Genomic DNA, 54,495 nt, shown 5'->3' on the forward strand with positions numbered 1-54,495 from the left:
CGTGCTCGAAGTGGGCATGTCGATGACCGTCGAGCCGGGCATCTACATCTCCCCGGACAACACCGACGTGCCGAAGAAGTGGCGCGGCATCGGCGTACGCATCGAGGACGACGTGGTGGTGACCAAGACCGGCTGCGAGATCCTGACCAACGGTGTGCCCAAGACCGTCGCCGAGATCGAAGCGCTGATGGCGCAAGCCCGCGCCCAGGCCGCCTGACATGCAACGTACGCAACTGGCCATCATCGGTGGTGGTCTGGTCGGCGCGAGCCTGGCTCTGATCCTCCAGGCCGGCGCCCGCGAGCGCGGCTGGCGGATCGTGCTGGTCGAGCCGTTCGCCCCCGGCGATGCCTACCAGCCCAGCTACGATGCGCGCTCGTCCGCGCTGTCTTTCGGTAGCCGGCAGATCTACGAACGCCTGGGGCTCTGGCAGCAGATCGCCCAGCGCGCCGAGCCGATCTCGCAGATTCACGTCTCCGACCGTGGCCGCTTCGGCTCCGCGCGCCTGACAGCGGTAGAGGAGGGCGTTCCGGCCCTGGGCTATGTGGTGGAGAACGCCTGGCTCGGCCAGAGCCTGTGGCGTGCCCTGGACCCGGAAGTGGTCAGCTGGCGCTGCCCCGCCGAGGTGCGGCGGATGGAAGCGATCGGCGATGGCTATCGCCTGACTCTGGACGACGACACGCAGCTGGACTGCGACCTTGCCGTGCTGGCCGATGGCGGCCGTTCCGGCCTGCGCGAGCAGCTGGGCATCGGCGTGCGCTCCTCGTCGTACGGGCAGACCGCGCTGATCGCCAACGTCAGTCCGTCCGAAGCCCACCGTGGCCAGGCTTTCGAACGCTTTACCGAGAACGGCCCGCTGGCCCTGCTGCCGCTGCCGGAAAACCGCTGCGCGCTGGTCTGGACCCGCAATGGCCGCGATGCCGAGCGCTTGCGCGAGCTGCCCGATGCGGCCTTCCTGTCCGAATTGCAGGAAGCCTTCGGCTATCGCCTCGGCGCCTTCCGCCAGGTCGGCGCCCGCTATGGCTACCCGCTGAGCCTGATCGAGGCCGAGGAACAGATTCGCCCGCACCTGGTGGTGCTGGGCAATGCCGCCCACAGCCTGCACCCGATCGCCGGACAGGGCTTCAACCTGTCGCTGCGCGATGCCCAGGCACTGGCTGACCGGCTGTTGCAGGAAGAGGCCGTGCCGGGCGATTTCGCCGTGCTGCAGCGTTATCTCGACGGCCAGCGCCTGGACCAGCAGATGACCGTCGGCTTCTCCGACCGTGTCACCCGCCTGTTCTCCAACGCCCAGCCGCTGCTCGCCACCGGCCGCAACCTGGGCCTGCTCGGCCTCGACCTGCTGCCGCCGGCCAAGCGCTGGTTCGCTCGCCAGGCCATGGGCCTGGGCGCCCGCCCGGTGTGACAGCCCCCAGTCAGAAGGAAATTCGATGCACGCGGATCTGGTAATAGTCGGAGCTGGCATGGTCGGCAGCGCGCTGGCCCTGGCCCTGGAAGGCAGCGGCCTGGACATCCTGCTGCTGGATGGCAGCCCGATGAGCGTCACGCCGTTTGACCGCGAGTCGAGCTTCGAGCCGCGCGTCAGCGCCCTGTCCGAAGCCAGCCGGCGCATCCTCCAGCGCTTGCACGCCTGGGACGGCATCGCCGCGCGCCGCGCCGAGCCTTATCGCGAGATGCAGGTGTGGGACGGCTCGGGCACCGGGCAGATCCACTTCAGCGCCGCCAGCGTGCATGCCGAGGTGCTCGGCCATATCGTCGAGAACCGCGTGGTGCAGGATGCCCTGCTGGATCGCCTGCACGACTCCGCCCTCGGCCTGCTGCCCGGCGCGCGCCTGGAGCAGCTGCGCCATTCCGGCGACGACTGGCTGCTGACCCTGGCCGATGGCCGGGAAATCCGCACGCCGCTGGTGATCGCCGCCGACGGCGCCAACTCGGCGGTGCGCCGCCTGGCCGGCTGCGCCACCCGCGAGTGGGATTACCTGCACCACGCCATCGTCACCAGCGTGCGCTGCGAGAAGCCGCACCTGGCCACGGCCTGGCAACGCTTCACCGATGACGGCCCGTTGGCCTTCCTGCCGCTGGCGAAAGAGGGCGACGCGCACTGGTGCTCGATCGTCTGGTCGACCACTCCGGAGCAGGCCGAACGCATCATGGCGCTGGACGACGACGGTTTTTGCGCCGCGCTGGGACGGGCCTTCGAGCACCGCCTGGGCGCCATCGAGCATGCCGACCGCCGCCTGTGCATCCCGCTGCGCCAGCGTCACGCCAAGCGCTACGTGGAGCCGGGGCTGGCGCTGATCGGCGATGCCGCGCACACCATCCATCCGCTGGCCGGGCAGGGCGTCAACCTCGGTTTCCTCGATGCCGCGGTGCTCGCCGAGGTGATTCTGCATGCCTACGAGCGGGGCGAGAACATTGCGGAAGAGCGCGTGCTGAGCCGCTTCGAGCGCCGCCGGATGCCGCACAACCTGGCGATGATGGCGGCGATGGAAGGCTTCCAGCGCCTGTTCCAGGCCGACCCGCTGGCGGTGCGCTGGCTGCGCAATGCCGGGCTGCGGCTGGTGGACAAGCACCATGAAGCCAAGGGCATGTTCGTGCGGCAGGCGCTGGGGCTCTCCGGCGATCTGCCGACGTTGGCGCGGGTTTGATAACGGCGGCCTTCGGCCCCTCACCCTAACCCTCTCCCAAGGGGAGAGGGGACTGATCGGCGCAAGCGGATGATTCAGGGCTCGCCGGTTGACTCCGCGACATCCACCTGCTCCGAATAGCTCCCTCTCCTCTGGGAGAGGACTGGGGTGGGGGCTCTTGGTTTACTACCCCAGTATCCCCGCGACCCCAAACCGCACCCTCCCGAAACACCCCGACACACCTACGCGACCCAGTAGCAAATGCGGTTCCTTATCATTTGCGGGATATCTTCCCCGCAAAGGACACGCCCATGCTCATGCGCAAAGGTCTTCCCGCCACCCTCCTGCTGGCCGCCATCGCTGGCACTGCCCAGGCCGCCGACGAAGTGGTGGTCTATTCCTCGCGCATCGACGAGCTGATCAAGCCGGTGTTCGACGCCTACACCGAGAAGACCGGGGTGAAGATCAAGTTCATCACCGACAAGGAAGCGCCGCTGATGGCGCGGATCAAGGCTGAAGGCGCCAACACCCCGGCCGACCTGCTGCTCACCGTGGACGCCGGCAACCTCTGGCAGGCCGAGAAGATGGGTATCCTGCAGCCCTTCGACTCGCCCACACTGGATGCCAATATCCCGCCGCAGTACCGCTCCGGCACCGACAGCTGGACCGGCCTGTCGCTGCGCGCGCGCACCATCGCCTACTCCACCCAGCGGGTGAAGCCCGATGAGCTCTCCACCTACGAGGCGCTGGCCGGCAAGCAGTGGGAAGGCCGCCTGTGCCTGCGCACGGCGAAGAAGGTCTACAACCAGTCGCTGACCGCCACCCTGATCGAGACCCACGGCGAGCAGAAGACCGAGGAAATCCTCAAGGGCTGGGTGAGCAACCTGGCCACTGACGTGTTCTCCGACGACACCGCGCTGCTCCAGGCCATCGCCGCCGGCCAGTGTGACGTCGGCATCATCAACACCTACTACTACGGCCGTCTGCACCAGGAGAAGCCGGACCTGCCGGTGAAACTGTTCTGGCCGAACCAGGGCGACCGTGGCGTGCACGTCAACCTGTCGGGCATCGGCCTGACCAAGTATGCGCCGCACCCGGAGCAAGCCAAGAAACTGGTGGAATGGATGACCGGACCGCAGGCCCAGGCGCTGTTCGCCGGTATCAACCAGGAATTCCCGGCCAACCCGAAGGTGGCGCCGTCGCAGGAAGTGGCGGCCTGGGGCGCATTCAAGGCCGACAGCATCCCGGTTGAAGTTGCCGGCAAGCGCCAGGCCGAGGCGATCAAACTGATGGATCGCGCCGGCTGGAACTGATTGCCTGCCGACGCCTCAAGGGGCGTCGGCCTTTGCCTGGTACTGTGCCGAAACGGCCTGGTTGTTCCCCTTCAGGAAGCAGGTGAGCAGCCCGTCCTCGGCGCTGTCCCGGCGCAGTACCAGGCGCAGGCGTCGGTCGACCCGCTGGCCTTCGACTTCGCCGTCGTAGGCCTCCTCGCGCGTCAAGCCAGCATCGACCCAGACCTCCTGCCAGCGTTGCGCCTGTTGCGGGTCGCCGGCCAGGGTGCGATGGGCGAGGTTCAGGCAGGCTTCGGTGGCGGTGGGTTCGTCGGCCAATGCCAGTCCACACAGCGGGGCGAAGAGCAGGGTTGGCAGAGCGCGGCGAAGAAACATGGGCTTTTTCCTTAGCGAGGGGGATGGCAAAGTGGCCGATTCGACCGCTCTACCTTGCGCTTTATCCCTGCTCGCTGAAGATCAGTTGATTTCGAACTCGCCGGCGGCGTGTTTCGAGCGTCTTCGGATGCGCCTGGCCCGAGTACCCACTGAAGTTTCCGGATAATCCGCTGCATGCGCGTCAACCGCTGGTACCTCATCACCTTCCTCGTCGCCGCCCTGGTGTTGCTGCCGATCAGCGTGTTGCTGCTGAGCTGGGCGGAGATCGACCGGGAGATCTGGGCGCACCTGTGGGACACCCAGCTGCCGCGCCTGCTGGGCAATACGCTGCTCCTGGTCTTTGGCGTCGGGGTTGGGGTGACCGTACTCGGTGTGAGCCTGGCCTGGCTCACCAGCCTCTGCGAGTTTCCCGGCCGGCGCTGGCTGGACTGGGCGCTGATGCTGCCCTTCGCGGTGCCGGCCTATGTGCTGGCGTTCGTCTTCGTCGGCCTGCTGGACTTCGCCGGGCCCGTGCAGACGCTGCTGCGCGAGTGGTTCGGCAGCGGCTTGCGGCTGCCGCGGGTGCGCTCCACCGGCGGGGTGATCATCGTCCTGGTGCTGGTGTTCTATCCCTACGTCTACCTGCTGGCGCGCACCGCGTTCCTCGCCCAGGGTCGCGGGCTGACCGAAGCGGCGCGGGTGCTCGGGCTGTCGCCCTGGGCGGCGTTCTGGCGGGTCGCCCTGCCCATGGCGCGGCCGGCCATCGGTGCCGGCCTTGCCCTGGCGGTCATGGAGACCCTGGCGGATTTCGGCACCGTCTCGGTGTTCAACTTCGATACCTTCACCACCGCCGTGTACAAGACCTGGTACGGCTTCTACAGCCTCTCCAGCGCCACCCAGTTGGCCAGCCTGTTGCTGCTGTTCGTCATGCTGGTGCTGCTGGGTGAGCGCTACAGCCGGGGTCGCAGCGGCGTGCCCAGCGAACGGCCGCGCGGTGCCGCGCTGTATCGCCTGCATGGCTGGAAGGCGTTCGTGGCGACGGCCTGGTGCCTGCTGGTGTTCGCCTGCGCCTTCGTCATTCCGCTGCTGCAACTGCTGGTCTGGTGCTGGCAGAAGGGCCGTTTCGATCTCGACGAGCGTTACTGGGGGCTGATTCTGCACAGCCTTTACCTGGGCGGCTGTGCCGCGCTGCTGACGGTGGCGGTGGCGCTGCTGCTGGCCTTCGCTCGCCGCCTGTCGCCCACTCCGGCGGTGCGCTCGGCTGTCGGTATTTCCAACCTTGGCTACGCGCTGCCCGGCTCGGTGCTGGCGGTGGCAATCATGCTGGCCTTCAGCTGGCTGGACAATCACGCGGTGATTCCGCTGTCCACGGCGCTGGGCGGCGCCGGCAAGCCGCTGCTGCTGGGCAGCCTCGGCGCGCTGCTGGTGGCCTACCTGATCCGCTTCATGGCAGTGGCCCATGGCCCGCTGGAGGGTGCCCTGGCGCGTATCCGTCCGTCGCTGCCGGAGGCATCGCGCAGCCTTGGGGTGGGCGGTGCGGGGTTGTTCTTCCGGGTCTATCTGCCGCTGCTGCTGCCGGGGGCGCTGAGCGCCGCGTTGCTGGTGTTCGTCGACGTGCTCAAGGAAATGCCGGCGACGCTGCTGATGCGTCCCTTTGGCTGGGACACGCTGGCGGTGCGGGTCTTCGAAATGACCAGTGAGGGCGAGTGGGCGCGGGCCGCGCTGCCGGCCCTGACGCTGGTGCTGGTGGGGTTGTTCCCGGTCGTTGGCCTGATCCGCCGCTCGGCGCGCGCGGCCGGTTGTGCCGATCGCTGAGATTCGACTGTCGGACACGCTGTCCACAGGCCGGTCATGCGACTACAATGCGCGCGTTTCGTGCGGGCCGTTCTCGCGCTCCGCACCCGCCTCGCCCGGAAGGAGACCACCCATGGGACAGCGCACACCGCTCTATGATTTGCACGTCGCCCTCGGCGCCAAGATCGTCGATTTCGGCGGTTGGGACATGCCGCTGCACTACGGCTCGCAAGTCGAAGAGCACCACCAGGTACGTCGCGATTGCGGCGTGTTCGACGTTTCCCACATGACCGTGGTCGACGTCACCGGTCCGCAGGCGAAGGAATACCTGCAGCGACTCCTGGCCAACGACGTCGAACGACTGCAGACCCCGGGCAAGGCGCTGTACAGCGGCATGCTCAACGACCGTGGCGGGGTGGTCGACGACCTGATCGTCTACCTCGGCGTGTACGGCTACCGCGTGGTGGTCAACGCTTCCACCCGCGACAAGGACATGGCCTGGATGCAGGCCCATACCGAAGGCTTCGACGTCACCCTGACCGAGCGCGCGGACCTCGCGATGTTGGCGGTGCAGGGCCCGAACGCCCGCGAGAAGACCGCCGAGCTGGTCACTCCCTCCCGCGCCGCACTGATCCGCGAGCTCAAGCCCTTCCAGGGCAAGGCCGATGGTGACTGGTTCATCGCCCGCACCGGTTATACCGGCGAGGACGGCCTGGAAATCATGCTGCCGGCCGCCGAAGCGCCGGGCTTCCTCAACGAACTGGTCGGCGCCGGCATTGCCCCGGCGGGCCTCGGCGCGCGCGACACTCTGCGCCTGGAAGCCGGGATGAACCTGTACGGCCAGGACATGGACGAAGACATCTCCCCGCTGGCCGCCAACATGGGCTGGACCATCGCCTGGGAGCCGGCCGAGCGCGACTTCATCGGCCGTCAGGCCCTGGAAGCGCAGAAAGCCGCGGGCGATGCGCCCAAGCTGGTCGGCCTGGTACTGGAAGAGCGCGGCGTGCTGCGCGCCCACCAGGTGGTACGCGTCGCCGGCGTCGGCGATGGCGAGATCACCAGCGGCAGCTTCTCCCCGACCCTGGGCAAATCCATCGCCCTGGCCCGCGTGCCGGCCGCCACCGGCGACCGCGCCGAGGTGGAAATCCGTGGCAAGTGGTACCCGGTTCGCGTCGTTCAGCCGAATTTCGTGCGTCATGGCAAAGCCCTGATCTAAATTGCATCTAACTTGAATAGGGCGGCAGCGCCGCCCGTTGCCCAGTCACCGAGGAAAAACAAGATGAGCAATATCCCCGCCGACCTGCGTTACGCCGCCAGCCATGAGTGGGCGCGCCTGGAAGCCGACGGTACCGTGACCGTGGGCATCTCCGACCATGCCCAGGAAGCCCTGGGCGATGTGGTCTTCGTCGAACTGCCGGAAGTGGGCAAGACCCTCGCCGCCGGCCAGGAAGCCGGTGTGGTGGAGTCGGTGAAAGCCGCCTCGGACATCTACGCCCCGGTGGGCGGCGAAGTCATCGCCGTCAACGACGTGCTGGCCGACACCCCCGAAGAAGTGAACAACGACCCGTACGGCTCCTGGTTCTTCAAGCTCAAGCCGAGCAACCCGGCGGAGCTGGATAAGCTGCTCGACGCTGCCGGCTACCGCGCTTCCTGCGACGCCGACGCGTAAGACACCGCTGTACACACAGGCCTCGACTCGTCGGGGCCTGTTCTTTTAAGGCACGACCTCTCGAGAGCCGACGCCATGTCGAACACCCCTTCGCTTTCCCAGCTGCACCAGCCCGACGCCTTCCTCGCCCGCCATCTGGGTCCGGATGCCGCCGAACAACAGGCCATGCTCGATACCCTGGGGGTGAGCAGTCTCGACGACCTGATCGTGCAGACGGTGCCGCCGGCCATCCGCCTGAATCGGGCGCTGGACCTGCCGGCTGCCCTCGACGAGCAGGGCGCGCTGGCCAAGCTGAAGGGGTACGCCCAGCAGAACCAACTGTGGACCAGCCTGATCGGTACCGGCTACTACGGCACCCTGACCCCCACGGTGATCCTGCGCAACGTGCTGGAGAACCCGGGCTGGTACACCGCCTACACCCCCTACCAGCCGGAGATCGCCCAGGGCCGTCTGGAATCGCTGCTGAACTTCCAGCAGATGACCATCGACCTCACCGGCCTGGACCTGGCCAGCGCCTCACTGCTGGACGAAGCCACCGCCGCCGCCGAGGCCATGGCCCTGGCCAAGCGCGTGGCCAAGGCCAAGAGCAACCTGTTCTTCGTCGACGCCCAGTGCCACCCGCAGACCATCTCCGTGGTGCAGACCCGAGCCGACGCCTTCGGCTTCGAGGTGGTGGTCGATGAGGTGGAAAACCTCGGCCAGCACGCGGTGTTCGGCGCGCTGCTGCAATACCCCGATACCCGTGGCGAAGTCCGCGACCTGCGCAGCCTGATCGACGCGCTGCACGCCCAGCAGGCCATCGCCTGCGTGGCCAGCGACCTGCTCGCGCTGCTGCTGCTCACCCCGCCGGGCGAGCTCGGCGCCGACGTGGTGCTGGGCAGCGCCCAGCGCTTCGGCGTGCCCATGGGCTACGGCGGCCCGCACGCGGCCTTCTTCGCCTGCCGCGACGAATACAAGCGCGCCATGCCGGGGCGGATCATCGGCGTGTCCAAGGACGCCCGCGGCAACACCGCGCTGCGCATGGCCCTGCAGACCCGCGAGCAGCACATCCGCCGCGAGAAGGCCAACTCCAACGTCTGTACCTCCCAGGTGCTGCTGGCCAACATCGCCAGCCTGTACGCCGTCTACCACGGCCCGCAGGGCCTCAAGCGCATCGCCCAGCGCGTGCACCGCCTGACCGCGGTCCTGGCCACCGGCCTGGAAGCCAAGGGCGTGAAACGCGTCAACCAGCACTTCTTCGACACCCTGACCCTGGATGTCGGCGCACAGCAACAGGCCATCGTCGAGCGCGCCCGCGCTGCCCGCGTGAACCTGCGCATCGTCGGTGAAGACCGCCTGGGTGTGAGCCTGGACGAAACCACCAGCGCCGAAACCCTCGCCACCCTGTTCGACATCCTGCTGGGCGCCGGTCACGGCCTGGACGTCACCCAACTTGATGCCGGCAAGGTCGCCGACGGCATTCCCGCCGACCTGCAGCGCAGCAGCGGCTACCTGACCCACCCGGTGTTCAACCGCCACCACAGCGAAACCGAGATGCTGCGCTACCTGCGTCAGCTCGAAGGCAAGGACCTGGCGCTGAACCAGGCGATGATCCCGCTGGGCTCCTGCACCATGAAGCTCAACGCCACCAGCGAGATGATCCCGATCACCTGGCCGGAATTCGCCACTCTGCACCCGTTCGTGCCGCGCGAGCAGGCCGAAGGCTACCGCCTGATGATCGAGGAACTGGAGCGCTGGCTCTGCGCGATCACCGGCTTCGACGCCATCTGCATGCAGCCCAACTCCGGCGCCCAGGGCGAGTACGCGGGCCTGCTGGCGATCCGCAAGTACCACGAGAGCCGGGGCGACGCGCACCGCAACATCTGCCTGATCCCATCCTCGGCCCACGGTACCAACCCGGCCTCGGCAATCATGGCGAGCATGCGCGTGGTCATCGTCGAGTGCGACAAGGGCGGCAACGTGGACCTGGAGGACCTCAAGCGCAAGGCTGAGGAGGCCGGCCCGCAGCTGTCCTGCCTGATGATCACCTACCCCTCGACCCACGGCGTGTACGAGGAAGGCATCCGCGAGATCTGCGATGTCATCCACGCCCAGGGCGGCCAGGTGTACATGGACGGCGCCAACCTCAACGCCCAGGTCGGTCTGGCGCGTCCGGCGGACATTGGCGCCGACGTGTCGCACATGAACCTGCACAAGACTTTCTGCATCCCCCACGGCGGTGGCGGTCCGGGCATGGGCCCGATCGGCGTGAAGAAGCACCTTGCGCCCTTCGTCGCCAACCACCCGGTGATCCGCATCGAAGGCCCGAACCCCCTCAATGGTGCGGTGAGCGCCGCGCCCTGGGGCAGCGCCAGCATCCTGCCGATCAGCTGGATGTACATCGCCATGATGGGCCCGCAGTTGGCGGACGCCACCGAAGTGGCGATCCTCAACGCCAACTACGTGGCCAGCCGCCTCGACGGCGCCTTCCCGGTGCTTTACCGCGGCCGTAACGACCGTGTCGCCCACGAGTGCATCCTCGACCTGCGCCCGCTCAAGGCGCAGACCGGGATCAGCGAGGAAGATGTGGCCAAGCGCCTGATGGACTACGGCTTCCACGCGCCGACCATGTCCTTCCCGGTGCCCGGCACGCTGATGGTGGAGCCCACCGAGAGCGAGTCCAAGCACGAGCTGGACCGCTTCATCGAGGCGATGCTGTCGATCCGCGCCGAGATCGCCAAGGTCGAGTCGGGCGAATGGCCGGCCGAGGACAATCCGCTCAAGCGCGCGCCGCATACCCTGGCGGACGTCACGGGTCTGTGGCAGCGCCCGTACGAGATCGCCGAGGCGGTGACCCCGACCGAGCACACCCGCGCCTTCAAGTACTGGCCGGCGGTGAACCGCGTGGACAACGTCTACGGCGACCGCAACCTGTTCTGTGCGTGCGTGCCGGTGGATGACTATCGCGAGTGATCGCTGAGTCGAACTGAAAAAGCCGCCTTCGGGCGGCTTTTTCGTTGTGGCGATTTCGCCGCTATGGACGGGCTTTTCGTAGGAGCGAGCGTGCTCGCGAATTGTCCCGGCGGCGGAGTCGCCTGTAACCACGTTTCGTAGTAGCGGACTTTGTCCGTGATGCTCTTGTAGGGCGAATAACGCTCCAAGCGTTATCCGCCGACTTGACGTTCGGCGTTTCTGCGCCGCATCGGTGTGCTCGGATGTCTTCTGTTTCGCCCCCTCGGGCGAGTTACTTTCTCAAACGACAGAAAGTAACCAAAGGTCTTTGCCCCATCATCCGGGTCCCGCTTCGCGGGGCTGATTCGCTTCGCTCACCCTTCGGGCCAGCCTTCGGCTGTTACTTCGCTGCGCTTCGTTTCCCTCGCTCCATCGAAGTTTCAGGGGCCCGCCGCGAAGGGGCGCTCCGGTGCGTGTGGACATTTCTCTGGAAGTCTTTAAAGCCAGAGTCAGAGCCAGAGCGGAGCTGCGCTCCTACAGCGAGGCAGTCAGCACGAGGGAATGACGCTGGGCGGGCGGAACGACCCGATCCTCACGCCTGCCCCGCCAGCAGGGTACGGCCCGTGGCGAGCGCCAGGGGCCGCGCCGGTGGGGCTCACTGGGCAGATGCATCGTCGCTGCGGATCAGGATGGCGTTGGCCAGCTCCATGTCGCTGCGTTGGCGCAGGCTGGGGTTGTCGCTGCGCAGGCGGGTCAGTGCGGATTCAAGGTAAGGACCACGGATCGCGCCATCGCTGGCGACATAAGTGCTCGCGTCGTCCTGGGCGGCGGCGATCAGTTTGTGGTCGTGCCTGAAGGTCAGGTAGAGCGACGCGGTGGTCGCGCCGGACGAAATGATGTCGCGCAGGAAGTCGTCGGCCATGGCCGAAGCAACAGGCGCGGCGAGCAAGGCGAGTACGGTGGCCAGTTTGGCGGTGTGCATCAGAATCACCTCCGGAGGGTCCGTGTACAGGTGAGATGCGTGGGGATTGCGGGGAGTTCCACCTTTGCGCCGGGCGGCGCGCGTTGCGCTGGCGGCAGCGCGCGCCGTCGCGGTCAGCGTTGGCTGGCGAGGAGGGCGCTGGCCAGCTCCGCGTCGCTGGCGTTGGCCAGTGCCGGGTCGTTGGCGCGCATCTGCAGCAGCGCGGCTTCCAGGTAGGGGCCGCGAATGGCGCCGTCGGTGGCGATGAAGCTGGCGGCGTCGTCCTGGGCCGGGCCGACCAGCTTGTGGTCGTCACGGCTGGTCAGGTAGCTGGAGGCGGTGGTGGCGCCGGAGGTCAGGACCGAGCGCCAGAAGTCGTTGTCTTCGGCCATGGCCGAGGCCAGCGGGAGCAGGGTGAGGGCAATGACGGCAGGGATGAAGCGGCGACGCATGGTAACTCCTTGGTTGAGTGCGTCTGTCAGAGCTTTTGCCGCTTCGCTAGTTCCCACCTGTTCGTCGGAAGACTCACTCGCGCTTGAGCGTGGGATCGTCCGGGTTCTGCTGTTCCAGTTCCGCCAGCAGCATCTGCACTTTCTGCATCTGCCCGGTTTCGCGCAGGTAGCCGATCAGCGCCAGACGTGCCGCGCGGTTGGCCGGGTGGCGTTGCAGCAGCGCTTCCAGCTCATGGGTGGCGGCGTCGGCTTCCCCGCTGTCGTGCAGGGCGATGGCCAGCACGTAGCGGAGTTGGTCGTCGTCCGGAGACAGCCGCACCGCTTCGCGCAGTTCCTTGAGGGCCGCCGCGCGTTCGCCCTGGCGCACCAGGGCGAGGCCGTTGACGTGGTGCAGCAGGCCGGCGTTGGGATGCTGGCGCAGGGCGTCGTCGAGCAACTGGCGCGCCTCGGCCTGACGGCCATTGGCTTCCAGCCACTGGATCAGGGTGACGGTTGCCGGCAGGAAGTCCGGGTTATGCGCCATTGCCGCACGCAGCGCAGGCTCCACCTGGTCTCCCCGACCGGTGCGCTGGTAGAGCATGGCGAGGTTGAGATTGGCTTCGGCGCGTTCGGCCAGGCTCTTCTGCACGTCTTCGTACTCGCGCAGCCCCTTGTCCAGCGCTTCATCGAGGCCGGGGCGCGCCTGCGGCGGCAGCTGCGCCAGTTGCCAGGCGGCGGCGATGCGCACGGCGCGGATCGGGTCGGAGAGCAGGGGAGCCAGTATGGGCGCCAGCACCAGTGCCTGCTGCGGGCCGTTGGCGAGGGACACGAGGACGTTGATGGCAGCGGTGCGCACCAGCGGATCGGAGTTCTTCAGGCCCTGCCCTGCCAGTTCCAGCGAGCGCGGGCTGGGGTAGGCGGGCAACTCGGCGAGCAGGGTGGCACGGCGGATCGCCGGCAGCTCGGGCGAGGCCAGCAGCAGGTGCAGCGCGCGCGAGGCCCCCGGCTTGCCGCCACGGGCTTTCCACAGGGTGTCGTCGTAGCGCGGTGTGGGGTTGTCGGAGGCGTTCGGTTTGGCCGGCTGTTCGCTGGCATACCACTGGCGGAACTGCTCGGCGATCTTCTTCGCCGGGGTGTCCTTGTGGCAGGCCTGGCAGGCATCCGGCGCGCCGATGCGCCGGGCATGGGCAGGGTCGGGCAGGCTGAAGCCGTGGTCGTGGCGGTAATCATTGACCATGTAGTAGCGGCCCGGCATGTGGCAGGAGGTGCACTGCGCGCCGGGGCTGCCGGGTTCGTGGTGATGGTGCTCGGGCGAGTCGTAGTTCTTCGCCTTCAGGCCCTTGCCGTCGATCTGAGGGCGCACCGGCTTGCCGGCGGTGTTGTGGCATTGCAGGCAGACGCCATTGCCCGGTGCCTTCAGCTCGCCGCTGTGCGGGTTGTGGCAGTCGGTGCACTGCACGCCCTTGGCGAACATCTTGCTCTGGGTGAAGGAGCCCCACTCGAAGACCTCGTCCTTGATCTTGCCGTCGATCTCGTAGAGCTCGCGGGTCAGGGTGCTGGGCAGGTAGTCGTCCATGAAGCGGTGCTTGTTCTGGTAGCCGTCGCCGAGCGGCGCGCGGCGGGCATGGCAGCGGGCGCAGGTTTCGACGACGGTGCTCTGGCTGGCGTTCTTCAGCGGCACCTCGAAGCCCTTGTCGGCGCTGCGGTCCGGTTTCTGCGCCCATTCCAGGTGCTTCGACGCCGGCCCGTGGCAGGCCTGGCAGCCGACACCCAGGCTGTTCCAGTGGCTGGCGAAGCTGTCGGTCTTGGCGTCGTAGTTACGCTTGAAACCGGTCGTGTGGCACTCCACGCACATGAAGTTGGCGTTCTGCGCGGGGCGGGTCCAGTGCAGTTCGTCCTTGTAGTCGATGCGCTGCCCGGGCATGAGCTGGAACCAGCGGTTCTTGCGGCTATCCCAGGCCACGCCGAGGGCCTGCAGGCGGCCGCCAGGGTATTCCAGCAGATACTGCTGCAAGGGTTCGATGCCGAAGGTGTAGGCCACCTTGAAGTCCGCCGGCTTGCCGTCGTTGCCGGGGGTGTTGACCCAGTATTCGTCGCCCTTGCGGAAGAATCGGGTGGTCTCGACCTCGCCCTTGAAGGTGACATCGGCGAAATCGCCGAGCACGTTGTCTTCGCTGGCCGGCTTCATCGCCTGCTGGTGATGGGAGCCCTGCCAGTCCTTGGTCTGCGCCTGGTGGCAGCCTTCGCAGGTGGATTCGGCGACCAGTTGCGCGGCTTGCGCGGCGGGTGCCGGCGCTTGCGGAGCGGGTGCGGCGGCCTGGGCAGGTGGCTGATCGCTGGGCAGGGTGACGCCGGTGTCCTGCTGCACCCAGATCCAGGCGCCAAGGGTGACCAGGAGCAGTACCCCGGCAGCGGCTGCAAGCCAGGTGCGGCGGGGGGCGGAAGGCTGGGATGCAGGGGGAGTGGGGCGAGGCTTCTTGGTCTTGTTGGACATGGACATCCGTTGTTCCGCGACGACTCCAGGGGTAAGGGAGCTTCCGTGAGCAGGGGGAGGCTGTCAACGCGGGCGGGCCATTTTCATCCTGCGATGGCGGCCCGCCACTACGTTGGGGGTGGCGTCATGGCTGGCGTATTTCCGCGACCCGCGCGCTGTCGACTTTTATCTCCGGATTGCCGAACTGCGCAGTGAGGTAGTTCACCAGCGTGGCGATCTGCTCGTCGTTGAGGGTGCCGGCGAAACCGGGCATGAACAGCTCCTCGTCGCCGACCTTGCGGTGCACGCCGCCGAGCACCACCTGCACCAGGTTGTCCGGCTGCAGGGCGCCGACCGCGCTGTTCTTCAGCAGCATCGGGTAGTAGCCGTCCTTCACCCCTTCGCCGCTCCAGGAGTGACAGCTGGCGCAGTTGCCCAGGTACAGGCGGGCGCCGTCGTCCTGTTTTTGCGCGGCGAAGTCCTGGCCGCGCAGGGTGATCACGTCCTCGGCCGGCTTGCCCCACTGGAAACGCGCCTTGCGCTCGCCGTCACTGACTGCCGGGACGCTGCGCAGGTAGCTGGCGATGGCTTGCAGGTCGGCCTCGGTCAGGTACTGGAAGCTGTGCTCGACCGCCTCGCCCATGGGGCCCGCGGCCTGGGCCTTGCCCGGCACGCCGCCGGTCTTGAGGTACTGCACGATCTCCGCGTCGCTCCAGCCGCCGATGCCGCTGTGGGTATCGGGGGTGATGTTGAAGGCGTACCAGCCGCCCAGGGCGGCGCCGGCGAGGAAGCCGGTGCTGCGCTCATTCATGGCCTTTTCCTGGAAGGCCATGCCGCGCGGGGTGTGGCAGGTACCGCAGTGGGCCAGGCCCTGGACCAGGTAGGCTCCACGGTTCCAGGCCCCGCTCTGCTTCGGATTGGGCTGGTAGACCTGGTCGTCGTGGAACAGCAGGTTCCAGATCGCCAGTGGCCAGCGCACGTCCAGCGGCCAGGCGATGTCCGAGTCCTGGTTGGGCTGCGCCACCGCCTGCACGCCGCCGTTGAGGAACCAGGCGTAGAGCGCCTTCATGTCGTCGTCGTTGATCTTCGCGTAGGCGGTGTAGGGCATCGCCGGGTAGAGGCGGGTGCCGCCCTTGGCCACGCCGTCGCGCAGGGCGCGGGCGAAGTCGTCGTAGCTGTAGCTGCCGATGCCGGTCTTCGGGTCGGGGGTGATGTTGGTGGAGTACACGGCGCCCAGTGGCGTGACCAGCGGCAGGCCGCCGGCGAACGGCTTGCCACCCGGCGCGGTGTGGCAGGCGGCGCAGTCGCCGGCGCGGGCCAGGTATTCGCCGCGTTGCAGCAGGTCCTGCGGCGCCGGGTCCAGCGCGTTGGCGGCGTGGCCCTGCAGCGGTGCGGCGAGCAGGGCGAGGAGTGCCAGGGTTTTCATCGTCAGGCCTCCCGCTTCAGTTGGTCGGCCAGGCGCAGGGCCAGGGCGGCGATGGTCAAGGTGCAGTTCACCGAGCCGACGGTGGGCATCACGGCGCTGCCGGCGATGAACAGGTTGGGGTGGTCGTGGCTGCGGCAGTGGCTGTCCACCACCGAGTCCTTCGGGTCTGCGCCCATCAGGGTGGTGCCGGTGATGTGGTTGTTGTTGGCGAAGTTGTCCTCGAACACTACTTCGGTGCCGCCCAGCAACTTCGCCGCGTGGGTGTACACCTCGCGGGTGTGCACCGCGCTCTTGTGCACGTAGTCGTCCATCGCGTAGGTGAACTCCGGCTTGGGGATGCCCACCGCGTCGCGCTCGCTGGCGCTGGGGACGATGCGGTTCTCCGGGTGCGGGAGGATTTCGTGGAAGCTGTCGAAGCGTACGAAGCGCGCGGCGCGGTCGCGGATCTGCGCTTCCAGCTCGCGGCCCAGCAGCAGCGGACCCTTGCGGATCAGCTCGGCGGCCACCTGGTCGGTGCGCGAGAGGTTCGACAGGTGGATCTTCTTGGAGGCGTACTCGCTGCGGAAGGCGCCATCGCGGAAGCCCACCATCGAGGTCATCTCCTGCGGCCCTCGGCCCGGCCAGAGCTTCTCGTTGGCATAGAACTGCACGGCGGTGCCGGGATGGTCCATGAGGTTGCGGCCGACCATGTCCGAACTGTTGCCGACCTCGGACATCAGCATCAGCTTGGGCGTCTCGATGCCGTTGGCGGCGAGGATGAAGGTGCCGCCTTCGACCCGGTGCTCGTTGCCTTGCGGGTCCTTGTACAGCGCGGCGGTGATCTTGCCGCCGTCTCCTTTCTCCAGCTTGAACACCACGGCGTTTTCCACCAGCCGCGCGCCGGCGCCCTCGGCCTTCTCGACGTGGACGATGCCGTTGTACATGGCGCCGATGGGGCAGATCGGCATGCAGTTGTTGTTGCCGCAGCAGGTCGGCCGCTGGTCGTAGGGACGGCTGTTGCGCGCCACCGGTTCGGTGACCACGCGGTAGCCGTTGGCGTTGAGCAGGGTCTTGATGCGCTGCTCGTTCCACGAAAGCGGCAGGGGCGGCATCGGGTAGGGCTGGCTACGCGGGGAGTCCAGCTCCTCGTCGCCCGGTCCCCAGACGCCCAGTTCTTCCTCGGCGCGCTGGTACCAGGGTTCGAGCTCCGCGTACTCGATGGGCCAGTCACGGCCCACGCCGTAGAGGCTGAGCAGCTTGAAGTCGTTGGGCAGGAAGCGCCAGGCCGAGGCCGCCCAGTGCCAGGTGGTGCCGCCGACCACGCGCAGGTACTGCACGTCGTAGGGGTGCGTGCCCTTCTGGATCAGGTAGTGGTTGTCCGGGTGAAATTGCGGGTGCGGGGCGTGCGGGCTCGAGGGGTAGGGCGCCTGGTTGTCGGACTTGTCCGCCTGGTTGCGGAAGCGCTCGACGATCTCCCAGCGCGCCATGCGCGGCCCGGCTTCAAGGATCAGCACATCCTTGCCGGCCAGCGCCAGCTGATGGGCCACCAGCGCCCCGGCGACGCCGGAGCCGACCACCACGAAATCCGCGCGTTGCGTCTCGGCCATGTTCACACCTCCCGCTCGGCCGGCTGGGCCGCCCAGAAGCCCGGCTTGTTCGGGCAGTAGCTGCGGATCACCAGCACGTCGTCCACCGCCTTGAACATCAGCGCCTGCTCGTAGGTGACCACGCTGGCGCTACTGGCATCGCCGATCTGCCCCAGGTACCAGCCGCCCAGGATCTGCCGGGCCAGCCACTGCGGGCGCTCGCCCCAGCTGGCGGGCGGCTCGGCCAGGTGCGCCTGCAGCTCGGCGAGGCTCTGCTTGAGCGCGGTGTCGCGCTGGGCCAGGGCCTCGAACAGGCGCTGGCCGATGCGTGGGTCGAGGTTGCTGCGCCCGGTCAGGCGCTGGGAGAGGGTCATGAAGCTGGCCAGCTCCGCCTCAGCCTGGGGCGTCAGCGCGGCCCAGGTGCGGGCGGCGGGGCTGAGCAGCACGCCGCCTACTGCTGCGCCGGTGCAGGCCACCGCCAGTAGGCGGCGGCGGGAAAGGGGGAAGTCGGGTCGTTGAACGTCGGACATGCGAACCTCTCTGGCACCAGGCAAAGGTGGCGGCGCGCGGTCTGGCGCCGCTTGCGTCGTGTCGTTCGGAACTTACGGCGGCCACCGGGCCGGTCGGGGTGGCGAGAGTGGGCCGCGCCCCTTAGTATTGCCGCTTGTTCAGATTCTGCCCGGGCGGATCGATCCGCCGGCGGCCATCGCGAGCCGCGCCGCAGAGCCTCACCGGATTAAGACTGCATCGATGAAACAGTACCTCGACCTCATGCGCCACGTGCGCGAACACGGCACCTTCAAGAGCGATCGCACCGGCACCGGCACCTACAGCGTGTTCGGCCACCAGATGCGCTTCGACCTGGCCGAAGGCTTCCCGCTGGTGACCACCAAGAAGTGCCACCTGAAATCGATCATTCACGAGCTGCTGTGGTTCCTCAAAGGCTCGACCAACATCGCCTACCTGAAGGAAAACGGCGTCTCGATCTGGGACGAATGGGCCGATGAGAACGGCGACCTCGGCCCGGTCTATGGCTACCAGTGGCGCTCCTGGCCGGCGCCGGACGGTCGTCACATCGACCAGATCGCCAACCTGATGGCGATGCTGAAGAAGAACCCGGACTCGCGCCGCCTGATCGTCTCCGCCTGGAACCCCGCGCTGATCGACGAGATGGCCCTGCCGCCGTGCCACGCGCTGTTCCAGTTCTACGTCGCCGACGGCAAGCTCAGCTGCCAGCTGTACCAGCGCTCGGCCGACATCTTCCTCGGCGTGCCCTTCAACATCGCCAGCTACGCGCTGCTGACCCTGATGGTTGCGCAGGTCGCGGGCCTGCAACCGGGCGAGTTCATCTGGACCGGCGGCGACTGCCACTTGTACGCCAACCACCTGGAACAGACCGACCTGCAGCTGACCCGCCAGCCGCTGCCGCTGCCGACCATGAAGATCAATCCCGAGGTGAAGGACCTGTTCGACTTCCGCTTCGAGGACTTCGAGCTGGTCGGCTACGAGGCCCACCCGCACATCAAGGCGCCGGTCGCTGTCTGACCTGTCCTCGATGAAGAAAAGGCCGGCGCAATGCCGGCCTTTTTTGTTTCTGCGGGACCTCTTCCGTAGGAGCGGACTTTGTCCGCGATGGACCCAGCGTGAGGCCGGATTGCGGACGGAGTCCGCTCCTACGCCTCATGAGCCTTCGTGCCCCCATTCACTCGGTGAATAACGGTTTCGCCAGGCGGTACAAGGTTTCGTGATATTGCGCCCCGTTGCTATGCTCCCCGGGCTGGCCGCCAAGTAGGCCAACGGATTTTCCGCCGAATAACGACAAGACCGGGGACCGTCATGCAGCCTTTCAGCTTCGCCACCACTGCGCAGATCCTCTGCGAGAGTGGCTCCGCCGCCCGCCTGGGTGAACTCTGCCGCGAACGCGGCGCCCAGCGCGTACTCATCGTCACCGACCCCGGCATCACCCGGCTGAACATGCTCGATGGCGTGCTGCCGGGCTTTGCCGCCGCCGGCGTGGCGGTGGAAGTCTTCGACCAGGTGCTGGCCGACCCGCCGGAAAGCGTGGTGCTGGAAGCCGCCGACCGGGCGCGCCGAATGGCCGCGCAACTGGTGATCGGCTTCGGCGGCGGCAGCTCGATGGACGTGGCCAAGCTGGTGGCATTGCTGGCGCATCCGCTGGCCTCCCAAGGGCTGAAGGATATCTTCGGCGTCGGCAACGCCCGTGGCCCGCGCCTGCCGCTGCTGCAGGTGCCGACCACCGCCGGCACCGGCTCGGAAGTCACGCCGATCGCCATCGTGACCACCGGCGAGACCACCAAGATGGGTGTGGTCAGCCCGCACCTGCTGCCGGACCTGGCGCTGCTCGACGCCGACCTCACCCTCGGCCTGCCGCCGGAGGTCACCGCCGCCACCGGCATCGACGCCATGGTCCACGCCATCGAGGCCTACACCAGCAAGCTGAAGAAGAATCCCCTGTCCGACCTGCTGGCCCGCGAGGCCCTGCGTCTGCTGGCGCTGAACCTCGGCGAAGCCGTGCACAACGGCCGCAATCGCGAGGCGCGCCAGGCCATGCTGCTGGGCGCCTGCCTGGCCGGGCAGGCCTTCGCCAATGCCCCGGTGGCCGCCGTGCACGCACTGGCCTATCCACTGGGCGGGCACTTCCACATTCCCCACGGCCTGAGCAATGCGCTGGTACTGCCGGAAGTGATCCGCTTCAATGCGCCCGACGCCGGCCCGCTCTACGCCGAACTGGCGCCGTTGCTGCTGGGCAAGCGCCTGCGCACGGACGCCGACCGCACCGAGCAGTTCATCGCCGAACTGGCCGACCTCAGCCCGCGCTGCGGCCTGCCCTCGCGCCTGCGCGACGCCGGCGTGCCGGAGGACAGCCTGCCGCGCCTGGCCGCCGACGCGATGCTGCAGCAGCGCCTGCTGGTGAATAATCCCCGTGAAGTCAGCGAGAGCGACGCGCTGGCCATCTACCGAGCCGCCTACTGAGAGAGCGATGAGCGAACAACACCCCAGCCGCGTCGACTACGCGCACTTCCAGCCGATCACCACCCGCTGGCACGACAACGATATCTACGGCCACGTGAACAACGTGACCTACTACGGTTTCTTCGACACGGCGGTGAATACCTACCTGATCGAACGCGGCGGCCTGGATATTCACGACGGCGAGGTGGTGGGCTTCGTGGTCAGCTCCAGCTGCGACTATTTCGCCCCGGTGGCCTTCCCCGAGCGCATCGAGGTCGGCCTGCGGGTTGGCAAGCTGGGCAGCAGCTCGGTGCAGTACGAGCTGGCGATCTTCCGCCAAGGCGAGGACCTGGCCTGCGCGGCAGGCAGGTTCGTGCATGTGTTCGTCGATCGCTCGAGCAGTCGGCCGGTGCCGATTCCGGCGCCACTGCGTGAGGCGATGGAAGTACTGCACCGCGCCTGAACGGCTTTTCGTAGGAGCGGACTTTGTCCGCGATGCTCTTCTTTGGAATTGGGTGTATATGCGCCGCTTTGGCGTGTTCGGAAGTATTGGGTTTCGCCCCCTCGGGCGAGTCACTTTCTCAAACGCGAGAAAGTAACCAAAGCGCTTGCCCCTGCATCCGGGTCCGGCTTCGCCGGACTTCCCTCGCTCCATCGAAGTTTCAGGGGCCCGCGTCGACGGGCCATCCATGGCCCAACGACGCTCTCGCGGCATCCATGCCGCTCAACCCCTGAAACTCCGATTCCACTCGGCCTCCTGAAGGGGCGCTCCGACACGCGCGGATATTTCTCTGGAAGTCCTTAAGCCAGAGCCAGAGCAGTAGCACGGCTCCCGTAGGAGCGGACCTTGTCCGCGATGCTCTTGTGGGAAGCATCCCGGAGGAATCCATTGTCGCGGCAACAATCCGAAGCAATGCGCGATCCCAAGGACCGAGAGGAACACTCAGCCCGTGTCCGCAATGGGAACGCTGCATCAGCCCACCGACTCACCACCCCATCGGATAATGCTCGATCCGGCACGGCCGCTCGTTCCCATCGTTCTTGCACGTCCCGTCGAGGTACTGGTAGCGCATCCACACCCGCTGCCCCGGCGCCGGCCAGTGCCTGCGCGGGATCATGCTCTGCCAGTCGGCGCTCTCCGGCTCGAAGGCGATCACTGCGCCCTTGTCCGGGCATTGCGCCTCGGCGGGTCTGGCCTTGACCGATTCCACTCGCCCCTTGAGCCCCGGGTAAGGCTGTTTCACCGTCTCGGTGATCTCCACTTCCAGCCGGCATACCTGCCAGCTTCCGGCCTGCGCTGCATTCGCCAGCAACGGCGTCAACAACAGTCCGGCAACCGCTACAGCTTTCACGGATAGCTCCTTCTCGCCAGTGATCCCTGCCCGGCAAGCCTATACCAGCTTTGCCGAACCAGCCGGGACTTGCCCTGGGCGCCACCGCCGGCCTATGCTGGCCGCCGGTCGGCAGTTCACCCAGGCGTCGCCGCCTCCGTATGGAGAGCGCTAAACCTGCCGCGCGGTTCCCCCACCCTTGACGATCCGACACACATTCCTTGAGTGCCGCATCGGAATACGGCGACCCCCGATAACCTCTACGCGAGGTCTTGGCACGCAACGAGGATTGCACTGTGTCCAGGCAACGCTTGCCCTTCAACGCCCCCGACATTTCCGCCCTGGCAAAATCGCTGGCGCGTCAGCTCGACGAGTCGCCCGAACGTCCCGGCCATGTCGAAATGCTCAATCTGCTGGCCCGCGCGGTTGGCTTTCGCAACTATCAGGCGCTGCGCGCCAGCCACCAGGCCGAGGCGCGTCTGGTGCGCGAGGCCGAGCCCGAGGCGGTAGTGGACTTCCGCCGCATCGAGCAGTGGCGGCGTTATTTCGACGAGTCCGGCTGCCTGCAACGCTGGCCGAAGAAGCACAGCCATCGCGAGGCCTGCCTCTGGGTGCTGTGGTCGCGGCTGCCGGCGCGCCAGCGCTGGAGCGAGCCGGAACTCAACGAGCGGCTACGCGCCCAGGAGTGCCTCGGCGATCACCTGCTGTTGCGCCGGGCATTGGTCGACGGCGGCTGGCTTTCGCGCACCGAAGACGGCAGCGAGTACTGGCGCATCGAGCGGCGTCCGCCGCAGGAGCTGAGCGCGCTGCTCTCCGTGTTGCCCGCTCTCCAGGCCTGAAATGAAAGAGCCCGCCGGAAGGCGGGCTCTTGGTTCAACACAGCATCAATCGTCGTCGTGATACTTGTGTTTGTGCTTATGGTGACCCTTGGCCTTGTGGTAGCCGTTGTCGTGATGGCCATCGTGGTCATCATCGTCATCGTTGTTCTTGTCGGACATGTGGTTGCCCAGCGCGCCGCCCGCGGCGCCGCCCAGGCCCGCACCGATGGTGCCGCCGGTGGAGCCACCGACCTTGTTGCCGATCACGGAGCCGCCCGCAGCACCCAGGCCGCCGCCAATGGCAGCCTCAGTCTTGTTGCCGTTCTTCGCGCCCATCGCGCCGCCGGCTGCGCCGCCAACGCCAGCGCCAATGGCTGCGCCGGTGGAACCGCCCAGGGCGCCGCCTACGACGTTGCCCAGGGCACCGCCTACGCCGCTGCCAATGGCAGCCTTGGTGTCATCGGCCATGGCCTGGCTGGCCAGGAGGGCCAGCGCCAGAACAGAAAGAGTCTTACGCATCTTGCGAACCTGAATTTAGGAATGGGATGGGGAAATTGTCCCGCACACAAAACAGCCGGGCAACGCCTGCCCGGCTGTCAGTCATCATTTCCGTGGACTGATCGCGGTTTGCCTGCCGCGGATCAATCGTCCCAATGGCGACGATGGTGCTTGTGCTTGTACCAGCCGCGATGGCGGCCGTTATCGTGCCAGTCGCCGCGGTCGTAGTAGCGGGCACGACGGTAGCCGTGATGGTAGTCATCATCGTCGTCGTCGCGGTTGTTGTCGGCGTAGTGGTTGCCCAGTGCGCCGCCCGCGCCGCCGCCCAGGGCCGCGCCGATCAGACCGCCAGTGGTGCCGCCCATCTTGTTGCCGATCACCTGGCCGCCGGCTGCACCCAGGCCACCGCCGATGGCGGCTTCTGTCTTGTTGCCGTGGCGGGCACCGACCGCACCACCGGCCGCACCGCCGATACCACTACCAATAGCGGCGCCGGTGCTGCCACCGACCGACTGGCCGATGACCGAACCCAATACCCCGCCCAGGGCGCCACCGACGCCGGCACGGGTGTCGCCGTCCGCGAAGGCGGTGCCACCAACCAGCGCAAGAGACAACAGGAGCATCGAGGAGTATTTCATAGAGAGGATCTCTCTGTGGGGATGTTGGAAGCGATCCTCGGTTCGTGCGAAGGCTCTGACAAGGCACTTCCGACGAATAACACGACTTTCATCAAATAATGCAAGTATTTGATTTAGGGTCAGAACTTTTTCGAGTTTGCGCGGTCTGAGTGTTATTCCGGGGCTTTGTTTTGTGTGTGTTTTTGACGAAAAGTGCTATTGCAATGATGGCTTTTCACGCTTGCCCCTGATGCCCTTCCGAGTTTAGCGTTCATTCCCTTCCTACGTATGCGATTCCGGCGGATTTTTCGCGGGATGTAATCTCCTGCGCGCCTGGAAAGGCCACGGGCGGGTAGGGCGTATAACGTTCGGCGTTATACGCCGCCTGAGCTCGGCCCCCGTCCGTGCGGACTTCCGCCTGGACGCCCGTCACGTGCGCTTCGAACTCAACCACTGCGCCAGCCGGCAAGCGCGTATCGGCGTACAACCGCGAACGGTTGTACGCCCTACGGGGCACAGGCCCCGGCTTGCCGCACAACATCAAACGATCCGCAGGCTCGGCCGGGCCTTCTCGATGCGGATGGCGACGAACTTGGAGGTCGGGGTGTAGCTGCCCACGCCGTGGCTTTCCAGCGGTACCAGCGGGTTGGTCTCCGGGTAGTAGGCCGCCGCCTGGCCGCTGGGGATGTCGTAGGCCAGCAGGGTGAAGCCGTTGACCCGGCGCTCCACGCCGTCCGCCCAGAGCGACACCATGTCGACCTTCTCGCCTGGCTCGAAGCCCAGGCGGCGGATGTCCGCTTCGTTGGCGAATACCACCTCGCGCTGGCCGCGCACGCCGCGGTAGCGGTCGTCCAGGCCATAGATGGTGGTGTTGTACTGGTCGTGGGAGCGCAGCGTCTGCAGGATCAGGTGCGGCTCCTGGCCGGACTGGCGGACTTTCTCGTGGACCAGGTCCGCCGGCAGCGGCTGGTCATGGAAATTGGCCTTGCCGCTGGCGGTGTTCCAGCGCCGGTCGGCGGCGGCGTTGCCCAGGTGGAAGCCGCCGGGGTGCGCCACGCGGCGATTGAAGTCGGCGAAGCCGGGGATGGTATCGGCGATCAGGTCACGGATGCGGTCGTAGTGGGCGATCAGCGCGTCCCAGTCCACCGGGTGGTTGCCCAGGGTGGCCTTGGCGATGCCGGCGATGATGGCGGGTTCCGAGCGCATCAGCTTCGAGGAAGGCTCCAGCTGGCCGAAAGACGCGTGGATCATGCTGAAGGAGTCTTCCACGGTTACCGCCTGTGGGCCTTCGGCCTGGCGGTCTATGTCGGTGCGGCCCAGGCACGGCAGGATCAGTGCATCGCCGCCCACTGTGAGGTGGCTGCGATTGAGCTTGGTGCTGATCTGCACGGTCAGTGCGCAGCGCTCCAGGGCGCGGTGGGTGCGCGGGCTGTCCGGGGTGGCCTGGGCGAAGTTGCCGCCCAGGCCGATGAAGACTTTCGCCTCGCCCTTGAGCATCGCCTCGATCGCCTCGACCGTGTTGTGGCCGTGCTCGCGCGGTACCTTGAAGTCGAAGCGGCGTTCGATAGCGTCGAGCAGGGCTGCCGGTGGGCGGTCGTTGATGCCCATGGTGCGGTCGCCCTGCACGTTGCTGTGGCCGCGCACCGGGCACAGGCCGGCGCCGGGGCGGCCGACGTTGCCGCGCAGCAGTTGCAGGCTGACCAGTTCCTGGATGGTCGGCACCGAATGGTGGTGCTGGGTGATGCCCATGGCCCAGCAAACGATCACGCGCTCGGCGCGGCGATACATGATCGCCGCCTGCTCGATCTCATCGAGGCTCAGGCCCGACTGCTGGACGATGTGGTCCCAGCTGGTGTCGTCCACCGTGGCCAGGTAGGACTCGACGCCCTGGGTGTGTTCGGCGATGAAGGCGTGGTCGAACACCGCCGGCTCACCCTTGGCCTGGGCCTCGCGCTCCCACTGCAGGAGGAACTTGGCGATGCCGCGTACGGCGGCCATGTCGCCGCCCAGCGCCGGGCGGAAGAAGGCGGTGTTCAGCGGTTCGGAACCGTTGGTGAGCATCTCCAGCGCGTTCTGCGGGTGCTGGAAGCGCTCCAGTCCACGCTCCTTGAGCGGGTTGAAGGCGACCACCTGGGCACCGCGCTGCACCGCTTCGCGCAGTGGTTCGAGCATGCGCGGATGATTGGTGCCGGGGTTCTGACCGAACACGAAGATCGCGTCGGCATGCTCGAAGTCGTCGAAGGTTACGGTGCCCTTGCCGACGCCCACGCTCGCGCCCAGGGCCACGCCGCTGGCTTCGTGGCACATGTTCGAGCAGTCGGGGAAGTTGTTGGTGCCGTAGGCACGGACGAACAGCTGGTAGAGGAAGGCCGCTTCGTTGCTGGCCCGGCCTGAGGTGTAGAACTCGGCCTGGTCAGGGCTTTCCAGGGTGTTCAGGTGCTGGGCGATGAGGGCGAAGGCGTCGTCCCAGGCAATCGGCTGGTAGCGGTCGGTGGCCGGGTCGTAGCGCATCGGCTCGGTCAGGCGGCCCTGGTATTCGAGCCAGTAGTCGCTCTGCTCGCGCAGCGCGCTGACGCTGTGGCGGGCGAAGAAGGCAGCGTCCACGCGGCGCTTGGTGGCTTCCCAGTTCACCGCCTTGGCGCCGTTCTCGCAGAACTTCACCCGGCCGTCTTCGGGCGAGTCGCCCCAGGCGCAACCGGGGCAGTCGAAGCCGCCGCTCTGGTTGGTCTTGAGCAGTGCGCGCAGGTTCTTGAACGGCTGTTTGCTGTCCAGCCAGAAGCGGGTGACGCTGATCAGTGCGCCCCAACCAGCGGCCGGACCTTTGTAGGGTTGATAGCGAGGTTTTACGGATTGCAGGCTCATGTGGGCTCTTTCTTGAAGGACGGCGGCGACGCTTTTTTCAGGGGGCGGTCAGACGGCTTTCGGAGCCGGGCTGTAGACGCGCGGGGCGCTGCGGTGGGGCAGATGGATCAGGTTCAGGTTGTGCTCGCGGGCCCACTGCACGGTGAGCGCGGTGGGAGCGGACAGGCTGACCAGGGTGGGTAGTCCGGCGCGCAGGGCCTTGTGGATCAGCTCCAGGCTGCAGCGGCTGGTGACCACGGCGAAGCCGTCGCGGAGGTCCAGGCGCTGGCGCTTGAGGGCGCCGACCAGCTTGTCGAGGGCGTTGTGCCGGCCGATGTCCTCGCGGCACAGGCGGATTTCGCCGCTGCCGTCGACGAACAGCGCGGCGTGCACGGCGCCGCTGCGGCGGGCGATTTCCTGGGCGGCATTCACCCGCTCGCGCAGGCCGGCCAGGTGGGCGGCGGGTGGTAGCGGTGCAGACGGCAGTACCGGTAGGTCCGGCAGCGCCTGGTCCAGCGCCTCGACACCGCACAGGCCGCAGCCGGTATTGCCGGCCAGCTGGCGCCGCTGCTCCTTGAGCGCCCAGAAGGCGCGGTTGCTGACCTGCACTTCGGCGGCAATTGCATCGCCGTGGGGCGTCAGGCGGATGTCATAGATGTCGTCGATGGATTCGATGAAGCCGGCGCCGAGGCTGAAGCCGTGGACGAAATCTTCCAGATCGTTCGGCGAGACCATCATCACGGCCTGGCTGAGGCCGTTGTAGGCGATGGCCAGGGCGACTTCGTCGGCCAGCGGGGTGCTGCCGATGTCGCTTTCCGGGGTGAGTTCGGCGTAGGCGTAGCCGTCGACGGGGGCGTCGGCGGACGTGTCGGGAGCCCGGACCTCGGCGGCGGCCGGGCGGGCGATCAAGCAAGGCATGGGCTGAGCCCTATGGTTCTCTAGTAATAGCGCCAGACTAGGCCGATACGCGGGGAGCGTCTAATGGGTAGTTTCGATACCGTGATCGACGCCGTCTATCACTCGGTCGGAGAGTCGTCCAACAGCGTGGCCGCTTCGCGGAAGCAGGCTTCGGCCAGGGCCGAGCGCGGCTCGCTGCGGCGAATGATCAACCCCAGTGGGGAGAGGGTGCGGGCGTCCTCTATCGGGGTGAGGGCGAAGTGCTCTCCCTGGGCGTCCAGCCCACTGCCCAGCGGCATGATTGCGCAGCACAGGCCGCGCTCCACGGCTTGCAGCAACTGGTGCACGGCGTCCGTTTCCAGACGCGGCCGGGGTGTCAGGCCACGGCTGCGAAAACCATGGTCGATGGACTGGCGAAAATGCATGCCGGTCGACAGCAGGCCCAGGGGCAGGTCCGCCAGGGCGTCCCAGCCGAGGGTCGGGCTGTCGAACTGGAAGTGCCGGCGGTCGTGCAGCAGACCCATCCGCGTGCCGGCCAGTTCCAGTCCTTCGAAGTGCTCACGGTCGAGGCGGTCGAGGTAGGACAGGCCGAGGTCCAACTGGTTGCGGCCAAGGCCTTCGAGAATGTTCTCCGAGCTCAGCGCGTAGAGCTGGAAGCGCAGCTCCGGGTGGCGCTGGGCGAACAGCTCGATCAGCCGCATGGGGTCGAAACCCGCCAGCGGCACCAGGCCCAGGCGCAGGGTGCCGACCAGTTGGCCCCGGCAGGCGGCGGCCTCGGCGTACAGGCCGTCGTGGGCGGCCAGCAGGCTGCGGGCCCAGGCCAGCACGCGCTCGCCGGCCTCGGTGAAGCCTTCGAAGCGCTGCCCGCGCCGCACCAGCTCCAGGCCCAGTTCCTCCTCCAGGCTGCGCAGGCGCATCGACAGGGTCGGCTGGGTGACGTGGCAGCGTGCCGCCGCCTGGCCGAAATGCCGCGTCTCGTCGAGGGCGCAGAGGAACTTGAGCTGTTTGATGTCCATCGCTGGATGGCTCCGGGAGGCGGCTTTCAGTCGGTAAAAAGGCTGGGCTGGGAATAATCCGGCGGGCGTTACCAATCTTGCCGACTAGACTCCTAGCGCACGCGGTCTGCCCAATGCCGGCCGCCTGTCACTGTAACTGTAGGGAGATTGGAAATGGGCATTTTTGCTTTTGTGAAGGAAGCCGGCGAGAAGCTGTGGGAAAGCATCGTGGGCCAGGAGGCGCAGGCCGCCGAATCGCTCAAGGAGCATATCGCCAAGGTCGGCCTGGGCAACCCGAACATCCAGGTCAGCGTCGAGGGCGACAAGGTGATCGCCACCGGCGAGGTGGCCAGCCAGGAGGAGAAGGAGAAGATCCTGCTGACCCTGGGCAACGTCGCGGGTGTCTCCGGCGTGGAAGACCACATCACCGTCGCCACGCCGGCCCCGGAAGCGCGCTTCGTCACCGTGAAGAAGGGCGACACCCTGAGCGCCATCGCCAAGGCCGAGTACGGCAACGCCAACGCCTACATGAAGATCTTCGAGGCGAACAAGCCGATGCTCAGCCATCCGGACAAGATCTATCCTGGCCAGGTGCTGCGGATTCCGGCGTAACGCCCACGAGCCCGGCCCAGTGCCGGGCTCTTTTTGCCAGCGGGAATCAGAGCCCTTCGATCAGCGTCCGGTAGCTGTCCTGGGCGGCGAACTCCTCGGTGTCCTTGGGCCCGCCACGGCTGTCGGGCTGGCGCACCGCCAGCAGGTGGCCGACGCCGAACTGCCGCGCCGCGCGCAGGATCGGCAGGCTGTCATCGATGAACAGGCTGCGTGCCGGGTCGAAGCCGATATCGGCCTGCAGCGCCTGCCAGAACTGCCGGTCTTCCTTGGGGTAGCCGTAGTCGTGGGAGCTGATCAGGCGGTCGAACCAGGGCGCGAGCTCGACCCGTTCCAGTTTCAGTGACAGCGAGTCGCGGTGGGCGTTGGTGATCAGCACCGCGCGCTTGTCGTGCAGGCGCAGCGCGGCGAGGAACAGGTCGGCATCCGGGCGCAGGGCGATCAGGTGGGCGACCTCGCGCTTGAGGTCGCGGACCGACAGCTTCAGCTCGCGGGTCCAGAAGTCCAGGCAGTACCAGTTGAGTTGTCCGGCATGCTCGCGGAACAGCGGCAGCAGCTCGGCGTCGGCCTGCTCGCGGCTGATGCCGTGGTGTTCGGCGTAGCGCTGGGGCAGGTGTTCGAGCCAGAAATGATTGTCGAAGTGCAGGTCGAGCAGGGTTCCGTCCATGTCGAGCAGGACGGTATCGATGGCTGACCAGGGCAGGCTTGGCATGGTGGGCTCGGTAACAGGGTGTCGTAATTGCGCAGTGAATCGGCAGGCTTCGCGCAACATCCGACACGGACAATCGGAGAAGGCGGGTTATCATAGCCGACCCGGCCACCCCCAGGAGTCGCCCCATGCGTCAGAAACCCACGGTGCTCGCCCGCGAGATCGTCGCCAAAAGCCGACTGTTCGCCGTCGAAGAGCTGCAATTGCGCTTCTCCAACGGTGTGGAGCGCACCTATGAGCGGCTGGTGGGCAAGGGGCAGGGCTATGGCGCGGTGATGGTGGTCGCGATGCTCGATGCCGAGCATGTGGTCCTGGTCGAGGAATACTGCGCCGGGGTCGACGAATACCAGCTGTCGCTGCCCAAGGGGCTGGTGGAGCCGGGCGAGGACATCCTCGCCGCCGCCGACCGCGAGCTCAAGGAGGAGGCCGGCTACGGCGCCCACGAACTCGAGCACATCACCGAACTGTCGCTGTCGCCCGGCTACATGAGCCAGCGCATCCAGGTGGTGCTGGCGCGCAATCTCTATCCCGAAAGCCTGCCCGGCGACGAGCCGGAGCCGATGCGGGTGGACAGGATCAGTCTGCGGGAGCTGTCCAGCCTCGCCCAGCATGCCCAGTTCAGCGAAGGACGCGCACTGGCCGCGCTCTACCTGGTGCGCGACCTGTTGACCCAACGAGGAGAATACCAACCGTGATGCATGCCTTTCTTCCCGCGGTCATCGACCTGGTGCACAAGGCCGGCGACGTGATCCTGCCGTTCTGGCGCAGTGATCTGAACATCGAGCAGAAGGCCGACGAGTCGCCGGTGACCGCCGCCGACCTGGCCGCCCACCGCCTGCTGGCCGACGGTCTGCGCGCGTTGGCGCCGGAAGTGCCGGTGCTGTCGGAGGAAGACTGCAACATCCCGCTTGAGCAGCGTGCCCAGTGGACGCGCTGGTGGCTGGTGGACCCGCTGGACGGCACCAAGGAGTTCATCGCCGGCAGCGAGGAGTTCACCGTCAACGTGGCGCTGATCGAGCGCGGTCGGGTGGTGTTCGGTGTCGTCGGCATCCCCGCCAGCGGCCGTTGCTACTACGGCGGCACCGGGCTTGGCGCGTGGCGCGAGGAGCGCGGTGGCGATCCGCAGGAAATCAGCGTGCGGGTCAGCCCGGCCGAAGCCTTCACCGTGGTGGCCAGCAAGCGCCATTCGAGCCCTGCCCAGGAGCGCCTGCTGGCCGGCCTGGCGGAGCGTTTCGGCGACCTGGAACTGGCCAATATCGGCAGTTCCCTGAAGTTCTGTCTGCTGGCCGAGGGCTCGGCGGACTGTTATCCGCGCCTCGCGCCCACCTCGCAGTGGGATACCGCGGCGGCCCAGGGCGTCCTGGAAGGTGCCGGCGGCGAAATGCTTGACCTGCATGGCCAGGTCTTCACCTATGAGGCGCGGGATACGCTGCTCAATCCGTCGTTCCTCGCCCTGCCGAAGGCCGCGGAATGGCGTGAGGAACTGATCCAGCTGGCGCGTGCGCTGGACTGATTGGCCCTGCCGCATTGCGTAGTAGCGAGCTTGCTCGCGAACCAGCCTGACGCCGGTGTTGCCGGTCGACCCGTTCGCGAGCAAGCTCGCTCCTACAAAGACCTTCTTCTACCGTCGTGATCCATGCCTGAATTACCCGAAGTCGAAACCACCCGCCGGGGCATTGCGCCCTACCTCGAAGGCCAGCGCGTCAGTCGCGTGATCGTCCGTGAGCGCCGTCTGCGTTGGCCGATACCCGAGGACCTCGACGTGCGCCTCTCCGGGCAGCGCATCCTGCAGGTGGAACGGCGGGCCAAGTACCTGCTGCTCAATGCCGAGGTCGGCACGCTGATCAGCCACCTGGGCATGTCAGGCAGCCTGCGCCTGGTCGAGTGCGGGCTGCCGGCGGCGCGACATGAGCATGTGGACATCGAGCTGGAGTCGGGCCTGGCGTTGCGCTACACCGATCCCCGGCGCTTCGGCGCACTGCTGTGGAGCCAGGCGCCGCTGGAGCATGAGTTGCTCCGTCATCTCGGGCCGGAGCCGCTGACCGAAGCCTTCGAGGGCGAGCGGCTGTACCAGATGTCCCGCGGGCGCAGCATGGCGGTGAAGCCCTTCATCATGGACAACGCGGTGGTGGTCGGCGTGGGCAACATCTACGCCACCGAGGCACTGTTCGCTGCCGGCATCGACCCGCGCCGCGAGGCCGGTACTATCTCCCGGGCCCGCTACCTGAAGCTGGCGCAGGAGATCAAACGCATCCTGGCGATCGCCATCGAGCGCGGTGGTACCACGCTGCGCGATTTCGTCGGCGGCGACGGCCAGCCGGGTTACTTCCAGCAGGAGCTGTTCGTCTACGGACGCGGCGGCGAGTTCTGCAAGGTCTGCGGCTCGACCCTGCGCGAGGTCCGGCTCGGCCAGCGCGCCAGCGTGTACTGTCCGCGCTGCCAACGTTGACGCTCGCCACCCCCGTTACTCTGTCGCTCTAAAATAATCCATAACAACAATGGCCCCTCTCGAGGGGGCCACCAGGTGATTCATGTCCGGTAATTATCTGCCCCGCAACCCCATGGCCGAGGCGCTCGGCCATGCCATGCTGCGCGTTGCGGGCTGGCGCATCGAGGGCTCGCTGCCCGCTCTCGACAAGTTCGTGGTGATCGGCGCCCACCATACCTCCAACTGGGATTTCATGCTGTTCCTCGCCGCCAAGTTCGTGCTGCGCCTGAACGCGCGGTGGTTTGGCAAGCACACCCTGTTCAGTGGCCCGCTGGGCGGACTGATGCGTCGCTGGGGCGGCATCCCGATCCAGCGGCACCTCAAGCTCAATACCGTGGACCAGGCGGTGCAGGCCTTCCGCGAAAGCCGCGAGATGATGCTGATCCTCTCGCCGGAGGGCACCCGCAAGAAGGTCGAACGCTGGAAGATGGGCTTCTACCACATCGCTCGTGGCGCGGGCGTGCCCATCGTCCTGGCCGCGCTGGACTATCCGGGGCGGCGCATCGTCATCGGCGAGCCCTTCTGGCCGACGGGGGATGAGGCGGTCGATCTGCGGCGGATGCTGGATTTCTACCGGCCGTTTGTACCGAAAAAGCCTGAATATGCATTCTTCGGCGATTGAAGGCTGTCACGCGACAAGTCACGGAGCGCTGTTATAGTTAATGGCAGTCTGCCTGCCCAACTACATAAAAAGGACTTCTCTCCATGAACCTGTTTCGCACCACCGCCGTTGTCCTGGCACTGACCTGCGGGCTGTCGGCGATGCCGGCCGTCGCCGAAGAAGTGGTGGCTTCCAGCACCAGCGGCGACCCGATCTACACCGTCGAGGCTCCGCCCGGCTACGCCATGATGGGCGACCTGATCTTCGCCCGTCCGCTGCTGATCGCCGCCACCGTGGTGGGCGCCGCTGCGTTCGTGGTGACCCTGCCGTTCAGCGCGCTGGGTGGCAACGTCAAGGAAGCGGGCCAGGCGCTGGTGGTCGAGCCGGGCAAGTCCGCCTTCGTTCGCTGCCTGGGCTGCACCAAGAGCGGCTACAAGCAGGATTGAGTCCTGCCCTTGGGGACGGCTGCTTCGGGCCGTCCCGTGATAGCGAGCGCATCCTTGGTGATGCGTCGATTGCAGCAGGTAACGTATGGATACGACCCGGCTGAAGAAGCACCTGCGTCCCGTGCTTCTGTTGCTGGTTGCCGTTGGTCTTGGCTATAGCTTCTGGTCCAGTGCCGGTCTGCTGCAGTTGGGCGCGGGGCTGGCATTGTTCCTGTTCGGCATGCAGTGCCTGGAAGAGGGCCTGCGCGACCTGGCCGGCAGCCAACTGGAGCGCTGGTTGGAGAAAAGTACCGCGACCCGAGCCAAGAGCCTGCTGTTCGGCCTGGTCGGCACCTTCCTGCTGCAATCCTCCACCCTGGTTTCCCTGCTCACCATCGCCTTCATCAGCACCGGGCTGATCCAGCTGGCCGGTGGTATCGCCATTCTCTTCGGCGCCAACCTCGGCGCCACCAGTGGCATCTGGCTGCTCGCCCTGGCCGGGCAGAACCTCAGCTTGAGTCCGCTTGCCCTGCCGCTGCTGGTGTTCGGCGTGCTGATGGGTTTCAACGGTGACAAGAGCAAGGCGGCCGGGCGCATCCTCCTGGGGATCGCTTTCATCTTCCTGGGCATCGACCAGATCAAGGAAGGTTTCCAGAGCTTCGGCGATGCCCTGGATGCCAGCGAACTACAGGCCGAAGGTATGCTCGGTTCGCTGCTGTTCGTCACTTTCGGCATGCTGATCACCGTGGTGCTGCAGTCCAGCCACGCCACCCTGATGCTCACCCTGGCGGCACTGGCCGGCGGCCAGCTGGAGCTTGGCCAGAGCCTGGCGATTGCCATCGGCTCCAACGTCGGCAGCAGCGTCACCACGGCCTTCGTCGGCTCCCTGGGCGGCAACCGCAGTGGGCAGCGGCTGGCACTGGCGCACGTGCTGTTCAACGTGGTGACTGGTGTGCTGACCTTCATCCTGCTCTCGCCCCTGACCTGGCTGGTGCACGCGCTGGTGACGCCATTCGGGCTGGCGGACAACCCGATGATCCAGCTGGCGCTGTTCCACACGCTGTTCAACGGCATGGGCGTGCTGCTGTTCTGGCCGTTGCAGGGGGCCCTGGCCAAGGCGCTGGTGCGCTGGTTGCCGGAGGTGGAGGAGCCGCCGGTGCTGATCACCGACATGGCGCCCGCCGAGCCGAGCATCGAGCGCACCCACGCGCGCTACCTCAACGAGCGGGCACTGGACTCCGCCGACGCTTCTGCCAGCGCGGTGCTGCAGGAGCTGCGCCACCTGGGCCGGTTGAGCATCGAGGTGATCTGCCACGCGCTGTACCTGCCGGTGGAAATGCTCAGCCAGCCGCGTGTGGACGAGGGCCAGTTGCAGGCTGCGCCTGACCGCCACGCGCTGTCCGCGGAGGTGCTCTACCAGCGCCATATCAAGGGCGTCTACGGCGACCTGTTGAGCTTCATGGGCCGCCTGGACGTGCCGCTGGACGAGGAGCACCAGCGGCTCTGGCTGTCCTGCCAGGTGGTGGCGCTGCAACTGGTGGATGCGGTGAAGGACGCCAAGCACCTGCAGAAGAACCTCGGCCAGGCCCTGCAGGGCGAACCGTCGAGCACACGCGAGGCCTATGTGGAACTGCGCCGCCACTTGCTCGGCATGCTGCGGGAAGTACGGGCGATGGGGGCGCTGATTGGTGGTGAGCTGCCGGAAGACGCGCTCCTGGCGCGCCTGCAACTGCTCGACGAAAGCGCCGCGGCGTTCGACGCGGCCTTCCGCCAGCGGCTGTTCGCTGCGGTGCGCCAGCAGAAGCTGGATGGTCTGCAGACCAGCTCGCTGATGAACGACCTGGGCTATGCCAGCCGCATCGTCCAGAGCCTGCGCAACGTGCTGCAGCTGGGCACCGAACATGGCCTGTTCGAGCCGCAGGACGACGACGCGCCAGCCCTGATTCTTCCCTGAGGCGCCCCTGAAGAGCCGGCCCTGATCAGCGCAGCGGCATCGCCAGCTCGGTGGCGATGCCGATACCGCGCGGATCGCTGGCCGTCTGTACCGCTCCTGATTTCTTGTTCCACAGCAGCACCTGCTGGTTGCCGTAGGCGCGGCCGACATCCTTGAGCGTGTAGCCACGGCGGCTCAGCTCGGCCATCTCGCTGCCGCTGAAGGCGCGCGGCTCGTGCTCGATTACGTCCGGCAGGTACTGATGGTGGTAGCGCGGGGACGAAACCCACTGCTGGATCGGCTTGCCATCCAGGTAATCCAGCATCGACAGCAGCACCATGCTGGGAATTCGGCTGCCGCCGGGGGTACCGAAGGCCGCCAGTTCCGTGGGGCTCTCGATGAAACTCGGGCTCATGCTCGACAGTGGGCGCTTGCCTCCCGCCACGGCGTTGGCCTGGCTGCCGGTCAGTTGATAGGCGTTGGCGCCGCTGACGTCGGTGGCGAAGTCATCCATCTCGTCATTGAGCAGCACGCCGGTGCCGGGCACGGTGAAGGCGGCGCCAAACGGCAGGTTGACCGAGAGGGTGGCGGCCACCGCATTGCCGTCCGCGTCCATGACCACGAAGTGGGTGGTGTGGTCACCCTCGCGCCAGGCCGGCGCCGGGGGTAGGGAAGCGCTCGGGGTGGCGCGCTGCGGGTCGATGCCGCCGGCGAGGCGCTTGAGGTAGTCGGGGGCGAGCAGTTGCGTCACCGGATTGGCGACGCGGTCGGGGTCGCCCAGCAGGCCGCGGTCGCGGTAGGCGCGGCGCAGTGCTTCCACCACGTAGTGGGCGCGCTGCACCGGCTCGGCCTTCTGCCAGGGCAACTGCTGCAGCATCCCCAGGCTCTGGGCCAGGGCGACGCCGCCGGCGGAGGGCGGCGGGGCGCTGATCAGTTCCTTGCCGTCGGCCAGCGGATAGCGCAGCGCCGGGCGCTCCACGGTGCGGTAGCTGGCCAGGTCCTCCAGGCTCCAGACGCCGCCGGCGGCGCGGACGCCCTGTACCAGCTTGTCGGCGGTCTCGCCTTCGTAGAAGCCGATCCGGCCATAACGGGCCAGACGCTCCAGGGTGCGCGCCAGCTCCGGTTGGCGCACCAGGTCCCATTCTTCAGGCAGGTTGCCGCTGGGGAGGAAGATGCGCGCGGTTTCACGGTCCTTGCGCATGGCATCCAGGCGCCAGGACGCGCGGTCGATGTAGATGCGGTCGACGGAGACGCCGTCGGTGGCCAGGCGGATCGCTGGCACCAGGTTATTGGCCAGGGTCTTTTTGCCGTAGCGGCTGGTGATGTCCGCCAGCGCCGCGGGCAGGCCGGGGATGCCGGCGGCCAGCGCGCCGTTGGTCGACAGCTGCGGGTCGACCTTGCCGTTGCGCTCGTACATCCGCGCATGGGCGGCCAGCGGGGCACGTTCGCGGGCGTCGATAAAGCGGTAGGTCGGCGGGTCGCCGGCTTGGCGTAGCAGGAAGAAGCCGCCGCCGCCCAGGCCCGAGCCATAAGGTTCGGCCACCGCCAGTGCGGCGCTGATGGCCACGGCGGCGTCGAAGGCATTACCGCCGTCGGCGAGGGTTTCCAGGCCGGCCACGGTGGCGGCTGGGTGGGCAGTGGCAACGCCGGCCTGCGCCGGGTGTTCCGCGGCATGCAGGGCGGCGCTGAGCAGCAGGAGGCTGCAGAAGCCGAGCAGGGTGGCGCGGGAGCGGATATTCAACAGGGACATGGCATCTCACGAACCGCCGGCGGCACCGGCTGGAAAACCTGATTGGGCGAACTAGGGAGGATAGACAATCCCGTGGCCCAAGGGTTTGTGAGAGCTCAATGAAAAAATATCGAAATACGCGCGATCAGGCCTTGCCGGTGAGCTTCTTGTACTTCTCCATCAGCTGCTCCTTGCTCTCGACGTTGTTTTCGTCGAGAGGGATGCAGTCGACCGGGCACACCTGCTGGCACTGCGGTTCGTCGTAGTGGCCGACGCACTCGGTGCACAGGTTCGGGTCGATCACGTAGATCTCCTCACCCTGGGAGATCGCGGCATTGGGGCACTCGGGTTCGCAGACGTCGCAGTTGATGCAATCGTCAGTGATTTTCAGGGACATCGAACAACTCCAACCAGGGCGGCAGCCATGGCGATCGGTAGCAACAATGGTGAAATTGTGCCGTATCGGCGCGCTCGTTGCACGCGAAGTGGGATCAGAGGAGGGACTGTCGCCGCCATCCTTGGCGGCCACGCGTATCAGCGCTTGAAGCGCTCGGCCAGGGCGCTGGCTACGGCGGGGTGGACGAACTTGGTGATATCGCCGCCCAGCGCCGCGATTTCGCGCACCAGGGTGGATGAGATGAAGGAGTACTTCTCCGACGGGGTGAGGAACATGCTTTCGAGGTCGGGAGCGAGCTGGCGGTTCATGTTGGCCAGCTGGAATTCGTACTCGAAGTCCGACACCGCGCGCAGGCCGCGCAGCAGGATGTTGGCGTTCTGTTCCTTGGCGAAGTGCGCGAGCAGCGAGGAGAAGCCGACGACTTCGACGTTGGGCAGGTGCGAGGTGACCTGGCGAGCCAGCTCGACCCGTTGCTCCAGCGGGAACAGGGGGTTCTTCTTGGGGCTGGCGGCGACGGCAATGATCACCTGGTCGAACAGTCGCGAGGCGCGTTCGACCAGATCCGCATGGCCTTTGGTGATGGGGTCGAAGGTACCCGGGTACAGCACTCGATTCATCGCGGCGTCCTGGTCGGCTCTTGTTGGCAGGCTGGGCATCAGCGGGGCGGATGGTAACGCAGCATGTCCGTGGGGCCAAGCGACCTTGGTAGTGCTTCCGCGCGCGGACTACCTGAGTTTATCGGCGGCGGACCATGCAGTCACGCGCAGGGCCCGTGCCAGAGCCTGCGCGGCCGGCTTCGCGGTCGCTGCTCCCTTGTAGGAGCGAGCTTGCTCGCGAACCGCCCGGCTCCGATTTCTCCGGGAAACCCTGGTTCGCGAGCAAGCTCACTCCTACGAAAGGCCGCCGGCATGGGCTGCCGGGGAATCGCTTCAGGCCTTGCCCAGGCGCTTGGCCAGGGCATCTGCCAGTTGCGCGGTAAGGCCGTACACCGACAGCTGCGGGTTGGCGCCGATGCTGGTGGGGAACAGCGAGCCGTCGTGGATCGACAGGTTCTGCAGCTGGTGGTGACGGCCGAGGCTGTCGCACACCGACTGCTTCGGGTCCTCTCCCATGGCGCAGCCGCCCATCACGTGGGCGCTGCCCAGGCGGGTGCGGTACAGCTCCAGGCTCAGGCCGTCGATCAGCGCGTGGGCCTCCTTGGCGGTCTTCACATAGCCGGCGTCGGCGTGCAGCGGCAGCACGGCCTTGGCGCCGGCGGCGAACTGGATGTCGGCCATGGTGTGGAAGGCGCGGCGGATGCCGTCCCAGGTGTAGTCGGTCATCTGGTAGTCGAGTACCGGGGTGTCGTCGCCGCGCAGGCTGACGCTGCCGACCGCACTGTCGGGGTGGAAGCCGTCGCGCATCAGGGCGAGGAGCACGTTGGTGTGCGGCAACTGTTCCATACGCATGGCGTTGTCCTCGCCGAAGCGGCCGAGCAGGGTAGCGGTCAGCGAGGGTTGCAGCGGCGGCACTTCGAGCTTGTAGGACATGCGCCCGGTGGCGCCGTCGTCCCACTGGAAGTGGTCGGAGTAGATCGACTGCGGCGCGCCGTAGAAGGGGTTGATCACCTCGTCGAACAGCGCGGCGCTGAAGTTCACCACGTGCAGGAAGGTGCGCTGGCCGACGCGGCCGTTCGGGTCCGGGGCCTTGGAGCGCATGAGGATCGCCGGAGTGTTGATGCCGCCGCCGGAGAGCACGTAGTGGCGCGCCTTGACGGTGATCTTGCGGCCGGTGGGGGCGACGCAGCGCTCGTCCATGGCCAGGCATTCCAGGCCGCTGACCTTGTCGCCGTCGATCAGCAGGCGGTTGGCGCGGGCGAGGTAGAGCAGCTCGCCGCCCTTGTCGAGGGTGGCCGGAATGGTGGTCACCAGCATCGACTGCTTGGCGTTGGTCGGGCAGCCCATACCGCAGTAGCCCAGGTTCCAGCAGCCGCGTACGTTGCGCGGGATGACTTTCCAGTGCAGGCCGAGCTTGTCGCAGCCCTTGCGGATCACGTCGTTGTTGGCGTTCGGCGGCAGTGCCCAGGGCGCGACGCCCAGGCGCTGTTCCATCTTCTCGAACCAGGGCGCCATCTCGGCGACGCTGTGGCCCTTCACACCGTGCTCCTTGGCCCAGTGGTCCAGGGTAGGCTCCGGCGTGCGGAAGCTGGAGGTCCAGTTGACCAGGGTGGTGCCGCCCACCGCGCGGCCCTGGAGGATGGTGATGGCGCCGTCCTTGCTCATCCGGCCGATGCCTTCCTGGTACAGGGTCGGGTAGGCCTCGGCTTCCTGCATCTTGAAGTCGGAGCTGGTGCGCAGCGGGCCTTCCTCCACCAGCAGCACTTTGTAGCCGGCGGCGCTGAGGGTTTCGGCGGTGGTGCCGCCGCCCGCGCCGGTGCCGACGATCACCACGTCGGCTTCGAGGGTCAGGTCGTTTTCCAGGCGTGAGCCGTCATGGACTTTCCAGCCACCGGCAAGGCCAGCGGCGAACAGATCGGGTACAGGCATCGGGATTCTCTCAGGCGAATTCTTGTTGTTCTGTCCGGGTCAGACCTTAGGCGGGCCGGGGTAGCCGCAGTGCCCCCAGGACTCCGGGCGGCCATACCAGGCCATCAGGACCAGTTGCAGCAGCGAGCTGTGGCCCATCTTCAGCAGCGAGATCGAGCTGTTCTGCCAGCGTTCGAGGAAGTGCTTCACGTCGGCAGCGCTGGCGTTGTCCCAGCTGCCCCAGATGCCGGTCAGCGGGCCGCGGGTGATCGGCAGGGCAAGCACGTCGAACAGCTGGACGGTGAGCTTGAGCATTTCCGGAGAGAGACGGTCCAGGCCGAAGTCGAGGCTTTCCAGAGTGCCCTTGACCGCATCGGCCATGCGCTCGGCGGGCACGGCGCCGGCCAGCATCACCGGGATCAGGGCGCGCAGGAAGGGCATGTCGGAGTCGCGCAGGACCTTGTAGCCGTTGGCCGGCACGCTGGCCGAGCAGCCGCTCAGGGTGGCGGTGACGCCGGCGGTGGCGAGGAAGGCGCCACCGAGCAGGCCGACTTTGAGGACGCCGCGCCGGGACAGGCCCGGTGCGCTCAGGGAGGTGTCTGTCATTCTTGTTGGTCACCTACGATGGAGAGTACCTGTGAAGAGCGCCGCCGGGGTTGCCGGCGGCCAGGAAGATCAGCGGATGAACAGCTTGTACACCAGCTTCTGCAGCGACTTGCCATAGGGCGGGTAGATCACCCGGGCGGCATTGAAGCGCGGCTTGCTGAACACGCCCTTGGCCTTGGAGAAGGTCAGGAAGCCTTCATGGCCGTGGTAGTGCCCCATGCCCGAGGGGCCGACGCCGCCGAACGGCATATCGTCCTGGGCCACGTGCAGCAGGGTGTCGTTCAGGCACACGCCGCCCGAATGGGTCTGCGCCAGCACATGATCCTGCTCGCGCTTGTCGTAGCCGAAGTAGTACAGCGCCAGCGGGCGGTCGCGCTCGTTGATATAGCGCAGCGCCTCGTCCAGGCTCTGGTAGGGGATCACCGGCAGCAGCGGGCCGAAGATTTCCTCCTGCATCACCTTCATCTCGTCGTTCACGTTCAGCAGCAGCGCCTGCGGCAGACGGCGGCCCTGGGCCTGCGGGAACAGCGGGATGACCGTGGCGCCGCGTGCCTTGGCATCGGCCAGGTAGCCGTTCAGGCGCGACAGCTGGCGCTCGTTGATGATCGCGGTGTAGTCCGGGTTGTTCTCCAGTTTCGGGAAGAAGCCCTGTACCACCTGACGGTAGCTGTCGACGAACTCGTCGACGCGGTTGTGCGGCACCAGCACGTAGTCGGGCGCCACGCAGGTCTGCCCGGCGTTGAGCGACTTGCCGAAGGCGATGCGCTCGGCGGCGTCCTTCATCGGCACGCTGGTGGAGACAATGGCCGGCGACTTGCCGCCCAGTTCCAGGGTCACCGGGGTGAGGTTTTCGGCGGCGGCACGCATCACGTGCTTGCCGATGCTGGTGGCGCCGGTGAACAGCAGGTGGTCGAACGGCAGCTTGGAGAAGGCCACGCCCACTTCCACCTCGCCTTCGACCACCGCCACCATGTCCTCGGGGAAGATCTTCGCCAGCAGCGTCTTGAGCATGTGGGCGGTGGCGGGGGTGGATTCGCTCATCTTGATCATCACCCGGTTGCCGGCCGCCAGGGCGCCGGTCAGCGGGCCGATGGCGAGGAACAGCGGGTAGTTCCACGGCACGATCACACCCACCACGCCCAGCGGCTGGTAGATGACCTTGGCCGAGGCCGGCTGGAACTGCATGCCCACGCTGCGGCGCGACGGTTTCATCCACTTCTTCACGCGCTTGGCCGCGTAGTGCACGCCGTGCAGGCTGGGCATCACTTCGGCCAGCAGGGTCTCGTCGGCCGAGCGGTTACTGAAGTCGCTGTTGATCGCCTTGATGATCGCCTGCTGCTCGGTCACCAGCAGGTTGGCGAGGCTCTTCAGCCAGGCGATGCGCTGGCCGGCGTCGGGCATCGGGTTGGCGCGGTAGGCCTGACGCTGGCGTTCGAGGAGGGATTCCAGCTGGCTGATCTGCTGCTGGCTCTGCTGCAGGTAGGCGATGTCGGCGACCATGACGGGCTCCTTGGCGGAAGCGGCTGGGGAAGCGTCCGGTGGGTAGGCGCTTCGTGTTGTTGTACTGTCGCTGGATTTTTAGAGCAATTACTCTAGACTGTCAATCAGCATGCCGTGTCCGCGTCGCCAGGCCCAGCCAACGAAAAGTTGGGATGCGCCTGCCCAGGTGTTACGCGGTAGCAATCGGTGTACCTTTGCCCCGCAATCCGTCTTCACGAGTTCCGCGAATGGCCCCACGCATCAAGACCCGCGAGCGCATCGCCCAGGCCAGCCTGGAGCTGTTCAACGCCCAGGGCGAGCGCAGCGTCACCACCAACCACATCGCCGCCCACCTGGGCATTTCGCCGGGCAACCTGTACTACCACTACCGCAACAAGCAGGCGATCATCGCCGAGCTGTTCGCCGAGTACGAAGGCTATGTGGACCAGTTCCTGCGCGTGCCGGACGACCGCGCGCTGATGGTGGAAGACAAGATCTACTACCTCGAATCGCTGCTGGAGGCGATGTGGCGCTACCGCTTCCTGCACCGCGACCTCGAGCACCTGCTCGACGCCGACCCGGAACTGGCCGCCAACTACCGCAGCTTCGCCCGCCGCGCGCTGGTCAACGCCAAGGCCGTGTATCGCGGCTTCGTCGATGCCGGCATCCTGCTGATGGATGACACCCAGCTCGAATCGCTGACCCTCAATGCCTGGATCATCCTCACCTCCTGGGTGCGCTTCCTCTGCACCACCCGCGAGGTGACCGGTGACCTCAGCGAAGCCCTGCTGCGCCGGGGGCTCTACCAGGTGCTGGCGCTGGAAAGCGGGCATATCGCCCCGGATGCGCGCGAGGCGGTGGCAGCGGTGTTCGATCGGTTGTACGTGCCGCTGGACGACTGATTTTTTCGCGGGGCTCTCGTCGCGCGCTATCCCTCTCAAGCATCCACCTTGCGCGGCCCCGGCACCCGTGGCCGGCGCAGGGCGATGCCGTGGCGCAGGAAGAACTCCTCCACGCCCTCGGTGGCGTCCGTGTAGAGCGTGCGCTGCGGATGGTCAGCGATGAAACGCGCCATCAGCAGGCGTCCCACACCGCATGACTGGAATCCCGGTAGCACGGCGATTTCCGCCAGCCAGGTGGTCTGTGCCGTTTCGCTCTCGGCCCGCAGCAGGCCGGTGACCTGTTCGCCGTCCTGGACCAGCAGGGTGTAGCTGGAGAATTCGTAGAGCTCGCGTATTTCCTGTGTCGTGCCGGGCGAACCCCAGCCCACCGCGCGATAGAGCGCGGCGATCCCGGCGCACTGCGCATCGCTTAGTGCCGGGTTGTGCAGAATCGTCAGCGCTGTGTCGGTCATGGCGTCACTCCTGTCCGGCCTTCCCTTCCTGGGTACGCCTCCAGTCTGCCTCATCGCGGCCACGACCGGCTGATCCAGGGCAGTCAGGCTCCGTGCCGCTGCCGCAGCCATTGCGGGATGCGGCGTTCCAGATAGTAGTCCGGCCGCCCTGGCGAGCCGCCGATGAAGCCGACATGGCCGCCGTGGGCCAGCAGCTCCAGCTCGGTGGAGGCCGAGAGCTCGCCGGCCTGCGGAATGCTCTGCGCGTGGATGAAGGGATCGTCGCTGGACTGGATGACCAGGGTCGGCACGCGGATGCCGCCCAGGTAATAGCGGCTGGACGCCCGTCGATAGTAGTCGTGGACATCGGCGAACCCGTGCAGCGGCGCGGTCACCCGGTCGTCGAAATCCCAGAAGGTACGCATGCCGTCCAGCGGGCCGAGGCGCTCCAGCGCGGCGAGTTTCTCCGCATGGCCGCCGGCGGCGAAGGCCTGGCGCTTGGTCTGCACATAGGCAACCAGCTCGCGCATGAAGTGCGCCTGATAGACCCTGGAGAACCCGATGCCGATGCGGTCGGCGCACTGATCCAGGCGGAACGGCACCGACACCGCCACCGCGCCCTTCAGCGGGCAGCTGTCCGAGGATTCGCCCAGGTGCTTGAGCAGCACGTTGCCACCCAGCGAATAGCCCACCGCATACAGCGGCGCCATGGGCCGTTTGGCGCGGACGTGGGCGATCACCGAGGCAAGGTCCTCGCTGACGCCGGAGTGGTAGCCGCGCGGCAGCAGGTTCGATTCCCCCGAACAGCCCCGCCAGTTCAGCGCCACGCTGGCCCAACCCTGCGCTGCCAGTTGCTGCTGCAGGCCGAGGATGTAGTGCGAGGACGAGGAGCCGGTCAGCCCATGCAGTGCCAGCACCAGCGGCGTATCGGCTTCATGCGGGCCGTGCCAGTCCAGGTCGATGAAGTCACCATCCTCCAGCCACAGTCGCTCGCGGGTGCGGGCAAGGCTCGGCAACTGGCGCAGGAGGGAGCCGTAGAGCGTCTGCAGGTGCGGGCCGGGGAGCCACCAGGCGGGTTTGAACGGGGAGGGTATAGTCATCATGGATCAAATGGGCTGACGAGCTGTGATAGTAACGCCAAGTCGGCCGTGCAATGGATGCCTTGTGCATCCGCCGTCAGGGAAACCCACGCAAAGGAGGGGATGGGATGTGGAAGCAAATCGCGGCGTTGAGCCTGGTATTGTGGCTGGCCGCGTGTGGCGAGCCGGTGCCGCAGGAGCACCGGTCATACGTCGGCTTATGGACTTCACCGGAGATGAGCCTGCTGGTTACAGCGGACGGCCGTGTTGCCTACAAGCGGATTTCGGGTAGTACTTCAAAGTCCATCGAGGCGCCGATCAAGCGCTACGAGGCCGACGGATTCACCGTGGGGTTCGGCCCGTTCGATACGCACTTCAAGGTCTCCAAACCACCCTACCAGGACGGCAGCCAATGGAAGATGGTGGTTGACGGCGTGGAGCTGGTGCGCACCAGCACCGTCGATGCCGGGAGGTCGATCTGAGCCGGCCTACCAACCGAACTCGTCGGCCAGGTCTTCCGCGCGGCTGGTGTCGCCCAGCAGCTGCGCCAGTTCGCCGATCAGCTCGCGGCGGTAGATCGGGTTGACGCTGTAATCCTCCGCGAAGATGTCCTCGCCGGCTCCGCGCCAGACCCGGGCGAAGGCGGCGAGGCAGGCAGTCATTTGCCACAGATCGTCGAACATCGGCGCGGGGGCCCAGGGGCCGCCATGCTGGTCGAAGAGGATTCGGCCGGTGGAGCACTCGAGAATGAAGGGATCGGCACCCTGGTCTGCCACCACGATCCAGTCCTCGCTCCACCCCGCCAGCCGCTCGCCGGTCAGACCGTGCCAGCGATAGCCGGCCTGCTGTTTCCACAGCTTCGCCAGCGAGGGAAGGAAGAATGGATTGCCGGCGGTATCCAGGTTGCAGTCGCACGGGCCGACTTCACGGTAGAAGCGCTCCAGTTCATCAGGTAGGGCGATGTCACCCGCCCAGTCGCTGGCGGGCTGTTCGAAGCAGCGTTCCTCCAGAGCCAGCAGTTGTTCGCGGATCGAGAGTGGGGAGGTGGTCATCGTTCAGCTTTCCATTTTCCGCAACGGTTCAGTCCCTGTTCAGGACTCCTCGCGCTGCCACAACGCGTAGTTCACCGCCCCGGCCTTCTTCTCCCGGTGCAGCCGCCAGTTGGCCGGCAGGCCGAGGCTGGACGGCGCGGCTTCGCTTTCGGTGTAGACCCAGGCGTCCTTGGCCAGCCAGCCACGTTCTTCCAGCAGACGGCAGGCGTTCTGCAGCAGGTTCTGGTGGAAGGGCGGGTCGAGGAATACCAGGTCGAACGGGGCTGGCGGCTGACCCTCCAGGTAGCGCAGGGCGTCGGTCAGCAGGACCTGGCCGCTGGTGCACTGGAGGGTGCCGAGGTGGCCGCGCAGGGCGGTTGCCGCTTCGGCGTTGGTGTCCAGCGCCAGGCCCGCGCTGGCGCCGCGGGACAGGGCTTCGAGGAACAGCGCGCCGCTGCCGGCGAAGGGGTCCAGCACGCGGGCGCCGGGGACGTAGGCGGCCAGCCAGTTGAACAGGGTCTCGCGCACGCGGTCCGGGGTCGGGCGCAGGCCCGGGCCGTCGGGGAAGGCGAAACGCCGGCTGCGCCACTCGCCGCCGATGATGCGCAGCTGGCCCTGGCCGCCGTGGGGACGTTGTGCGGCGCGCGGGGCGCCGCCGGGTCGTTTGCTCATCAGTGCTCCGGTACGCCGGCGGGTTGCGCGGCGGGCTTTTCGGTGGGCGGCGGCAGCGGCTTCTGCGGCACGGTCGGGCCGGTGGTGACGATGACGAAGGCGTTCGGGTCGAGGTGGCGGCGCATGGCCTGCTGTACCTGCTCGACGCTCAGTGCCTGCACCTGGCTGAGGAAGGTTTCCAGGTAGTCCAGCGGCAGGTTGTAGAAGCCGATGGCGCCCAGTTGGCCGACGATGTCGGCGTTGCTCGCGGTGGACAGCGGGAAGCTGCCGGCCAGTTCGCGCTTGGCGTCGTCCAGTTCCTTCTGCGTCGGGCCCTTGTCGAGGTAGTCGCGGACGATGTCCTGGACCAGCTTGAGGGTGCCTTCGCTCATTTCGGCGCGGGTCTGCAGGCCGATGGTGAAGGGCCCACGCGACTGCATGCCGGTGAATCCGGAGTAGACGCCGTAGGTCAGGCCACGCTTCTCGCGCACCTGGTCCATCAGCCGGGAGCCGAAGCCGCCTCCGCCAAGGATCTGGTTGCCCAGGTAAAGCGCGGCGTAGTCCGGGTCGTCACGGGTGATGCCCAGCTGCGCCAGCATCAGTTGGGTCTGCTTGGACGGGAACTCGATATGGGTGACGCCGGCCTTCGGCGTCTGCGGCTCGGCCGGGGCCGGCAGGGCAGGGCCCTTGGGCAGCGACTGGGAGACGCGGTTGGCGATGCTCTCGGCCTGCTCGCGGGTCAGGTCGCCGACCAGTGCGATGACCACGTTGCCGGCGGCGTAGCCCTTCTGGTGGAAGGCACGCAGCTGGGCGGTGGTGATCTTCGGGATCGACTTCTCGTTGCCGTCGCTGGAGTGGGCGTAAGGGTGATCGCCATACAGCCGCCTGAACAGCTCGAGACCCGCCAGCTTGCCGGGGTTCTGCTTCTGGTACTCGAGGCCCGCCAGCACCTGGTTCTTGATGCGCACCAGGGCGTCCTCGGGGAAGGTCGGCTGGCCGATCACCTGGTCGAACAGCGCCAGCGCGGCGTCGCGCTTGGCCGGCTCGCTCAGGCTGCGCAGGCTGGCCACCGCCATGTCGCGGTAGGAGCCGTTGCCGAAGTTGGCGCCCAGGTCGTCGAAGCCGGCGGCGATGGCACTGGTGTCCTTGCCGGGCACACCTTCGTTGAGCATGGCGTTGGTCAGCATGGCCAGGCCGTAGGTGTCGCCATCCTGGCTGCTGCCGGCGGCGAAGGTCAGGCGCAGGTCGAACATCGGCAGCTCATGGGCTTCGACGAAGAGCACGTGGGCGCCTTCGGCGGTTTGCCACTGCTGGATGTTCAGCTTGCGGTGGCTGGGGGCCTTGCCGGCGGCTTCGGCGAGGGATTGCAGGCCGGTGGGGGCACTCGCCTCGGGCGCCGGCTTGGCGACCTCGGTATTGGCGGCGGGGCGGGAAACGAAGAGTACCAGTCCGGCGATCAGCAGGATGACGATCAGCCCGACCAGGCCGTAGCGCAGGCCATTGCGTTCACTCATGGCTCGGCTCCTTGTCGGTGGCGACTTCCGGCAGGACCTGGGCGAGGGTCAGGCGGGAGCGGGTGAAATAGGTGCGGGCGGCTTTCTGGATGTCCTCGGCGGTGACCGCCTGCAGGGACTCCAGGTCCTGGTCGGCCAGCTTCCAGGACAGGCCGACGCTTTCCAGCTCGCCGATGGTGCTGGCCTGGCTGGCGATGGAGTCGCGCTCGTAGACCAGCCCGGCGATCACCTGGGCGCGCACGCGCTCCAGTTCTTCCTTGCTCGGCGGGGTTTTCTTCAGCTCTTCCAGTTGCTGCCAGAGGGCGGCCTCGACCTGATCGAGGGTCTTGCCGGTCTGCACGTTGGGCGTTGCGGAGAGGAAGAACAGGCTGTCGCCACGGGCGAAGGCGTCGTAGGAGGCGGAGGCGCCGGTGACGATTTCCTCGCCACGCTCCAGGCGCGAAGCCAGGCGGGCGCTGTAGCCGCCGTCGAGGATCGCCGAGAGCAGGCGCAGGGCGTTGACCTCGCGCGGATTGTCGGTGCTGCCCAGGCTCGGCACGTTGAAGCCCATGATCAGGCTCGGCAGCTGGGTGCGCACGTGCAGCGTCAGGCGGCGCTCGCCGGGTTCGGCCAGCTCCAGCGGCTTGCGCGCGGCAGGCAGGTCGCGCTTGGGAATTTCGCCGAAGTACTTTTGCGCGAGGGCTTTCACCTCGTCGCCGCTGACGTCGCCGACCACCACCAGGGTGGCGTTGTTCGGTGCGTACCAGGCCTGGTACCAGTGGCGCAGGTCGTCGATGGTCATGCGCTGCAGGTCAGCCATCCAGCCGATGGTCGGCGTGCGGTAGCCGCTGGCAGGGTAGGCGGCGGCCTTGAAGCGCTCGAAGGCCAGCGAGTTGGGCTTGTCGTCGGTGCGCAGGCGACGCTCCTCCTTGATCACCTCGATTTCGCTGTTGAACTGGTCGGCCGGCAGGGCGAGGTGGGCCATGCGGTCGGCTTCCAGCTCCAGCGCCACCGGCAGGCGGTCGCGGGCCAGCACCTGGTAATAGGCGGTGTAGTCGTCGGTGGTGAAGGCGTTCTCATCTGCGCCGAGTTCGCGTAGCACCAGCGAGGCTTCGCCGGGGCCGAGCTTGCGGCTGCCCTTGAACATCATGTGTTCCAGGGCATGGGACAGGCCGGTGAGGCCGGGCGTCTCGTAGCTGGAGCCGACCTTGTACCAGAGCTGGGAAACCACCACGGGTGCGCGGTGGTCTTCGCGGACCACGACCTTCAGGCCGTTGTCCAGGGTGTATTCGTGGGTGGGCTGTGGGTCTGCGGCAACCGCCATCAGCGGCAGCAACAGGGAACCGAGCAGCAGGCCGGCGTGGCGGCGTGCAGGGGTTTTCATCGTCGAATGAACCTTTCGGGCTATCCGCAGGGTCTATGCAGGCTGGCGGCCAGCCTCTTAACCCCGGCGGGCGAGGAGATGCTAGGATACCCATCCGTTTTCCGGGCGGCCACGTTCAGGGCTTCTCAAAGCTGTTTCGAGGCTTTTTTGCTGCCTGCCTCCGTGGCGTCCCCTAGAGATTCGATCCCTACATGTTTGGTTCCAACGACGACAAGAAGGCCCCGCCCGCCGGGGAAAAGAAAGGACTGTTCAGCTGGTGGCGCAAGAAGCCGCAGGCCGAGGAACAACCCGCCGCCGAAGTCGCGCCGCAGGTTGAACAGCCTGTTGCCGCCGAACCGGTTCCCGCACCCGAGCAGGCGCCTGCCGCCCAGGCCGAGCCGGTAGCCCCGCGCGCCGAGCCGACGCCTGAGCCGACCCCCGAACCGATAGTCGACGTGGTGCCGGCCAGCGTGCCGGTCGAGCCGCCGGTGCAGCCGGAGCCGCAGCCCGCTCCGCAGCCGGTCGTTGCCGAGGCGCCGCAGCCGGCCGTCCAGCCGGTCGAGCCTGCGCCCGTTGCCGCGCCCGCCCAGCCCGAGCCCGTGGCCGTGGTTGAAGCTCCCGCCGTGATCGCACAGCCGGAGCCCGAGCCCGAGCCCGCCCCGCAGCCGGAACCCGAACCGCAAGCCAAGCCTGCCGCGGCCGAACCGGCCAAGCTCGGCTTCTTCGCCCGCCTCAAGCAGGGCCTGTCGAAGACCAGCGCCAGCATCGGCGAGGGCATGGCCAGCCTGTTCCTGGGCAAGAAGGCCATCGACGACGACCTGCTGGACGAACTGGAAACCCGCCTGCTGACCGCCGACGTCGGCGTCGAGGCCACCACCGCCATCGTGCAGAACCTGACCAAGCGCGTGGCGCGCAAGGAACTGGCCGACAGCGAAGCGCTGTACAAGGCCCTGCAGGAAGAACTGACCGGCCTGCTGCGCCCCGTGGAACAGCCGCTGGCCATCGAGTCCGGCAAGCAGCCCTACGTGATCCTGGTCGTCGGCGTGAACGGCGTCGGCAAGACCACCACCATCGGCAAGCTGGCCAAGAAGCTGCAGCTGGAAGGCAAGAAGGTCATGCTGGCCGCCGGCGATACCTTCCGTGCCGCTGCCGTCGAGCAACTGCAGGTGTGGGGCGAGCGCAACAACATCGCGGTGATCGCCCAGCACACCGGCGCCGATTCCGCCTCGGTGATCTTCGACGCCGTGCAGGCCGCCAAGGCCCGTGGCATTGACGTGCTGATCGCCGATACCGCCGGTCGCCTGCACACCAAGGACAACCTGATGGAAGAGCTGAAGAAGGTGCGCCGCGTGATCGGCAAGCTGGACGAGACGGCTCCCCACGAAGTCCTGCTGGTGCTCGACGCCGGCACCGGGCAGAACGCCATCAACCAGGCCAAGCAGTTCAACAATGCAGTGGAACTCACGGGCCTCGCCCTGACCAAACTGGACGGCACCGCCAAGGGCGGGGTGATCTTCGCCCTGGCCAAGCAGTTCGGCCTGCCGATCCGCTACATCGGCGTCGGCGAGGGGATCGACGATCTTCGAACCTTCGAGGCCGACGCCTTCGTCCGCGCACTCTTCGAGACCCGGGAGATCGCATGATCCGTTTCGAGCAGGTTGGCAAACGCTATCCCAACGGCCATGTTGGCCTGCACGAGATTTCGTTCCGCGTGCCCCGCGGCGAGATCATGTTCGTCACCGGCCACTCCGGCGCGGGCAAGAGCACCCTGCTGCGCCTGATCCTGGCGATGGAGCGGCCCACCTCCGGCAAGCTGCTGCTCGGCGGGCAGGACGTGTCGCGCATCTCCACCGCGCAGATTCCGTTCCTGCGCCGGCAGATCGGCGTGGTGTTCCAGAACCACCAACTGCTCAACGACCGCAGCGTGTTCGACAACGTCGCCCTGCCGATGCAGATCCTTGGCCTGCCCAAGCCGGAGATCGCCCGCCGCGTGGAAGAGGCGCTGGAACGGGTGAACCTCAAGGAGAAGGCCCAGGACCTGCCGTCCGACCTCTCCACCGGCCAGCAGCAGCGTGTCGGCATCGCCCGCGCGGTGGTGCACCGCCCGGCCCTGCTGCTCGCCGACGAGCCGACCGGCAACCTCGACCCGCGCCTGGCCTCGGAAATCATGGCCGTATTCGAAGACATCAATCGCCTGGGCACCACCGTGCTGATCGCCAGCCACGACCTGGCGCTGATCGCGCGGATGCGTCACCGGATGATCACCCTGCAGCGCGGCCGCATCATCGCCGACCGCGAGGAGACCGCCTGATGAGCGCCAACGACCTGCCCCACGGCCCGGAAGAGGGCACGCCGCAGCGCAACACCCGCGAGCGCCCGGACGAGCACGAAAACCAGGACCAGAGCGCCTCGCTGGCCGCCTATGTGGAAAACCACCGCGCCAGCCTGGCCGACAGCCTGCACCGTCTGTTCAGCCATCCCTTCGGCAGTTTCTTCACCTGCCTGGTGATGGGCATTACCCTCAGCCTGCCCATGGGCCTGTCGCTGCTGCTGGGCAACGTCGAGCGCCTGGGCGGCTCCTGGCAGCGCGCCGCGCAGATTTCCCTGTTCCTCGACCTGAAGGCCACTGACAGCCAGGGCCAGGACCTGCGCGAACAGATCGAGAAAATGCCCGACGTGATCGAGGCGCAACTGATCAGCCGCGACGATGCGCTGAAAGAGCTGCAGGAACAGTCCGGCCTGGGGGAAGCTCTGAAGGAGCTACCCGACAACCCGCTGCCGGCGGTGATTTCGGTGACTCCCAAGCAGATCGACAAGGCCCAGCTGGATGCCTTGCGTCAACGCCTGTCCGAACTGCCGGGCGTACAACAGGCGCAGCTGGACCTGGTCTGGGTCGAGCGCCTGTCGGCGATCCTCAAGCTGGGCGACCGCTTCGTCTTCGGCCTGACGATCCTGCTGGTGCTGACCCTGCTCCTGGTCATCGGCAACACCATCCGCCTGCACATTGAAAACCGCCGTAACGAAATCGAGGTGATCAAGCTGGTCGGCGGGACGGACGGTTACGTGCGCCGCCCCTTCCTCTATATGGGCGCCTTGTACGGCCTGGGCGCGGGCATCCTGTCCTGGGCGCTGCTGGCCTTCGGCCTGAACTGGCTGAACGACGCGGTGGTCAACCTGGCCGGGCTCTACGGCAGCGACTTCGGCCTGGCCGGGGTGCCGGTGGACGATGGCCTGTCGCTCACCGTCGGCGCCGTGCTGCTGGGCTGGATCGGCGCCTGGCTGGCCGTGGCGCGGCACCTGCGCGAGCTGGCGCCCCGCTGAAACCCCCTGATTTTGCTGGGGTTAAGTGGGTGTAAAGGAACTTTTACACCCGCTTGCAGTCAGATTTCGCAGTGCTACACTGCGCGAGTTTCGTGAATCGGAGGATTCGCATGACCACTTCTCTGCAACCTGTTTATGCCCTGGTTCCCGGTGCAAACCTGGAATCCTATGTGCACTCGGTGAACAGCATTCCGCTGTTGTCGCCGGAGCAGGAGCGCGAACTGGCCGAACGCCTCTTCTATCAGCAAGATCTGGAAGCGGCACGGCAAATGGTTCTGGCGCACCTGCGCTTCGTCGTGCACATCGCCCGGAGTTATTCCGGGTACGGCCTGGCTCAGGCCGATCTGATCCAGGAAGGCAACGTCGGCCTGATGAAGGCCGTGAAGCGCTTCAACCCGGAAATGGGTGTGCGCCTGGTGTCGTTCGCCGTCCATTGGATCAAGGCGGAAATCCATGAGTTCATCCTGCGTAACTGGCGGATCGTGAAAGTCGCGACCACCAAGGCGCAGCGCAAGCTGTTCTTCAACCTGCGCAGCCAGAAGAAGCGTCTGGCCTGGCTGAGCAACGACGAAGTGAACAGCGTCGCCGAAAGCCTGGGCGTCGAAGCCCGCGAAGTCCGCGAGATGGAAAGCCGTCTCACCGGGCAGGACATGGCCTTCGACCCGGCGGCCGATGCCGACGACGAAAGTGCCTACCAGTCTCCGGCGCATTACCTGGAAGACCATCGCTACGACCCGGCGCGCCAGCTGGAGGAAGCGGACTGGAGCGATAGCTCCACCGCCAGCCTGCACGAGGCGCTGGAAGGCCTGGACGAACGCAGTCGCGACATCCTCTACCAGCGCTGGCTGGCCGAGGAGAAGGCGACGCTGCACGACCTGGCGGCCAAGTACAACGTGTCCGCCGAGCGCATCCGGCAGTTGGAAAAGAACGCGATGAACAAACTCAAGGGTCGCATCGAAGCCTGACGGGTTTCGGCGCGCCCCGGCGAGTCCGAGAACCGCACCCCTGGTGCGGTTTTTTTCTGCCCGCGCAACCGGAGAACTCCATGCCGCGCATTCGCCCCGCCTACGGGATGTTCTTCCTGGTCATCGCCGTGCTGGCCTTCGCCCTGGGCTCGTGGGTCGCGCGCACCTCGGCGCCACCCAAGCCGCCGCATTGGTTCGGTGAGTGGAAGGAGAAGGTTTTCGCGCCGCTGGCCGATGGTCGCCTGACCCTGGGCGAGGTCCAGGCGCTGCTGCCGGGTGAGCTCTGGCTGACCGCCAGCCAGGACGGGCCGCAACTGAACTATCGCGGCCAGTTGCATGCCGACGAAGGGCTCTGGCACGTCGAGGCGGAGTTGCAGCTGAGCCCTGGCGAACATGACAGCCTGGCCAAGGCCACCGGCATGCAACCCGACAGCAAGGACCAGCCGTTAAGCACCGAGCTGATGCGTCAGCTGGAAAGCAAGCCGGTGGCGGAACTGGCGCTGGCGCCGCAGGAAGAACTGGCCGTCGGACGCCTGGCGGTCAGTCTGGGCGATCCCAAACTGCGCCTGCAGACCGATGCCGGCGAAGCCTGGGTCTACCCCGAACGGGGTCTGACCTTGCTGCACAAGGATGGCCTGCTGCAATGGCTGCGTGTGGTGCCGCGCAGCACCTTCGAGAAGACCCGGCCGCATTGAGTCGCTGGACAAGACCGTCCGGCGCTGGAAGGGTTTACAGTCGGCCGAGGTAGTCGTCACCGCCCAGTTGCCACATCTGCTGGCGAATCCAGGCGGCGCGCTGGCGCACGTAGGCGCCGGGTTGGCTGGCGCTCCATTTGCGCGGGTTGGGGAGCACGGCGGCCAGCAGGCTCGCCTGCTGGCGTGACAGCCGCTGGGCGTCGACGCCGAAGTGATGGCGCGCGGCGGCCTGGGCGCCGAACACCCCGGAGTCCCACTCCACGCTGTTCAGGTAAACCTCGAGAATCCGCTGCTTGGGCCAGAAGGTCTCGATCAGCAGGGTGAACCAGGCCTCGAAACCCTTGCGAATCCAACTGCGTCCGGACCAGAGGAAGACGTTCTTCGCCACCTGCTGGCTGATGGTGCTGGCACCCCGCACGCTGCCGCCATGCCCGTTATGGGCCAGTGCCTGCTGGATCGCCGGCAGGTCGAAGCCATGGTGGTCGGCGAATTTCTGGTCCTCGCCGGCAATTACCGCGATCTTCAGGTCTTCCGGCAGTTCGTCCCAGGAGCGCCAACTGCGCTGCAGGTCGATCGGTTCGCCGTCGAACCAG

53 protein-coding genes (2 of these 53 cut by a window edge) are annotated in these 54,495 nt (G+C 66.9%); 26 read left to right on the forward strand and 27 right to left on the reverse strand.

The annotated features are described in order from the left end of the window. From pepP to SD196_RS01565, 4 genes are all read left to right on the forward strand, one after another. On the forward strand, positions 1-217 hold the end of the coding sequence (gene pepP / locus SD196_RS01550) for a Xaa-Pro aminopeptidase (RefSeq protein ID WP_275609732.1). Its footprint begins 1,118 nt before the window's first position; only the last 217 of its 1,335 coding nucleotides appear in the window; its start codon lies off the left edge, out of view; it ends in the stop codon at positions 215-217. A gap of 1 nt (position 218) precedes the next feature. Next, positions 219-1,403 (forward strand): 2-octaprenyl-6-methoxyphenyl hydroxylase, encoded by a 1,185-nt coding sequence (gene ubiH / locus SD196_RS01555; RefSeq protein WP_331315549.1) that lies wholly within the window; start codon positions 219-221, stop codon positions 1,401-1,403. Between the two features lie 25 nt (positions 1,404-1,428). Next, complete coding sequence (locus tag SD196_RS01560) at positions 1,429-2,646, forward strand: 2-octaprenyl-3-methyl-6-methoxy-1,4-benzoquinol hydroxylase (protein ID WP_416310997.1); 1,218 nt, start codon at positions 1,429-1,431, stop codon at positions 2,644-2,646. A gap of 290 nt (positions 2,647-2,936) precedes the next feature. Further along, on the forward strand, positions 2,937-3,938 hold the full coding sequence (locus SD196_RS01565; protein WP_416310998.1) for an extracellular solute-binding protein: 1,002 nt from the start codon (positions 2,937-2,939) through the stop codon (positions 3,936-3,938). A 15-nt stretch (positions 3,939-3,953) separates the two neighbouring features. Here SD196_RS01565 and SD196_RS01570 read toward each other — a convergent pair whose 3' ends face one another. Next, positions 3,954-4,292 carry a hypothetical protein gene (locus tag SD196_RS01570; protein ID WP_275609735.1) on the reverse strand — a complete coding sequence of 113 codons (339 nt, stop codon included), beginning with the start codon at positions 4,290-4,292 and terminating at the stop codon, positions 3,954-3,956. A gap of 174 nt (positions 4,293-4,466) precedes the next feature. Here SD196_RS01570 and SD196_RS01575 point away from each other — a divergent pair, with 174 nt between their 5' ends. From SD196_RS01575 to gcvP, 4 genes are all read left to right on the forward strand, one after another. Beyond that, positions 4,467-6,086 (forward strand): ABC transporter permease, encoded by a 1,620-nt coding sequence (locus SD196_RS01575; RefSeq protein ID WP_416310999.1) that lies wholly within the window; start codon positions 4,467-4,469, stop codon positions 6,084-6,086. 112 nt (positions 6,087-6,198) lie between these two features. After that, positions 6,199-7,281 carry a glycine cleavage system aminomethyltransferase GcvT gene (gcvT, locus tag SD196_RS01580; RefSeq protein WP_275609737.1) on the forward strand — a complete coding sequence of 361 codons (1,083 nt, stop codon included), beginning with the start codon at positions 6,199-6,201 and terminating at the stop codon, positions 7,279-7,281. Between the two features lie 63 nt (positions 7,282-7,344). Next, a complete protein-coding gene (gene gcvH, locus SD196_RS01585) occupies positions 7,345-7,734 on the forward strand; it encodes a glycine cleavage system protein GcvH (protein WP_275609738.1) in 390 nt (129 codons plus the stop codon). A 75-nt stretch (positions 7,735-7,809) separates the two neighbouring features. Further along, positions 7,810-10,686, forward strand: a complete 2,877-nt coding sequence (gcvP, locus tag SD196_RS01590; protein WP_416311000.1) for an aminomethyl-transferring glycine dehydrogenase — start codon at positions 7,810-7,812, stop codon at positions 10,684-10,686. Between the two features lie 634 nt (positions 10,687-11,320). Here gcvP and SD196_RS01595 read toward each other — a convergent pair. The 6 genes from SD196_RS01595 to SD196_RS01620 all read right to left on the reverse strand — a co-directional run bounded on the left by SD196_RS01595 (position 11,321) and on the right by SD196_RS01620 (position 18,051). Continuing rightward, on the reverse strand, positions 11,321-11,647 hold the full coding sequence (locus SD196_RS01595; RefSeq protein ID WP_275609740.1) for a DUF2388 domain-containing protein: 327 nt from the start codon (positions 11,645-11,647) through the stop codon (positions 11,321-11,323). Between the two features lie 113 nt (positions 11,648-11,760). Further along, a complete protein-coding gene (locus SD196_RS01600) occupies positions 11,761-12,078 on the reverse strand; it encodes a DUF2388 domain-containing protein (RefSeq protein WP_275609741.1) in 318 nt (105 codons plus the stop codon). Between the two features lie 73 nt (positions 12,079-12,151). Beyond that, positions 12,152-14,557 carry a tetratricopeptide repeat protein gene (locus SD196_RS01605; protein ID WP_416311001.1) on the reverse strand — a complete coding sequence of 802 codons (2,406 nt, stop codon included), beginning with the start codon at positions 14,555-14,557 and terminating at the stop codon, positions 12,152-12,154. A 118-nt stretch (positions 14,558-14,675) separates the two neighbouring features. Then, positions 14,676-15,956, reverse strand: a complete 1,281-nt coding sequence (locus SD196_RS01610) for a c-type cytochrome (RefSeq protein ID WP_416311002.1) — start codon at positions 15,954-15,956, stop codon at positions 14,676-14,678. A 2-nt stretch (positions 15,957-15,958) separates the two neighbouring features. Further along, positions 15,959-17,542 (reverse strand): GMC family oxidoreductase, encoded by a 1,584-nt coding sequence (locus tag SD196_RS01615; RefSeq protein WP_331315563.1) that lies wholly within the window; start codon positions 17,540-17,542, stop codon positions 15,959-15,961. 2 nt (positions 17,543-17,544) lie between these two features. Continuing rightward, the gene (locus SD196_RS01620; RefSeq protein WP_331315564.1) at positions 17,545-18,051 is read right to left on the reverse strand and encodes a sugar dehydrogenase complex small subunit; all 507 of its coding nucleotides are present in this window, start codon (positions 18,049-18,051) and stop codon (positions 17,545-17,547) included. Positions 18,052-18,271: 220 nt separating this feature from the next. Between SD196_RS01620 and SD196_RS01625 the strand changes: the two genes are divergently transcribed. The 3 genes from SD196_RS01625 to SD196_RS01635 all read left to right on the forward strand — a co-directional run bounded on the left by SD196_RS01625 (position 18,272) and on the right by SD196_RS01635 (position 20,957). Beyond that, the gene (locus SD196_RS01625) at positions 18,272-19,066 is read left to right on the forward strand and encodes a thymidylate synthase (protein WP_275609746.1); all 795 of its coding nucleotides are present in this window, start codon (positions 18,272-18,274) and stop codon (positions 19,064-19,066) included. Between the two features lie 291 nt (positions 19,067-19,357). Next, positions 19,358-20,515, forward strand: coding sequence for an iron-containing alcohol dehydrogenase (locus SD196_RS01630; RefSeq protein ID WP_416311003.1), 1,158 nt, complete (start codon positions 19,358-19,360; stop codon positions 20,513-20,515). Positions 20,516-20,522: 7 nt separating this feature from the next. After that, positions 20,523-20,957 carry a thioesterase family protein gene (locus SD196_RS01635; RefSeq protein ID WP_331315569.1) on the forward strand — a complete coding sequence of 145 codons (435 nt, stop codon included), beginning with the start codon at positions 20,523-20,525 and terminating at the stop codon, positions 20,955-20,957. 523 nt (positions 20,958-21,480) lie between these two features. Here SD196_RS01635 and SD196_RS01640 read toward each other — a convergent pair. Then, positions 21,481-21,846: a hypothetical protein gene (locus SD196_RS01640; protein ID WP_331315571.1), complete on the reverse strand. Its 366-nt coding sequence runs from the start codon at positions 21,844-21,846 to the stop codon at positions 21,481-21,483. Between the two features lie 275 nt (positions 21,847-22,121). On the opposite strand from SD196_RS01640, the gene SD196_RS01645 reads away from it, so the two are divergent. Then, a complete protein-coding gene (locus SD196_RS01645; RefSeq protein WP_416311004.1) occupies positions 22,122-22,664 on the forward strand; it encodes a DUF2087 domain-containing protein in 543 nt (180 codons plus the stop codon). Positions 22,665-22,709: 45 nt separating this feature from the next. Here SD196_RS01645 and SD196_RS01650 read toward each other — a convergent pair whose 3' ends face one another. The 5 genes from SD196_RS01650 to SD196_RS01670 all read right to left on the reverse strand — a co-directional run bounded on the left by SD196_RS01650 (position 22,710) and on the right by SD196_RS01670 (position 28,512). After that, entirely contained in the window at positions 22,710-23,162 is a 453-nt protein-coding gene (locus SD196_RS01650) for a glycine zipper domain-containing protein (protein ID WP_275609751.1), read from the reverse strand. Between the two features lie 122 nt (positions 23,163-23,284). After that, positions 23,285-23,779 (reverse strand): glycine zipper domain-containing protein, encoded by a 495-nt coding sequence (locus SD196_RS01655; RefSeq protein ID WP_275609752.1) that lies wholly within the window; start codon positions 23,777-23,779, stop codon positions 23,285-23,287. A gap of 519 nt (positions 23,780-24,298) precedes the next feature. Next, positions 24,299-26,620: an FdhF/YdeP family oxidoreductase gene (locus SD196_RS01660; RefSeq protein ID WP_416311005.1), complete on the reverse strand. Its 2,322-nt coding sequence runs from the start codon at positions 26,618-26,620 to the stop codon at positions 24,299-24,301. 48 nt (positions 26,621-26,668) lie between these two features. Continuing rightward, positions 26,669-27,517, reverse strand: coding sequence for a formate dehydrogenase accessory sulfurtransferase FdhD (gene fdhD, locus SD196_RS01665; RefSeq protein ID WP_275609754.1), 849 nt, complete (start codon positions 27,515-27,517; stop codon positions 26,669-26,671). A 98-nt stretch (positions 27,518-27,615) separates the two neighbouring features. Beyond that, a complete protein-coding gene (locus SD196_RS01670) occupies positions 27,616-28,512 on the reverse strand; it encodes a LysR family transcriptional regulator (RefSeq protein WP_275609755.1) in 897 nt (298 codons plus the stop codon). Between the two features lie 153 nt (positions 28,513-28,665). On the opposite strand from SD196_RS01670, the gene lysM reads away from it, so the two are divergent. Next, positions 28,666-29,103 (forward strand): peptidoglycan-binding protein LysM, encoded by a 438-nt coding sequence (gene lysM, locus SD196_RS01675; RefSeq protein ID WP_275609756.1) that lies wholly within the window; start codon positions 28,666-28,668, stop codon positions 29,101-29,103. Positions 29,104-29,149: 46 nt separating this feature from the next. On the opposite strand, the gene yrfG is transcribed toward lysM, so the two are convergent. Further along, a complete protein-coding gene (gene yrfG, locus SD196_RS01680; protein WP_331315580.1) occupies positions 29,150-29,812 on the reverse strand; it encodes a GMP/IMP nucleotidase in 663 nt (220 codons plus the stop codon). 125 nt (positions 29,813-29,937) lie between these two features. On the opposite strand from yrfG, the gene nudE reads away from it, so the two are divergent. The 6 genes from nudE to SD196_RS01710 all read left to right on the forward strand — a co-directional run bounded on the left by nudE (position 29,938) and on the right by SD196_RS01710 (position 35,277). Continuing rightward, entirely contained in the window at positions 29,938-30,504 is a 567-nt protein-coding gene (gene nudE, locus SD196_RS01685; RefSeq protein ID WP_331315582.1) for an ADP compounds hydrolase NudE, read from the forward strand. Further along, on the forward strand, positions 30,504-31,322 hold the full coding sequence (cysQ, locus tag SD196_RS01690) for a 3'(2'),5'-bisphosphate nucleotidase CysQ (protein WP_416311006.1): 819 nt from the start codon (positions 30,504-30,506) through the stop codon (positions 31,320-31,322). Before nudE ends, cysQ begins: the two co-directional genes overlap by 1 nt. A 123-nt stretch (positions 31,323-31,445) precedes the next feature. Beyond that, the gene (mutM, locus tag SD196_RS01695; RefSeq protein WP_331315585.1) at positions 31,446-32,258 is read left to right on the forward strand and encodes a bifunctional DNA-formamidopyrimidine glycosylase/DNA-(apurinic or apyrimidinic site) lyase; all 813 of its coding nucleotides are present in this window, start codon (positions 31,446-31,448) and stop codon (positions 32,256-32,258) included. 82 nt (positions 32,259-32,340) lie between these two features. Then, positions 32,341-32,919, forward strand: coding sequence for a lysophospholipid acyltransferase family protein (locus SD196_RS01700; RefSeq protein ID WP_275609761.1), 579 nt, complete (start codon positions 32,341-32,343; stop codon positions 32,917-32,919). 83 nt (positions 32,920-33,002) lie between these two features. Continuing rightward, positions 33,003-33,344, forward strand: coding sequence for a multidrug transporter (locus tag SD196_RS01705; RefSeq protein ID WP_275609762.1), 342 nt, complete (start codon positions 33,003-33,005; stop codon positions 33,342-33,344). 85 nt (positions 33,345-33,429) lie between these two features. Next, positions 33,430-35,277, forward strand: coding sequence for a Na/Pi cotransporter family protein (locus SD196_RS01710; RefSeq protein ID WP_416311007.1), 1,848 nt, complete (start codon positions 33,430-33,432; stop codon positions 35,275-35,277). Positions 35,278-35,302: 25 nt separating this feature from the next. Here SD196_RS01710 and SD196_RS01715 read toward each other — a convergent pair whose 3' ends face one another. The 6 genes from SD196_RS01715 to SD196_RS01740 all read right to left on the reverse strand — a co-directional run bounded on the left by SD196_RS01715 (position 35,303) and on the right by SD196_RS01740 (position 41,992). Beyond that, the gene (locus SD196_RS01715) at positions 35,303-37,006 is read right to left on the reverse strand and encodes a gamma-glutamyltransferase family protein (protein WP_343578246.1); all 1,704 of its coding nucleotides are present in this window, start codon (positions 37,004-37,006) and stop codon (positions 35,303-35,305) included. Positions 37,007-37,130: 124 nt separating this feature from the next. Then, complete coding sequence (locus tag SD196_RS01720) at positions 37,131-37,382, reverse strand: YfhL family 4Fe-4S dicluster ferredoxin (RefSeq protein WP_207885708.1); 252 nt, start codon at positions 37,380-37,382, stop codon at positions 37,131-37,133. Between the two features lie 137 nt (positions 37,383-37,519). Then, positions 37,520-37,999: a pantetheine-phosphate adenylyltransferase gene (coaD, locus tag SD196_RS01725; protein ID WP_184590535.1), complete on the reverse strand. Its 480-nt coding sequence runs from the start codon at positions 37,997-37,999 to the stop codon at positions 37,520-37,522. A 312-nt stretch (positions 38,000-38,311) separates the two neighbouring features. After that, the gene (locus SD196_RS01730) at positions 38,312-39,907 is read right to left on the reverse strand and encodes a GMC family oxidoreductase (RefSeq protein WP_275609765.1); all 1,596 of its coding nucleotides are present in this window, start codon (positions 39,905-39,907) and stop codon (positions 38,312-38,314) included. Between the two features lie 39 nt (positions 39,908-39,946). After that, entirely contained in the window at positions 39,947-40,492 is a 546-nt protein-coding gene (locus tag SD196_RS01735) for a twin-arginine translocation pathway signal protein (protein ID WP_275609766.1), read from the reverse strand. A 69-nt stretch (positions 40,493-40,561) separates the two neighbouring features. Further along, positions 40,562-41,992 carry a coniferyl aldehyde dehydrogenase gene (locus SD196_RS01740; protein WP_416311008.1) on the reverse strand — a complete coding sequence of 477 codons (1,431 nt, stop codon included), beginning with the start codon at positions 41,990-41,992 and terminating at the stop codon, positions 40,562-40,564. Between the two features lie 227 nt (positions 41,993-42,219). On the opposite strand from SD196_RS01740, the gene SD196_RS01745 reads away from it, so the two are divergent. Then, positions 42,220-42,873 carry a TetR/AcrR family transcriptional regulator gene (locus SD196_RS01745; RefSeq protein ID WP_331315601.1) on the forward strand — a complete coding sequence of 218 codons (654 nt, stop codon included), beginning with the start codon at positions 42,220-42,222 and terminating at the stop codon, positions 42,871-42,873. A 35-nt stretch (positions 42,874-42,908) separates the two neighbouring features. On the opposite strand, the gene SD196_RS01750 is transcribed toward SD196_RS01745, so the two are convergent. Beyond that, positions 42,909-43,325 (reverse strand): GNAT family N-acetyltransferase, encoded by a 417-nt coding sequence (locus SD196_RS01750; protein WP_331315603.1) that lies wholly within the window; start codon positions 43,323-43,325, stop codon positions 42,909-42,911. Positions 43,326-43,408: 83 nt separating this feature from the next. After that, entirely contained in the window at positions 43,409-44,404 is a 996-nt protein-coding gene (locus tag SD196_RS01755; protein ID WP_275609770.1) for a hydrolase, read from the reverse strand. Between the two features lie 107 nt (positions 44,405-44,511). On the opposite strand from SD196_RS01755, the gene SD196_RS01760 reads away from it, so the two are divergent. Next, entirely contained in the window at positions 44,512-44,865 is a 354-nt protein-coding gene (locus SD196_RS01760; protein WP_331315607.1) for a hypothetical protein, read from the forward strand. 6 nt (positions 44,866-44,871) lie between these two features. Here SD196_RS01760 and SD196_RS01765 read toward each other — a convergent pair whose 3' ends face one another. The 4 genes from SD196_RS01765 to SD196_RS01780 are packed head-to-tail and all read right to left on the reverse strand — an operon-like array spanning position 44,872 to position 48,942. Next, positions 44,872-45,435, reverse strand: a complete 564-nt coding sequence (locus tag SD196_RS01765; RefSeq protein WP_416311009.1) for a hypothetical protein — start codon at positions 45,433-45,435, stop codon at positions 44,872-44,874. A 39-nt stretch (positions 45,436-45,474) separates the two neighbouring features. Continuing rightward, positions 45,475-46,086, reverse strand: coding sequence for a 16S rRNA (guanine(966)-N(2))-methyltransferase RsmD (gene rsmD, locus SD196_RS01770; RefSeq protein ID WP_343578250.1), 612 nt, complete (start codon positions 46,084-46,086; stop codon positions 45,475-45,477). After that, positions 46,086-47,579 (reverse strand): pitrilysin family protein, encoded by a 1,494-nt coding sequence (locus SD196_RS01775; RefSeq protein ID WP_343578251.1) that lies wholly within the window; start codon positions 47,577-47,579, stop codon positions 46,086-46,088. The genes rsmD and SD196_RS01775 overlap by 1 nt, the downstream gene beginning before the upstream one ends. Beyond that, on the reverse strand, positions 47,572-48,942 hold the full coding sequence (locus SD196_RS01780; protein ID WP_275609775.1) for a M16 family metallopeptidase: 1,371 nt from the start codon (positions 48,940-48,942) through the stop codon (positions 47,572-47,574). Before SD196_RS01780 ends, SD196_RS01775 begins: the two co-directional genes overlap by 8 nt. A 191-nt stretch (positions 48,943-49,133) precedes the next feature. Here SD196_RS01780 and ftsY point away from each other — a divergent pair, with 191 nt between their 5' ends. The 5 genes from ftsY to SD196_RS01805 all read left to right on the forward strand — a co-directional run bounded on the left by ftsY (position 49,134) and on the right by SD196_RS01805 (position 53,902). Next, positions 49,134-50,564: a signal recognition particle-docking protein FtsY gene (gene ftsY, locus SD196_RS01785; protein WP_343578252.1), complete on the forward strand. Its 1,431-nt coding sequence runs from the start codon at positions 49,134-49,136 to the stop codon at positions 50,562-50,564. Next, the gene (ftsE, locus tag SD196_RS01790) at positions 50,561-51,232 is read left to right on the forward strand and encodes a cell division ATP-binding protein FtsE (RefSeq protein WP_275609777.1); all 672 of its coding nucleotides are present in this window, start codon (positions 50,561-50,563) and stop codon (positions 51,230-51,232) included. The genes ftsY and ftsE overlap by 4 nt, the downstream gene beginning before the upstream one ends. Then, positions 51,232-52,242 (forward strand): permease-like cell division protein FtsX, encoded by a 1,011-nt coding sequence (gene ftsX, locus SD196_RS01795; protein ID WP_275609778.1) that lies wholly within the window; start codon positions 51,232-51,234, stop codon positions 52,240-52,242. Before ftsE ends, ftsX begins: the two co-directional genes overlap by 1 nt. Before the next feature lie 110 nt (positions 52,243-52,352). Next, positions 52,353-53,207, forward strand: coding sequence for an RNA polymerase sigma factor RpoH (gene rpoH, locus SD196_RS01800; RefSeq protein ID WP_207887093.1), 855 nt, complete (start codon positions 52,353-52,355; stop codon positions 53,205-53,207). Between the two features lie 80 nt (positions 53,208-53,287). Next, complete coding sequence (locus SD196_RS01805) at positions 53,288-53,902, forward strand: hypothetical protein (RefSeq protein WP_275609779.1); 615 nt, start codon at positions 53,288-53,290, stop codon at positions 53,900-53,902. A 34-nt stretch (positions 53,903-53,936) separates the two neighbouring features. Here the strand turns inward: SD196_RS01805 and mtgA are convergent, their stop codons facing one another. Next, positions 53,937-54,495, reverse strand: partial view of a monofunctional biosynthetic peptidoglycan transglycosylase gene (gene mtgA, locus SD196_RS01810; RefSeq protein ID WP_343578253.1) — the 3' portion only. It continues 131 nt past the right edge of the window; only the last 559 of its 690 coding nucleotides appear in the window; its start codon lies off the right edge, out of view; its stop codon occupies positions 53,937-53,939.

The sequence above is a fragment of the Pseudomonas macauensis genome (assembly GCF_047902425.1).
Taxonomy (GTDB): Bacteria; Pseudomonadota; Gammaproteobacteria; order Pseudomonadales; family Pseudomonadaceae; genus Pseudomonas.

What these genes read in the sequence shown, in the direction of transcription:
- ubiH (WP_331315549.1), top strand. Translation starts at nt 219, where the DNA reads ATGCAACGTACGCAACTGGCCATCATCGGTGGTGGTCTGGTCGGCGCG.
- SD196_RS01560 (WP_416310997.1), top strand. Translation starts at nt 1,429, where the DNA reads ATGCACGCGGATCTGGTAATAGTCGGAGCTGGCATGGTCGGCAGCGCG.
- SD196_RS01565 (WP_416310998.1), top strand. Translation starts at nt 2,937, where the DNA reads ATGCTCATGCGCAAAGGTCTTCCCGCCACCCTCCTGCTGGCCGCCATC.
- SD196_RS01570 (WP_275609735.1), bottom strand. Translation starts at nt 4,292, where the DNA reads ATGTTTCTTCGCCGCGCTCTGCCAACCCTGCTCTTCGCCCCGCTGTGT.
- SD196_RS01575 (WP_416310999.1), top strand. Translation starts at nt 4,467, where the DNA reads ATGCGCGTCAACCGCTGGTACCTCATCACCTTCCTCGTCGCCGCCCTG.
- gcvT (WP_275609737.1), top strand. Translation starts at nt 6,199, where the DNA reads ATGGGACAGCGCACACCGCTCTATGATTTGCACGTCGCCCTCGGCGCC.
- gcvH (WP_275609738.1), top strand. Translation starts at nt 7,345, where the DNA reads ATGAGCAATATCCCCGCCGACCTGCGTTACGCCGCCAGCCATGAGTGG.
- gcvP (WP_416311000.1), top strand. Translation starts at nt 7,810, where the DNA reads ATGTCGAACACCCCTTCGCTTTCCCAGCTGCACCAGCCCGACGCCTTC.
- SD196_RS01595 (WP_275609740.1), bottom strand. Translation starts at nt 11,647, where the DNA reads ATGCACACCGCCAAACTGGCCACCGTACTCGCCTTGCTCGCCGCGCCT.
- SD196_RS01600 (WP_275609741.1), bottom strand. Translation starts at nt 12,078, where the DNA reads ATGCGTCGCCGCTTCATCCCTGCCGTCATTGCCCTCACCCTGCTCCCG.
- SD196_RS01605 (WP_416311001.1), bottom strand. Translation starts at nt 14,557, where the DNA reads ATGTCCATGTCCAACAAGACCAAGAAGCCTCGCCCCACTCCCCCTGCA.
- SD196_RS01610 (WP_416311002.1), bottom strand. Translation starts at nt 15,956, where the DNA reads ATGAAAACCCTGGCACTCCTCGCCCTGCTCGCCGCACCGCTGCAGGGC.
- SD196_RS01615 (WP_331315563.1), bottom strand. Translation starts at nt 17,542, where the DNA reads ATGGCCGAGACGCAACGCGCGGATTTCGTGGTGGTCGGCTCCGGCGTC.
- SD196_RS01620 (WP_331315564.1), bottom strand. Translation starts at nt 18,051, where the DNA reads ATGTCCGACGTTCAACGACCCGACTTCCCCCTTTCCCGCCGCCGCCTA.
- SD196_RS01625 (WP_275609746.1), top strand. Translation starts at nt 18,272, where the DNA reads ATGAAACAGTACCTCGACCTCATGCGCCACGTGCGCGAACACGGCACC.
- SD196_RS01630 (WP_416311003.1), top strand. Translation starts at nt 19,358, where the DNA reads ATGCAGCCTTTCAGCTTCGCCACCACTGCGCAGATCCTCTGCGAGAGT.
- SD196_RS01635 (WP_331315569.1), top strand. Translation starts at nt 20,523, where the DNA reads ATGAGCGAACAACACCCCAGCCGCGTCGACTACGCGCACTTCCAGCCG.
- SD196_RS01650 (WP_275609751.1), bottom strand. Translation starts at nt 23,162, where the DNA reads ATGCGTAAGACTCTTTCTGTTCTGGCGCTGGCCCTCCTGGCCAGCCAG.
- SD196_RS01655 (WP_275609752.1), bottom strand. Translation starts at nt 23,779, where the DNA reads ATGAAATACTCCTCGATGCTCCTGTTGTCTCTTGCGCTGGTTGGTGGC.
- SD196_RS01660 (WP_416311005.1), bottom strand. Translation starts at nt 26,620, where the DNA reads ATGAGCCTGCAATCCGTAAAACCTCGCTATCAACCCTACAAAGGTCCG.
- fdhD (WP_275609754.1), bottom strand. Translation starts at nt 27,517, where the DNA reads ATGCCTTGCTTGATCGCCCGCCCGGCCGCCGCCGAGGTCCGGGCTCCC.
- SD196_RS01670 (WP_275609755.1), bottom strand. Translation starts at nt 28,512, where the DNA reads ATGGACATCAAACAGCTCAAGTTCCTCTGCGCCCTCGACGAGACGCGG.
- lysM (WP_275609756.1), top strand. Translation starts at nt 28,666, where the DNA reads ATGGGCATTTTTGCTTTTGTGAAGGAAGCCGGCGAGAAGCTGTGGGAA.
- yrfG (WP_331315580.1), bottom strand. Translation starts at nt 29,812, where the DNA reads ATGCCAAGCCTGCCCTGGTCAGCCATCGATACCGTCCTGCTCGACATG.
- nudE (WP_331315582.1), top strand. Translation starts at nt 29,938, where the DNA reads ATGCGTCAGAAACCCACGGTGCTCGCCCGCGAGATCGTCGCCAAAAGC.
- cysQ (WP_416311006.1), top strand. Translation starts at nt 30,504, where the DNA reads ATGCATGCCTTTCTTCCCGCGGTCATCGACCTGGTGCACAAGGCCGGC.
- mutM (WP_331315585.1), top strand. Translation starts at nt 31,446, where the DNA reads ATGCCTGAATTACCCGAAGTCGAAACCACCCGCCGGGGCATTGCGCCC.
- SD196_RS01700 (WP_275609761.1), top strand. Translation starts at nt 32,341, where the DNA reads ATGTCCGGTAATTATCTGCCCCGCAACCCCATGGCCGAGGCGCTCGGC.
- SD196_RS01705 (WP_275609762.1), top strand. Translation starts at nt 33,003, where the DNA reads ATGAACCTGTTTCGCACCACCGCCGTTGTCCTGGCACTGACCTGCGGG.
- SD196_RS01710 (WP_416311007.1), top strand. Translation starts at nt 33,430, where the DNA reads ATGGATACGACCCGGCTGAAGAAGCACCTGCGTCCCGTGCTTCTGTTG.
- SD196_RS01715 (WP_343578246.1), bottom strand. Translation starts at nt 37,006, where the DNA reads ATGTCCCTGTTGAATATCCGCTCCCGCGCCACCCTGCTCGGCTTCTGC.
- SD196_RS01720 (WP_207885708.1), bottom strand. Translation starts at nt 37,382, where the DNA reads ATGTCCCTGAAAATCACTGACGATTGCATCAACTGCGACGTCTGCGAA.
- coaD (WP_184590535.1), bottom strand. Translation starts at nt 37,999, where the DNA reads ATGAATCGAGTGCTGTACCCGGGTACCTTCGACCCCATCACCAAAGGC.
- SD196_RS01730 (WP_275609765.1), bottom strand. Translation starts at nt 39,907, where the DNA reads ATGCCTGTACCCGATCTGTTCGCCGCTGGCCTTGCCGGTGGCTGGAAA.
- SD196_RS01735 (WP_275609766.1), bottom strand. Translation starts at nt 40,492, where the DNA reads ATGACAGACACCTCCCTGAGCGCACCGGGCCTGTCCCGGCGCGGCGTC.
- SD196_RS01740 (WP_416311008.1), bottom strand. Translation starts at nt 41,992, where the DNA reads ATGGTCGCCGACATCGCCTACCTGCAGCAGAGCCAGCAGCAGATCAGC.
- SD196_RS01745 (WP_331315601.1), top strand. Translation starts at nt 42,220, where the DNA reads ATGGCCCCACGCATCAAGACCCGCGAGCGCATCGCCCAGGCCAGCCTG.
- SD196_RS01750 (WP_331315603.1), bottom strand. Translation starts at nt 43,325, where the DNA reads ATGACCGACACAGCGCTGACGATTCTGCACAACCCGGCACTAAGCGAT.
- SD196_RS01755 (WP_275609770.1), bottom strand. Translation starts at nt 44,404, where the DNA reads ATGACTATACCCTCCCCGTTCAAACCCGCCTGGTGGCTCCCCGGCCCG.
- SD196_RS01760 (WP_331315607.1), top strand. Translation starts at nt 44,512, where the DNA reads ATGTGGAAGCAAATCGCGGCGTTGAGCCTGGTATTGTGGCTGGCCGCG.
- SD196_RS01765 (WP_416311009.1), bottom strand. Translation starts at nt 45,435, where the DNA reads ATGACCACCTCCCCACTCTCGATCCGCGAACAACTGCTGGCTCTGGAG.
- rsmD (WP_343578250.1), bottom strand. Translation starts at nt 46,086, where the DNA reads ATGAGCAAACGACCCGGCGGCGCCCCGCGCGCCGCACAACGTCCCCAC.
- SD196_RS01775 (WP_343578251.1), bottom strand. Translation starts at nt 47,579, where the DNA reads ATGAGTGAACGCAATGGCCTGCGCTACGGCCTGGTCGGGCTGATCGTC.
- SD196_RS01780 (WP_275609775.1), bottom strand. Translation starts at nt 48,942, where the DNA reads ATGAAAACCCCTGCACGCCGCCACGCCGGCCTGCTGCTCGGTTCCCTG.
- ftsY (WP_343578252.1), top strand. Translation starts at nt 49,134, where the DNA reads ATGTTTGGTTCCAACGACGACAAGAAGGCCCCGCCCGCCGGGGAAAAG.
- ftsE (WP_275609777.1), top strand. Translation starts at nt 50,561, where the DNA reads ATGATCCGTTTCGAGCAGGTTGGCAAACGCTATCCCAACGGCCATGTT.
- ftsX (WP_275609778.1), top strand. Translation starts at nt 51,232, where the DNA reads ATGAGCGCCAACGACCTGCCCCACGGCCCGGAAGAGGGCACGCCGCAG.
- rpoH (WP_207887093.1), top strand. Translation starts at nt 52,353, where the DNA reads ATGACCACTTCTCTGCAACCTGTTTATGCCCTGGTTCCCGGTGCAAAC.
- SD196_RS01805 (WP_275609779.1), top strand. Translation starts at nt 53,288, where the DNA reads ATGCCGCGCATTCGCCCCGCCTACGGGATGTTCTTCCTGGTCATCGCC.